The sequence below is a fragment of the Histidinibacterium lentulum genome, from assembly GCF_003789055.1.
GTDB lineage: Bacteria > Pseudomonadota > Alphaproteobacteria > Rhodobacterales > Rhodobacteraceae > Oceanicola > Oceanicola lentulus.
In genome coordinates, this window is record NZ_ML119083.1 from 1 (window position 1) to 54,663 (window position 54,663).

Below are 54,663 nucleotides of genomic sequence, written 5' to 3' on the forward strand. Positions count from 1 at the left end.
CTCTACGCCCAGCGATCTGAGAAACGCATTCGTAGCACACATTGCGAAACGCACTCCCTGCCTCATTACAGGGATGCCTTCGCAACTCGTCAGCTCAGCCAGAAGGTGGGGCTCAGCCGCCGCTTACGCTTCGGCAGCATGGGCGAGCGCCTCTACCACCTCGCCCGCGGCGAGGACCACCGCCGCGTCAGTGCCCACGCCCCCGTCCGCGGCATCTCGAACGAGACGACCTTCGGCGAGGACACCGCCGATCCCGACATCCTCGACGGCCACATCTGGCGCATGGCCGAGAAGGTGGCGAGCCGCGCGAAAGCCCGCGACATCGCCGGCCGCGTGGTGACGCTGAAACTGAAGCGCGCGAACCACAAGCTGCTGACGAAGCGCCAGAGCCTCGCCCAGCCCACCCAGCTCGCCGACCGGATCTACCGCACCGCCCGCGCCCTCTTCGACCAGAGCGGCGACGCGGGCCCCTACCGCCTCCTCGGCGTGGGCCTGTCGGAGCTGGTGAGCGCCGCCGAGGCCGACCGCGAGGGCGACCTCCTCGACCCAGACGCCGGCCGCCGCGCCGCCGCCGAACGCGCCGCCGACGCGATCCGCGCCCGCTGGGGCGACGAAGCGATCCTGAAGGGCCGCGCCCTGCGCTGAGCGTGGAACAGAGCCGCCGCCCCCCGGTTTCCTCTCCGGAAAGGGAGGATCCGACATGACCCCACGTTTCGCCCGCACCGCCGTTCTTGCGGCCCTGCTCGCCACGCCCGCAGTCGCCCAGGACGACGCGGGCTGGCTGCCCTCGCTGATCACCGACACGCCGGAAGAGGGATTCCAGCTGGCCATCACGCTCTCGCGCACCGGCGTCACCGAGACCCAGGGCAACATGGACGTGCTGACCACCCAGCGCGAGCATTACTCCCGCGAGCCCGACGACCTGATCGCAGCAAGCCAGGTGATCGCGATACACTTCCAGACAGTCGCGGCCGCGAACGACTACTGGCGCTGAACCTACTCCGCCGCCACCGGCAGCGTCTCTGCCCGCCCGATGGCGGCGATGCCGGCGATGGCCCCCTCAAGCGCGCGGCGCACCTCCTCGAAGCAGGGAAGCGGCTCGATCGTCTTCTCGTTCATGTAGAGTCCGCGGTCGATCTCCACCTGCACGGCATGCTGCCGCCGCGAGGGGCGTCCGTAGGCTTGGGTGATGTAGGCCCCCGCGAAGGGCATGTTCCGCGCGACCCGGAAGCCCGCCCCGGCGAAGGCCGCCTCCACCGCCTCGATCACCCGGGCGGAAGCCGCGGCGCCGAAGCGGTCGCCCAGCACCACGTCCGGGCGCGCCGCACCGGCGGGGCCCACGTTCTCCAGCGCCTCGTGGGGCATGGAATGGCAGTCGATCAGGATCGCCTCGCCGAACAGCCGGTGCGACTGGTCCAGAAGCCCCTCGAGCGCCGCATGATAGGGCCGCCAGTAGCCGAGCAGGCGCGCCTGCGCCTCCTGCTGCGTCAGCTTTCCGCGATAGATCGCCCGGCCGTTGGCGACGACCCGCGGGATCACGCCGAGGCCGCTTGCGATGCGCGGATTGTGCGCGATCCTCCGCACCCCCTCGATCAGCGCGGGGTCGAGCTCCTCGGCGGCGCGGTTCAGATCGACGAAGGCCCGGGGCGCCCCGGCGGTCAGCAAGGGCGCGCCGTGGTTCGGCGCGGTGGAGAAGAGCCAGTCCACGAAGGCATCCTCCGACGACCGGATCTCGTGCCGGTCGAGCACCGCTGCGTCGAGAAAATCCTGGGGATAGACCCGCCCGGAATGGGGCGAGGCGAAGACCACGGAGGTGGTCCGGGCCGCCGGGCTCGTCAGACGGTAAGCGGGCTCGCGCATCGACTGTCCTCCAGGGGCCGAAGATAGACCGAATTCCGCGCCTGCCAAAAGCCCTTGATCTCCCCCCTGCAGTCTTTTAGGAGACCGCACACCCGACGCGGTCCGCCCGCGTCCCTTTTGTTTTGGGGGCAGGCGGTCAGGGCGAGGGAGGGGCGATTAGCTCAGCGGTAGAGCACTTCGTTGACATCGAAGGGGTCACTGGTTCGATCCCAGTATCGCCCACCATGACCACCGCCGCCCCTGCCGGGGCGTGCAACCGAAACCCAGGCGCATCGCCGCGCCGCGACAGGAAAAGAGACGCGACATGAAGGTGCGCAACTCCCTCCGTTCGCTCAAGCAGCGCCATCGCGATTGCCGCGTCGTGCGCCGCAAGGGCCGGGTCTACGTGATCAACAAGACCCAGAAGAAGTTCAAGGCCCGCCAGGGCTGATCCGCGGAGCGATCCGCGCGGGCAAGGGGCCGTCCTTTGGGGCGGCCCTTCGCGTTCGGCCCCCCTGCCGGCCATTCGCTCCGGCGCTGCGGAGAGGCTGGCCAAGTGCCGCGGCTCGGGCCTAAGGTCACCTTGATGAGACTCAGCGGGGGGACCATTTTCATGACGCTCAGAACATTGATCTGCACCACGGCCATGGCCGGCGCGCTGGCCTCGCCCGCCGCCGCCCAGGACTATTGCGGCGGTATCGGCAACGGCCAGTGGATCGGCGGCAACGAGGCCAATTCCGACATCGCCGCCAGCGACAGCTTCCGCGAGCAGCTGGCACTGGTCCTGCTGGGCAATGCCCACACCTCTCTCTTCACCCTCTCGTCACCCGCGGAGGTGCGGCTCGAGGCGGCGGGTCGCGGATCGGGGGACCCCGTGATCGAGATCCTCGACGGCTCCGGGGCGGTGATCGGCAGCGACGATGATTCGGGCGGGGGCACGTCCTCCGCGGCGCTGCTGGCGCTCCAGCCCGGCACCTACTGCGTGCAGACGACCTCCTGGGACAACTCGCCCCTGACGGCCACCGTGCGGGTGGGCCGGACAGAGCATGAGGCGCTCACCGAGGGTGGTGCGGCGCTGGCGGCGGGATCGGCCGGAACCGCGACCACGACCGACACCACGACCGACACCGCGAGCGACGCCGGAACGATGGACGCCGTCACCGACACCGAGGCCTGCGGCGGCGCGCGCATGATCGGCTCCGGCCCCATCGACGGCAGCCTCGACGCCGGCATCAGCGTCACGGAGACGATCAACGCGACCCCCAACTGGGCCTTCGAGCTGTCCCAGCCCGCCGCCCTCTCGATCACCGCGGAAAACGAGGCCGCCGATCCGGTGCTGACCCTGACCGGCGCCGACGGCAGCTTCTATGCGGAGAACGACGACTATGACGGTCTCAACAGTCGCATCGACATGACCACGCCGCTCCAGCCCGGCACCTATTGCGTGGGCCTCCGGGCGCTGTCGGACGGCGGGGTGCCCGTCACCGTGACGCTCAGCGCCTTCGATCCCGAGGCCGCGACCCGCGCGCTCTACGAGCGGGGCGAAGTGGCCCCGCCGCTGGACGGGTCCTTCCCGATCACCGATCTGGGCACCGTCTCGGCGCGCAGCGTCAGCCAGGTGCAGATGCAGGGCGACACGGCGCAGTGGTTCAGGATCGAGGTGGCCGAGACCGGCCTCTTGCTGATCGAGGGCATCGCCGCCTCCTCCGGGGACCCTGTCCTGCGACTGTTCGACGACGTCGGACGCGAAGTCGGCTATAACGACGACTACGGCCAGGGCCTGGACAGCCAGATCGCGGCGCGGGTGTTTCCTGGCACCTATCTTGTCGCGCTGATGGACATCTCCGGCCAGAGCCCGCTTCTGCGGCTGGTGATGGAGCGCTACGTGCCGGCGCAATAAGGGATGGGGAGGCGTCGCCTCCCCGTCGCCATTGTCGCTCGGACCAGTGGAGCGACAATGGCGCCCGCCACCAGGTTACACTCGGCCAGGGGAATGACAGGCGGGTCCTGAAAGGGCGCGACTCCGTTCGAATCGCGGTCCGCCAACCTGGCGGGCTGCGACAGCCTGGAGCCTTGCGCCGAACGGCGCTTCAGGGCCACCCCCGCGCGGACAGGACAGGCCCGCGCCATGGCAGACAGAAAACCCCCCGCCCCCGTCGGCCCCGACTTCGAGCCGGACGCGCTCGATGCCCGGATCACCGTTCACGAGGCGGCGCAGATCGTCGAGATCGACTATACCGGCCTGCATATCGGCAGCTCCGCCGAGGCGAACGCCTTCTACGATCGGGTCGAGCACCGCATCGACGCGTCCGGCGAGCCGCTCTGGTTCTTTCTCGCCGACACCACGGACTACCGCATCGACAGCTCGGCATGGTTCGCCTATTCGCGCCGGAGCACGGACCTGCACGAGGCCCATTCCATGGGCACGGTCCGGGTCGACCGCACGCCCGGCATGGGCGCGAAACTCGCCTCCTGGCGCGGCACGGACCGGGAGAACCCGAACCTCTTCGCCAGCCGCGCCGAGGCCTGGGAGGCGCTGCGCGCGCGGCCTTCGCTGCGGCGGCTCCGGCCGGGCCACGTTCCCAGCCATCACAAGGTCGACTTCCGCCGCCGCATCCGGCTCGATCCCGAGGCAGGCATCTGCGAGGTGGATCTCTCGGGAATCTCCTTCGAGCACAGCCGCGACGTCAACGACATCTTCAACTGGATCGAGGAGGCCGTGCGACCGACCGGCCGCCGCTGGTATTTCCTCTACGACTACGAAGGCACGCGCATCCAGCAGCCCGCATGGCTGACCTATACCCTGCGCGCCGAGGCGCTGCGTGACGCCTGGTCCCTGGGCTCCGTGCGCTATGCGGCGGGGTCGGAGACCGAGACCGACATCCGGCTGCGCGCCGAGAGCCGCACCACGCGGCCCAACATCCGCAACACCCGCGCCGAAGCGCTGGAGCGCATCGCCGAGATGAAAGCCGCCGCCGCCTGACCGTCCGCCCGGCCCGGCTGGCATCCCGCAGTGAGCCGCGCCATAAGCCCCGCAGGACGGCAAGGGGCGAGGCCATGGGCGAGATCATCCTGGTGAGGCACGGACAGGCGAATTCCGTCGCGCGGGACGAGGAGAGCTACGACCGGCTGTCGGACCTGGGCCACCGGCAGGGCGCGCTTCTTGGCGAATGGTTCAGCGCCCAGGGCCTCGGCTTCGACCATGTGCTCGCCGGGACCCTGCGTCGCCACCGGGAAACCGCCGAGGCGATGGGCCATGGCGCCGCGACAGCCGATCCCAGGCTCAACGAGATGGACTATTTCAACCTCGGCCGGGCCCTCGCCGACAGCCACGGCGTGCCGATGCCGGGCCCCGACGATTTCGCCGCCCACGTGCCGCAGGTGATGGAGGCCTGGCACCGCGCCGAGATCCGCGGCAACGAGACCTTCGCGGAGTTCGAGGCCCGGGTGACGGATGTCCTGCGGGAGGCGGCGGCGCCGGGGCGGCGCGTGCTCTGCGTGACCTCGGGCGGCGTGATCGGGATGATCCTGCGCCATCTCCTGCGCCTCGATCCGACGCGCATGGCCCATGTGCTCCTGCCGATCTGGAACACCTCCGTGCATCGCGTGTCGGTCATGCCGCACGGCACGATCCTGTCCGGGTTCAACGCGATCCCCCATCTCGAGGCGCCGGACCGGGCGCATCTGCGCAGCCATTACTAGGGCGCGCGCCGCGTCAGTAGCGGTAGAGCCCGCCCTCCGCCTCGCCCGCAGAGATGCCCAGCGCCTCGAGCCCGGCCTCGAGATGGTCGGCCAGATGCGGCGAGCCCAGAAGGTAATCCGCCGTGGGCGTCGTGGCTTCGGCCTCCGCGGTCTCCACCGCCTCCTCGAAATCCTCCGGATCGAACGACCCTCGCCCGATCCAGAAGATCGCCACCAGCTCGCATTGTTCCTCGACCGACAGCCGGTCGACGAAACCCCTGAGCTCGCTCTCGCCCCGCAATCCCTCGCGGGCGAGGATGATCACCTCGGCCACCTTGTCGGACGTGATATCCATGACGGACCTCCCTTGCCTCTTCGCGTCTGATCCTAGTCAACCCGGTCGGGCACACCTTGATCTGCCGCAAGAGGCGGGGCTACCGCTTGCGGTTGAACAGCGGGTAGTAGAGCCAGTCCGGCAGGAACTGCGAGCCGCGGAAGATCCACGACAGCGGGGCGGGATAGCTGCTCTTGAACGCATCCCCGTTCATGTGCTCGAAGAACCGCCGCGCCGCGTCCTCGGGTTCCATCCTTTGGGGCATGGCGAAATCGTTCTTGTCGGTCAGCCGGGTGCGGATGAAGCCGGGGTTGATCACCTGCACGTCGATGCCCGTCTTGCGGAAATCGGCGTAAAGGCTCTCGGCCAGAACCATCACCCCCGCCTTGGAGGGCACATATCCCTGCGCCCCGGCAAGCCCCCGGAACCCCGACAGCGAGCCGGTCAGAACGATGTGTCCCCGGTCCTTCGCCACCATCTGCGGGACGACCTGCCCCAGCACCCGGATCGCGCCCAGGAAGTTCACGTCCGCCATGGCCGTGATCTCGTCGGCGTTCCAGTCGCGGGAGCTTTGCGGCCAGTAGAGCCCGGCCAGATAGACCAGCCCGTCGATCTCGCCCACGTCCTCCGCCGCCGCCTCGACGCTCGCCTGGTCGGTGACGTCCATCGCCACGGCCCGCGACCTGCCCGGCAACGCGGCGGTCAGGTCCGTGAGGCGCTCCTCGCTGCGGGCGGAGACGATCACCTCCGCCCCGGCGCGGTTCACCGCCTCCGCGACCGCACGGCCGAGCCCCTCGCTCGCGCCCACGATCCAGTACCGCTTGCCCACCCACTCGCGCATCTCGTCGTCCCTCCGGGAATCGTTCTTCGGTCATAGACTAGGGCATGGAACGGCGAGCGCACCCCCTTCGGCACGCGGGAGGCGGGGTTTTCGCGGTGTCCGGGAGAGCAGCGCCCGAAGGTCTCGTAGGGTGGGTTTTCAACCCACCACCCCTCAGGCCCGCGACACCGCCCCGCCCTCCGGCAAGGTCAGACGCAGCAGCATCGCGATGGCGCCCAGCTTCAGCACGATGGGCAGGCCCCCGTAAAGCAGCGTCAGCACCGACAGCGCCGCGGCGGCATTCTCGCCGCCGGATTCGAAGCCCGCCACATCGAGCGCCGGCAGGAGCACCGCCGCCGCGATGGCCAGCGTCAGCTTGTTCACCAGCGACCAGAGCCCGAAGCCCTGCCCGCCCTTGGGCGCCACCTCCTCCATCCGCCGGGCGAAGAGCGCCGGCATCAGCGTCAGGTCCGCCCCGATCGCCGCGCCCGAGACGACGCAGATCACCGCAAAGGCCGTGGTATCCCCCGGCCCCAGCGTCAGCGTGATTCCGAAGGAAAGGATGGCGGTCACCATGGCGATGATCAGCGTGGGCCGGACGCCCCGCCTTTGCGCCACGGCCGACCAGGCCGGCGCCGAGACGGCGGCAGCGAGAAAGAACAGCACCAGAAGCGGCCCCTCGAAGCCCGGCGCCGCCAGGCGGCTCTCGACGAAGAAAAGGAACAGCGTGGACGACACCGCCAGAGGCATCGCGTTCACCAGCGCCAGCATGAGCAGCCGCCGCGCCAGCGCGTCGCCCCAGATCGCCCTCAGCGGCGTCGGCGCCGAGGACGCGCGCGCCGTCCATTCCGGCGCCATGCCCAGCGTCGCCACCAGAACGCAGGCGGCGAAGCCCCAGGCGAAGACGGCGAAGGGCTCCGCCACGACCCCCATCAGCGCCGTCGGCGCCACCGCCGCGACGCAGACGCCCGTCAGCGCCCCGCTCTCCCGCCAGGCCGCCAGCCGCACATGCCCTCCGGGCACCTGTCCCGCCTTGGCCACGCCCTGCCCGTAGAAGCTGATGGTCAGGAAACTGAACGCGGTGAAGAGCCCGGTCGTGGTCAGCGCGAACCACCAGACCGGGGCGAAGGGCGGCGTCACGGCGAAGAGCCCCAGCATCGACACCGCCATGACTGCCGCGCCCCCGGCGATCCACAGCCCCCGCCGCCGCTCGATCCGCTCGGCCAGCGCGCCCAGCAGCGGGTCCTGCACGAAGTCGAGACAGCGCAGGCCGAAGAGCACGACCCCGAGCAGAGTCAGGCTGACGCCGAAGGTGTCGGCGTAGTATTTCGGCGCGTAGATGTAGATCGGCAGGCCCGCCGCCGAGAGTACGGCGGCGAAGCCCGACCAGGCCGGCAGGCGGCCCGGGCGGCTCAACTCACCTCGTCCGCGGGCGGCTCGGGTCGGGCGCGGTACGGCGCGCCCTTCCACCAGAGCTTCAGCGCCTGCCAGTGGATCAGCGCCAGGACCCGGCGCGAGCCCATGGGCCGACGCAGCGCCGCCCGCAGGATCGCGCCGTTGGTCAGCGGGCGGCGCGGGCCGCGCAGGGTGGCGATCAGCCCCTCCCCCTCGGCGCGGTAGTCGATGCGGATGTCGATGGCCTCGGCCGTGATGTCGAAGCGGAAGACATAGCCGCCCGCGATGGGCTGGAACGGCGAGACGTGAAAGATCTTCCGCGCCTCGAGAGTCCCGGACCCGTCGATCGGCCGCAGGTCGTCATGGCGGCAGAGGTAGGAATGCCGGTCGCCGAAAGTGTTCGACACCTCCGCGATGACCGCCCGCATCCGCCCCTCGGCGTCGTGGCAGAGCCAGAAGGACACCGGGTTGAACACATGCCCCAGCACGCGCGGCTGGGCCAGCAGCAGCACGGGTCCCGGCAGATCGAGGCCGTGCCCTGCCAGAACCCCCCGCACCCAGGCCGCGCCGCTCCCGCCCCGCGGTGCGCCGCCATGATCGCGGTCCCTCAGCGAGACCAGGTTCCCGCCGTTGCGCGAGAACAGCGCCGGCCCCCTTACCTCGGCCTCCGCATCCACGAGCACATAGTCGATCGAATAGCGAAAGCCGTTCCTCACGCCGCCGCGCCGCCCGTGGTAGGTCTCCGCGGGAATATGCTCGACGATTGCGCTCATGCCGCCTCGGCCGCCAGCGCGGCGCGCGCGTTCAGCGCATCCGCCACCTCGAGCCCCGAGGACAGCCCGTCCTCGTGGAACCCGTTCTTCATCCAGGCGCCGCAAAGCCACGTCCGGTTGCGCCCGTTCAGCTCGACCGCCCTCTTCTGCGCGGCCAGCGCCGCGAGATCGTAGACCGGATGCCGCAGTTCCACACGATCCCAGACCAGGCTCTCGTCGATGTCCCGTGTGGTGTTCAGGGTGACGAAGACGTTCTCCTCCCCCAGCCAGCGCTGGAGCGAGTTCATCCAGTAGGTCAGGTCGATTCTCGGGCTCATCTTCCGCGGGTCCTCGGTATAGACCCAGCTGGCCCAGGCATGGCGTCGCCTGGGCATGATCCGCGCGTCGCCGTGCAGCACCACCTCGTTCGGCTGGTACTTCACCGCGCCGAGGATCGCGCGCTCCTCCGGGTCCGCATCCGCCAGCAGCCGGAGCGTATCGTCCGAATGGGTGGCAAAGACCACCTCGTCGAACATCTCCCACTCCGCGCCCTCGCAGCGCAGCTCGACGCCCAGCGGGCCGCGCCGCACGCCCGCCACCGGCGTGCCCAGCCGCGTCTCGACGCCGCGCGCCTGCATCGCGGCGTCCAGCCTGCGGACGTATTCCACGGACCCGCCCTCGACCGTGTACCAGTCGTGCTGGCCGGTGGACTGCAGCAGGTTGTGGTTGTCGAAGAACCGCATCATCGTTTCGGCCGGAAAATCCAGCACCTCGGCCTTGGGCGTGGACCAGATCGCGCCGGTCATGGGCAGGAGATAGCGGTCGCGGAACCAGCCGCCCAACCTCAGCTTGTCCAGAAGCCCGCCGATGGTCAGTCCCGGCTCGCGGCTCGCCTCCAGCGCCCGCGCATTGAAGCGCAGCAGGTCTGCCATCATCCGCAGGTAGCGCGGATCGACGAGGTTCGACGGCTGCGCCATCAGCGCGCGCGGCGACTGCAGCCCGTATTCGAACCGCCCGCCGCCGAAACTGGCCCCGAAGGACATGTTCGACAGGCGCACCGGAACGTCCAGCGCCTGGAACAGGGCGACAAGATTCGGATAGTTGACGTAGTTGAACACGATGAAGCCGGTATCCACCGTCAGATCGCCGGCCCGCCCCGCCGTCCTGGTGCGCGCATGGCCGCCCAGCCGCGGCTCGGCCTCGATCAGCACCACGCGGTGACGCTCGGCCAGCCGCCAGGCGGCGCCCATCCCCGATATCCCCGCTCCGACGACGGCAACAGTCTTGGGCACGGCGGCCCCGGTCTCGAATGGCATATGTGCTTCCCTGTCTTTCCCGTTCCTTTACGGGCACGTCCGCGCGCCGGATGAAACAGGAAAAACGCAGGCGCCTCGTGATCCGGTGCCGGATCGCCTGCGTAATGACACCATGTTGACGAGGGAAATGCCTGTCGCCACACCTGAACCCAGTGCATGGGCCCCGTCCGCTCTGCGGATGGTCCCGGCATCGCCGTCGCAGCGAAGGGGTCGGGCGTTGAAATCTGTCGACATGGCCGGAGCCGCCTGGGTGGCCGAGGTCGAGGCGATCCGGGACAGCCGGGATCAGGCCGCCTTCGCGGCCCTGTTCCGGCATTTCGCGCCCCGGGTCAAAGCGTATCTGATGAAGTCCGGGTCCGCCGCGGACGTGGCCGAAGAGGTCACGCAGGACGTGATGGCGACACTCTGGCGCAAGGCGCATCTCTTCGACCCCGGCAAGGCGAGCGTGAGCACCTGGGTCTTCACCATCGCCCGGAACAGGCGCATCGACCTGATCCGCCGCAACCAGAGGCCCGAGCCCGAGGATCTTCCCTGGGGGCCCGAGGACGAGCCCGATCAGGCCGAGGTCATGGAACTGCAACAGGATACGGAGCGGCTCGGCCGCGCGCTGAAGGAGCTGCCGGAGAAGCAGCGGGTGCTGATCGAACGCGCCTATTTCGGCGAGCTGAGCCATTCGGAAATCGCGGAGGAGACGGGGCTTCCGCTCGGGACGATCAAGTCCCGCATAAGGCTGGCGCTCGAACGGCTGCGCCACGAGATGAGATGAGGGACAACATGAGGGACCGGATCACGCATCACCTGACGGATGGCCTGATCATGGGCTATGCCGCGGGCACGCTGCCGGAGGCATTCGACCTGGTGGTCGCCAGCCACATTTCGATGTGCGACGAATGCCGGGCAAGGCTTGCCGCCTACGACGCCGTGGGCGGCGCGGTGATCGACTCGACAGAAGGCGCGGAACTGGCGGAGGACAGCTTCGCCTCGACGTTGCGCCTGATCGAGGCCGAGAAAGCCGCCGAACCGCCCGCGCCATCCTGGGGCGGGATCGCGGCGGGCGGCGTGCTGCCCGCCCCGGTGCAGGCCTATGTGGGCGGCGACGTCGACGCGGTGAAATGGCGCCGCCTAGGCGGCGGCGTGTTCGATTCGGTGATCCGCACCTCCGACGGCGAGGCCACGGCCCGCCTGTTGCGCATCGCCCCGGGCAAGGCGGTGCCCGACCATGGCCACGAGGGCAGCGAACTGACCCTGGTCCTGCAGGGCGCCTTCTCCGACGCCGCCGGCCGTTTCGGTCCGGGGGATGTCGAGGTTGCGACCGAAGAGGTCGAACACACCCCCATCGCCGAAGAGGGCGACGTGTGCATCTGCCTTGCCGCGATGGATCATCCCCTGAAGTTCAGCAAGTTCCTTCCGCGCCTCGCCCAGAAGGTCATGAGGATCTGAGACGACCGGTCCTGCAGCGCATCCGCGACTGGCCGCAGCGCGGTCGCCTTTGCCGTTGACCGGGCGTGTCCCGCCGGGCCATCCTCTCGCTGAGTTCAGGAGGACCACGCCGATGACGGATCGTACCGACGCGATGACATGTGACGCCATCGCCCTCGACCACACGAAGCTTCTTGGCTACTGGCTCCTGCCCCAGGACCGGCTCACGCTGTCCGGCGACGGGCAGCAGGTCGTCAATCTGAAGATGGGCACCAAGGGCAACGGAACGAAGTTCTTCGGCGGCACTGCCGGGATCCGACGCCGCGCCGACTGAGCGGCCCGCCTTGGAGCCCGAAACCGAGATCCGGTCCGACGGAGCGGGCCAGGCGGACGTCGGCTCGCACGGCGCGGTCGTGGACCGGCTGAGTTTCGCACCCTCCGGCCTTCGGGCCCGTGCGCTGGACGACTGGATGCACCGCGCATTGTGCGACAGCCTCGCCCATGTGGCGGAGCGCTGTGCCACCCGCGCCCCTGTCATCACCGAGATCCTTGGGCCGACCGTGGCGCATCTGCGCGCGGGCGGGCGCATGCGGCCCGAGGGCTTCGGGACCTACTATGACATGGTCGAGTGCGTGTCATCGGGTCAGCTCGATCCCGCATCGACATGGGCCCGCGCGGTCGCCGCTGCGGCAATCCCGGCGTCGGGCGACCGCTGGCCGGTTCTTGCCGCGGGCGCCCCCGACTGTGCGACCCTGGAGTCCGCCTTCAAGCGCCGCATGAGCGAGCGCGAGCGCGCTCTCTTCGGTCCGGTCGACGAGGACACACGCTCTGACTTTGCCCTGCGGCTTGACGAGGGGCTCGACCTTCTTGCCCGCGGCGTCCCCGAAATGCATGCCGAGATCCGGGCGATCATCCGGACCGTACTCCTCGCGCAGGCCCCCGAGGATTCGGAGCTGGAGTTCGACGGCGCCTCTCATTACGAGCTCTGGGGCCTCGTCCTTCTGAATCCGCGTTTTCACGACAGCCGCCTCGCCGTGGCGGAAGTCCTGGCCCACGAATGCGGCCATTCCCTTCTGTTCGGCATGATGGGCAAGGAACTGCTGGTCGAGAACCCCTACGAAGACACGTTTCCCTCCCCGCTGCGCCCCGACCCCCGCCCCATGGACGGGATCTTTCACGCCACTTTCGTCTCTGCCCGGATGGCCTTCGCCATGGAGCGTCTGGCCGCAAGCGCGCATCTGTCGCCGGAGGAACGCGACCGGGCCCGAGAGGCGGCCGAACGGGATCGCGCGAATTTCGCATCGGGCGACAGCGTGATCCGGTCCGACGGGCGCCTGACCGAGACCGGCGCGCGCATCATCGAGGACGCCCGCAGATGGATCGCCGCCTCGGCGACCGGCTGATCCGCCGGATCACCGGCGCCACCCCAAGGCTCGAATGAAATTGACATAAGGTCAACAGAGCCGGACTTATGCTCGGGACACACGTTCCCTCCAGCGCCGGGCGATACAATCCCATGACCTTGACCATTGACCTGTCGACCAGCCAGCGCGGCGTCGACATGGCCCAGCTCTTCAAGCTGCAGAGCCCGCTCAACGGCACAATCGCCGATACGATGAATTTCCGGGCAGGACCCTTCGTCGTCAGGTGGAGGGAACTCGCCTCCGTCGACGGGGAGGGGAACAGGACATTCAGCACGGTCAGCTTCCCCGTCGGCCCCGCGCTGGAGGACATCTATTTCTGGGATACGTTGGCTTCTCCTCCGTCCCGTACGTCCTTGCCCGTCTATTCCGACGATCTCGGCGAGGTGTTCTACCTCAAGGGCGCGTTCCCTGAGCCGCCGAAGATCGAGGATTTCGTGAGGACGACGATCTACGCGGACTTCGAGGAACAATTCCAGAACCGGGAGGCAGCCATATCGGATCTGCGGAGTTTCGGCGACGCGCTGAATTCCTGGGTCCAGAACGTCCTCACCTCCGTCATTGACCGGATCGAGTTCCCTGGCGAAGCCTTTGCTGGACAGGCGGCCGTGACGCTCCGGTTTTCCGGGCGGACGACGGTGAACGACCTCGGGGCGAAGGTGGCGGCCAACACTGTCGCGTCTTTCGCGTCCTTTGACGAGATAACCTTCCGGGTCGACGACGACGCCCTGTTCGGGCAGGCGGTCGAGATCATCGGGACCCGTAGCGACGACCGGCTGTTCGGCGGTGCGTTCGACGATGTGATCTCCGGAGGCCTCGGCAACGATCGTATTTTCGGCGGGTTCGGATCGGACAGCCTGTACGGAGGCATCGGGCAGGACACGATCTTCGGGGGCGAGGGCGATGACTTTCTCTTCGGGGGGGTAGGAACAAACCGCCTCTACGGAGACGCGGGCAATGACGCGATCTTCTCCGGTGCGGGCGGGTCTGCCTACGGCGGCGCGGGCGATGACGACATCTTTGGCGGGGTCGGCCTCGACCGCCTGTACGGCGGCACCGGGAACGACAGGATCGACGCGAGCTTCTTCAGCGATACCGTCTACGGCGGCGCAGGGGCGGACAGCATCTCCGGCGGTGGCGGGAACGACCGTCTGTTCGGCGATTCGGGCTCCGACAGGCTGGACGGCAATGCCGGCAATGATACGCTCAGGGGCAATGCCGGAAGCGACATTCTCGACGGCGGCATCGGGGCCGATTTGCTTGATGGCGGCGCGGGCGCCGACATTGTGTTCGGAAAGGGGGGAAACGACACGATTTCGGGCGGAGACGGGTTCGACCGGCTCGAAGGCAATGCCGGAAACGACGTCATCAGTGGCAACAACGGCAATGATCTCATCTTTGGCGGGCAGGGCTTCGATCGGCTCGACGGCGGGCTGGGCGCGGACCGGATCTTCGGCGGCAGCGGCTTCGACCAGATCTTTGGCCGCGGAGGCAACGACCGCCTGTTAGGCGGATCCGGCAACGACAGGCTCTTCGGGAACGCGGGTCCCGACCTGCTCGACGGAGGGTCGGGCGATGACACGCTGACCGGTGGCCTCGGCGCCGATCGATTCGTCTTTCGCAAGGGCTACGGGCAGGACCGCATCACCGACATGGAAGAGAACGACATCATTCTGCTGGGCGCAGCATCCCTCGGCATCGCGTCGAAGGCACAGATTTCGGGCCTGATCACGGATATCGGCGGATCGTGGCGGCTGGATTTCGGAGGTGGCGACATGCTGACCGTCACGAAACTGGCGGGCGGAATGACGCTGGACGCCTCCGATTTCACCTTCATCTGACGGGCGCGCTCAAGCGAAAGGGCCAGCGGCTGCCCAGCACCCCCTTTCCCCGACCCCCGACCGTCTGTCACAAGGCCCCATGACCGCCCCGACCCTCACAGAGGATTGCGCGTCCTGTGCCGCGCTCTGCTGCGTGGCCCATGCGTTCGACGCGGGCGCCGACTTCGCCGAGGACAAGGCTGCGGACACGCCCTGCCGGCATCTCGGCGCGGGCGGACTCTGCACGATCCATGCCAGCCGCGCGGAGAGGGGTTATGGGGGCTGCATCGCCTATCACTGTCACGGCGCGGGGCAATACGTCACCCGGGTCATGTTCGGCGGCGCCGACTGGCAGACCGATCCGGCGCGCCTTGCGCCGATGACCGCTGCCTTCCGCGAGCTCCTGCCGGTTCAGCGCTGGCGCGCGATGCTCGAGACGGCGACGGCGCTCGACCTGTCCGGGGACCTCGCCGCGGAACTCGACGCGCTCCGCGCCGCCCTGCTGCCGCCCCCGGGGGAGGTCTGGACGGCCGAGGCGCTCGCCGCCCTGCGGCGGGGGCCCCTCGAGGCCCGGATCGGCGCCTTTCTCCGAGCGCTGCGCGGAACCGTGCCCGCGCCACGCACAGCCTCGGAAGCAGTGTCTCCCGAGACCCTCCGTTAACCCTTTAGTTGATATATTTCAGCTACTTGTCCAGCGTTTCATCGTGAAACGCCCCGACGGAGGCCTCCGCCCGCCAGGCGAGGGGAAGTTCCCTGTGCCCGTCGATCATGTAGCCGTCCCCGCCCGGCGACAGGTAGAACACCCGCCCCGGATAGGCTCCGCTCACCTGCCAGAACTCCACACCCCGGGTCACATGCCCGGCCCGTCCGTGGGCCGAACCGGCGCAGATGCGCGTCCCCTGACGACAGGGCACCAGTCGCCATGTCCTGAGCACCCCCTCGCGCGGATCCGGCGAGACCACCCGAACCGCGACCTCCGCGAAGGGCAGCGGCTGGTAGGCCTCCTGAAACGCCTGCCGGACAGGCGCGGGAACCCTCGTATCGGCCCGGATGCCGCCCGCCGGGTCCGTCTCGCATCCCGCGAGCAGGGCCAGTCCCGCCACCGCGATGCCCCATCTCAGGTATCCCATGCCGAGCCCTCCCGCATATCCGAACCGCCGGTTCACCCTGTCCCACACCCCGGTCCGAGACAAGGCCACCTTACGCGCGCCCGAACAGCCGCTCGATATCCGCAAGCTTCAGCTCGACATAGGTGGGCCTGCCATGGTTGCACTGCCCCGACAGCGGCGTCGCTTCCATCTCCCGCAGGAGCGCGTCCATCTCCTCCGCCCGCATATGCCGCCCGGCGCGGACCGAGCCGTGACAGGCTACGCGGCTCAGGATCGCGTCGAGCCGCGCGCCCAGCGTGCCGCTGTCGCCGAGATCGGACAGCTCGTCGAGGATGTCCCGCACCAGCGCCGCCGCATCGACGGGGCCGAGGATCGCCGGCGTCTCCCGCACCGCGACGGCCCCGCCCCCGAAGGGCTCCACAGCCAGACCCATCCGGTGCAGGTCCTCCGCATGGGACAGCAGCAACTCCGCGTCCGTGCCGGACAGCTCAACGATCTCCGGGATCAGCAGCGCCTGCGCCGCGACGCCGGTCTCCGCCATCTGTCGCTTCAGCTTCTCGTAGACCAGCCGCTCATGCGCGGCGTGCTGGTCCACGATCACGACCCCGTCCCCCGTCTGCGCGACGATGTAGGTCCCGTGAAGCTGCGCCCGCGCCGAGCCCAGCGGATGATCCCCTCGCGCCCGCTCCTCCGCCTGCACGGGCTCCGCCCTGACCGAAGGCGCGGCGGTCTCGGCAAAGCCGGGCGGGGCCTGGAAGGACGGGCGCGGCGACGGATAAGCGCGGTCCATCTGGTAGACCCTGCCGCTCACCGGCTCGGCATGCACCGCCGACAGCGTCGCGCTGGCCACCGTGGACGACGTCCGATGCCCCGCTCCGGCGAGCGCGTGGCGGATGCCCGACACGATCAGCCCCCGCACGAGGCCCGGATCGCGGAACCTGACCTGGCTTTTCGCCGGGTGGACGTTCACGTCCACCAGCTTCGGGTCGCAGTCGACGAAGACGACCGCCGCCGGGTGCCTGTCCCGGGGCAGCGTGTCGGCATAGGCCCCACGCAGCGCCCCGATGAGCAGCTTGTCGGTGACGGGCCGCCCGTTGACGAAGAGATACTGCTGCACCGCCGAGCCGCGCGAATAGGTCGGCAGGGCGGCGAAACCCGAGAGATGATGATCCTCGCGCACGGCATCGAGCGGCACCGCGTTCTCGGCGAAGGGCCCGCCCAGCACCTGGGCCGCCCGGCCATGGAGTGCGTCGAAGAGATCGCCCGACCGGGCGTCGGCGCGGAAGACGGTGCGCGCGGGCTCTTCCGTCGCGTCGACCAGGGTGAACCCGATGAAGGGCTCGGCAAGGGCGAGCCTGCGGATCGTCTCCGCGATGGCCTGCGCCTCGGCCCGGTCGGTGCGCAGGAACTTCAGCCGCGCGGGGGTCGCGTGAAAGAGATCGCGCAGCTCGACGCGCGTCCCGCAGGAGAGGGCCGCCGGACGCACCGCGGAAACCCGCCCCCCGGCCACCGCGATTTCCGCGGCCTCGCCCCCCTCCACGCGGCTGACGATGGTCAGGCGCCCCACGGCCCCGAGCGAAGGCAAAGCCTCGCCCCGGAACCCGAAGGTGCTGATGGCCAGAAGGTCCGTCCCGTCGATCTTCGACGTGGCGTGCCGGCTGAGCGCGAGCGGCAGGTCCTCTGCCGTCATCCCGCAACCGTCGTCGACCACCCGGATCAACCGCTTGCCGCCCTCTGCAATGGTCACCTCGATCCGCGTCGCGCCCGCGTCGATGGCGTTCTCGACCAGTTCCTTGACCGCAGAGGCGGGCCGCTCCACCACCTCGCCCGCGGCGATGCGGTTGATCGCACCCTCGTCAAGCTGGCGGATCACCGGGCGGGGACGGTCCATGTTGGGGTTCGCAAGGGCCATGCCACTAGGGATAGCATGGCACCGCCGTCGATGCGAGGGGAGATGGGCGCGGTACGCCCTTCCAGCGTCAACTGTCGCTCAGGCCCTCGGGCTGGCCCACGACCACGAAATGCAGCGCCTCGGGCTTCAGCAGCTCCGTAGCGACCCGGTTGACGTCCTCGAGCGTCACAGCCTCCATCTGCGTATTCCGCGTCTGGATGTAGTCGGCCGGGAGCCCGGTGAACTGCATCCCGACGAGGATGTTCGCGATCCGGGCATTGCCGTCGAACCGCAGCGGATACTCGCCCGTGATGTAGGTCTTGGCCTCGGCGAGCTGCTCCTCGCTGATGCCCTCCTCTGCCATGCGCGCCCATTCGGCGCGGATCACCTCGATGGCCTCTGCCACCCGGTCATTGGCCGAGGCGACGGAGCCGAGGTAGAGTTCGGCATGTTCCTTCGGGACGAGGTAGGAGCCGACGCCGTAGGTCAGGCCGCGCTTCTCGCGCACCTCCTCCATCAGGATCGACTGCCGACCGGAGCCGCCGAGGATCTCGTTCAGGATATGGGCCGCGAAGAAATCCGGATCGTCCCGGTCCATCCCCTCGTGCCCGAAGAAGGCCACCGATTGCGGCGAGGGAAAATCGACCACGGTGATCCCGCCCTCGAGCGCGACCTCGATCCTCTCAGGCAGGTCCGGCCCCTCCTCCGGCAGGCCCTCGAACAGCTCGTCGAGCATCAGACCCGCCTCCTCGGCGGTGATGTCGCCCACGATGGACACATGGGCGCGGGACCGTACGATCGTGTCTTCGAAGGCTTGAAGCATGTCCTCCCGCGTCAGTCCGGCAACGCTGTCGAGCGTTCCGCTCAGGTCCGAGCCATAGGGATGATCGCCGAACGCCATGGCGTAGAACGTGTCCGCGGCGATATCGCCGGGGTCCTGAGCGCGGGAGCGGATGTTGGCGACGACCTGGGCGCGGACACGGTCGAGCGCGTCCTGATCGAAGCGCGGTTCGGTCAGGGACTGGTGCAGGAGGTCGACGGCCTCTTCCCGCGTTTCGGTCAGAAACCGCGCCGAGACGGACAGTGCATCGTCGCTCACATCATAGCCGAAATCGGCGGCCATGCTCTCCAGGGCCAACTGGAACTCCTGCGCGCTCATCTCGCCGGAGCCTTCCTCGATCAGAGCGGTCATCAGGTTGACCGAACCGCGCTTGCCCTCGCGGTCGAGATTGGCGCCACCCTCGAACAGGATCTCCATGGCGATAAAGGGGATCTCGTGGGCCTCGACCAGCCAGGCATCGACACCTCCGGGGGAGGTGATCTCCTGAACCTCTATCTCGGCGGCGGCTGGGACCGCCCAGAAGGCGGCGGCAAATGCGGCGGTGGCGGCGCGGATCATTGCGAGACCTCCTCTTCTGCGGGCTCTTCTGCGGGGGCGGGGGCCGTGACATAGGCCGTGACGGAGCGTTCCGGCACCAGCACCTCCGCGGCGACGGCGAGAACGTCCTCGGCAGTGACCGCTTGGAGTATCTCGGGCCATTGCTGCACGTCCTCGACGGTGAGCCCGGAGGTCAGGGCAGCGCCATACCGGCGGGCCAACCCCTGCACGTTGTCTCGGGCGTATATTTCCTGTGCTCGCAACCGGGTCCGGATACGCTCCATCGCGTCCGGATCGGGCCCGGTCCGGAGGAACTCGGCGATCACGGCGTCCATCCGCGTTTCCGCGGTGGCCAGATCCACGCCGTCGGAGGGCGCAACGGAAATGGAGAAGGTCGTGTCGTCGAGCGACACGCCGCCATAGCCCGCCCCGGTGTAGACCGCGATGTTCTCGTCGAACTGCAGCGCCTGTCCCAGCGCCGAGGTGAAGGGCGATCCGCCCAGAAGCTCTGCGAGATAAGTCAGCGCGGCCGCCTTCTCCTGCGCGCCCGGATCACGCTCGGGTGCCAGATAGCTCCGCACGAGGTAAGGCTGCGCCACACGGGGATCCTCGTAGGTCAACCGTCGCGCGGCAAGCTGCGGCGGCTCCTCGGACCGGAAACGCTCCAGCAACTGGGGTTCTGCCGGAATCGGACCGTAATGCTGGCGCGCGAGTTCCAGAACCTCCTCGGGATCGACATCGCCCGCGACGATCAGGATGGCGTTGTTGGGCGAGTAGTAGAGATCATAGAAGTCGAGCGCGTCCTCCATGGACAGGCTCTCCATCTCGTGGCGCCAGCCGATGATCGGCACGCCGTAGCGGTGGTTCAGGTACTGCGTGGCGCGGAGCTGCTCCATCGCGATGGCGCCGGGGCTGGAATCGACCCGCTGGCTGCGTTCCTCGAGGATGACGTCCCTCTCGGTCACGATATCCTCTGGCGTCAGGCGGATGTCGTTCATCCGGTCGGCCTCGAGCGTCATCATCAGCTCCAGCCGGTCGGCAGCGACGCGCTGGAAGTAGGCGGTATAGTCGAAGGAGGTGAAGGCGTTGTCCGATCCGCCCTGGGCGGCGACGATATCGCTCAACTCGCCGGATTCGAGGTCGTCCGTCGCCTTGAAGAGCAGGTGCTCGAGAAAATGCGCAACCCCCGACTGGCCCGGAGGCTCATCCGCGGAGCCTGCACGGTACCAGACCATGTGCGTGACCACCGGCGCGCGGCGGTCCTCGATCACGACGACGTCCATGCCGTTGTCGAGCGTGTAGGTGGTGACCTCGTCGGCGGCCATGGCGATGGCCGGCAGCCAGATCAGCGCCGGCAGCAGCAGTCTCAACATGGGCTTCCCTCGCCTGTTACGACCGGTCAGAGGTATGGCCCGTCACGCAATCCGCAAGTTCGGCAACGGGCTTGTGAGGGGCGCTTTACCGGGCCGGTGGCGCCGAAGGCACCGGCACCCCGGCCTGCCGGAACCGGCCGAGTTCCGTGCGCGCGTCGAGCGCCAGCGGAGCGTAGGCCTGGAAGTACCGGTCGCCGCCGAAGATTCCCGCGCCGAACCCGCTGCGGCGGCTGCGAAACTGCGCATCCTCGGTCGCGAGCGTGCTGCGGATATCGGAAGGGACGCCGAACCGCCCTGCCGTGGCCACCAGCGCCGCGTCGGAGGCCGGAACGCCGCCAGCGAAGGCCGCGGCAGGTTGGCCCCCGAGTGCCGCGATGGCCTCGCCACGGGGATTGCGGTCCGTCCGGTTCACGCCGCCCGGCGTCGGGGGAGGCAAGACCGACAGGTTGTCCGGGATCACCAGCGGCTGGGTCGGCAACACGGAGAATTCGTCCGGGCCGGCCCCGTTCGTCGAAAGGTCACGCAGTCCGACATTCTGACCGGCGCAGGCGGACAGGGCGAGACAGACGAGGCAGTACAGTGCGGCGCGGATCATCGAGACCTCCGGCAGGTTCGGGCGCAAGGTCTAGCGCAAGGGCCGCACCCCGTCACGTCCTCTTTCTCCGGTCCTTGCCACCGCCTTCGTCGCGTCCCGCGAAGAACACAAGGCCAAGGGCGCCGGCGAACACCCCCACATCCGCCACGTTGAAGGCGAAAGGATTAACGATGCCGCAGCAGGACATGTTGATGAAATCCGCAACCGCGCCGTAGAGGATGCGGTCGACCACGTTCCCGACAGCACCGCCCACCAGCAGGCCCGCGGAGATCAGGGCAGGCCGGCCGCCGCCCTCCCGGTTGATCCAGTAGAGGACGAAGGCTGTGACGCCGAGCGCGATCGCCACCAGAAGCCACCGCGCGTCGAAGTCGGCGAAGAGCCCGAAGTTGACACCGCGGTTCCAGGCCATCCTCAGGGTGAAGAACGGCGGCCAGACGTCGATCACCGCGACGGACCTGAGGTCGAGCCAGTGCACCACGAGCCATTTCGTGGCCTGGTCCACGACGAAGACACAGAAGGCGGTCCAGTAGGTCAGGCGCATCCCCGGACTCCCCTAATGCCTGAAATGGCGCATGCCGGTGAAGACCATGGCGATACCAGCCGTGTCGGCGGCCGCGATCACCTCTTCGTCGCGGACCGATCCGCCGGGCTGGATCACCGCCACGGCCCCCGCCTCGGCTGCGGTCAGAAGACCGTCGGCGAAGGGGAAGAACGCGTCGGAGGCCACGACCGATCCCCGGGTGGGCGCCTCGGGCAAGCCCAGGGCCTCGGCCATGTCCTCGGCCTTGCGCGCGGCGATGCGTGTGGAATCGATCCGGCTCATCTGCCCCGCGCCGATGCCCACGGTGGCGCCGTCCTTCGCGTAGACGATGGCGTTCGACTTGACGTGCTTCGCCACGGTCCATGCGAACAGAAGGTCCGCCATCTGGGACTCTGTTGGCGCGACCTTCGTGACGATCCGGATATCGGCCGCATCGAGTGTCCCTGTGTCGCGGTCCTGCACGAGGAACCCGCCCGTGACAGGGCGCATTTCCAGCCCCGGTTCGGCCATGTTGGCGAGGCCCGGCGCCTTCAGCAGGCGCACGTTCTTCTTTGCGGCGAAGATGTCTCTCGCGTCGTTGTGAAAGGCGGGGGCGATGACCACCTCGGTGAAGATCTCGCTGATCGCCTGCGCGGTCTCGGCATCCACCGCCGCGTTCAGCGCCACAATCCCGCCGAAGGCCGAGGTGCGGTCGCAGTCGTAGGCCCGGCGGTAGGCCTCGGCGAGCGTCGCCCCCCGCGCGACGCCGCAGGGATTGGCGTGCTTGACGATGACGCAGGCCGCCCCGCCCGCGGGCAGGAATTCTGACACCAGCTCATAGGCTGCATCGGTGTCGTTGATGTTGTTGTAGCTCAGCTCCTTGCCCTGGAGCTGCTCGGCGGTCGCGACGCCCGGACGGTTCGAGCCGTCCACATAAAAGGCGGCGCGCTGGTGCGGGTTCTCGCCATAGCGCAGTCGCTGGCGCAGCTTGCCGCCCAGAGTGCGCCAGGGGGGCGTTTCAGCGCCGGTGTGCCGGGCCATCCAGGTCGCCACGGCGGTGTCGTAGGCCGCGGTCCGCCCGAAAGCCGCGAGCGCCATGCGCGCGCGGAACTCGGCCCCCGTGCCGCCGCCGGTGCGCCTCATCTCCCCGAGAAGGTCCGCGTAATCGGCCGGGTCGGTGACCACGGCGACATGGGCATTGGTCTTGGCGCCCGCGCGGATCATCGCGGGACCGCCGATGTCGATGTTCTCGATGATCTCCGCGGCGTCGGCGCCCGCGGCGACGGTCTCCTCGAAGGGGTAGAGGTTGACGATCAGGAGGTCGATCGGCTCGATCCCGTGCTCCTCCATAGCAGCCTGGTGCCCGGGATCGTCGCGCAGCGCGAGAAGCCCCCCGTGGATGCGCGGATGCAGGGTCTTGACCCGCCCCCCCATGATCTCGGGATGGCCCGTGACATCGGCCACGTCGCGCACCGTCAGACCCGCATCGCGCAGCATACCGGCAGAGCCTCCCGTGGAGAGAAGCTCCACCCCCGCGGCCTCGAGTTCCGTCGCCAGTTCGATCAGACCCGACTTGTCGGAGACGGAGATCAGCGCGCGGCTCAAGGGGACGACATCGGTCATGGAACTTCCTCGCTTTCCATCTCCGCGGCGAACGGTGCCTGTACCAGGTCGCGCAGCGCGACCGGAGTCTCCTGCGACTTGGCCAGAAACCAGCGGACGCGCGTCGCATACGCCACCGCGAAGCCGGATAAAACCACCTGCCGTGACGGCCGCGGGCGAAGCTGACCGATCTCCATGTATACGGACCTGTCCAGCGTCACGCCCGACGAGCCGTCCCGACTGAGCACCCAGACCTCGCCCGATGCGAGGCGCAGCCGCACCGAGGCGCCATCCGTGTCGGCCTCGGTGACCACGTCGGGATGCAGGTGGAACCGGATGTCGAAGGGCACGCCCCGGAAAGGCGAGCGGGCCAGCGCCGCTTCGAACACAGCGCGATCCCGTTCGTCGAGCGTCGTGATGACGTCCTCGCCCGCGACCATCCGCCCGTCGAGCGCCAGATCGAGTGTCCGCGCATGGGTCAGGCCGTAGTCGGCGCGATAGCCGTCATGGGCGGATTCGAGGCGCAGATGGTCGTCGCCGCGGATGATCCGCGCCTGGACTTCGCTGGGCGGCGGCACGATCCCCGTAGGTGTCAGACGTCCCGGCGACCGGTCGTCGAGGCAAAGCCCCGAGTGGCTCGCCGCTTCGCGCGCGGCGCGGTGCCAAGCCATGCCGAGACCGGTAGCCGGCCCCGCCCCCACGATGACCGGCCTGCGTCCCGATGTCAGCTCGAACGCGAGAAGCGAGGCTTGGGCCTCTGCCCCGCGCGGAGGCACGGAGACATCCGCGATCAGCGTCGTCCGTCCGGCCGCGAGGCGCGCATATCCTGCAGGAAGCCTCTCTGGCTCGGGTCTCTCCCGCACGCCCGAGGCGGCCAGCGCGGCGTCGAGATCACCTTCCGCCGTCCGCGCGCCGCCGTGGAACCGCGCAAGGCCTCCGTCCGCATGGCGCAGCGCGCGCAACGCGGGCGCGAGCCTGCTTCGTGCTGCCGACACCTGCGGGGGCACGGTGAACCCCCCGTCCTCCAGGGTCTCCGCGCAGGCATTGAGCAGAAGCAGCGCTTCAAGCATGTCGGAAGGCTTTCGCGACGCAAGCCCGCCGTCGGCCTCGATCGCCTCGTCGCAATGCTCCGCCAGAGCAAGAACGCCCGGCGCCGCCAACTCCCGGTGACCGCGAAGCAGGAGCCCTGCGACGACCAGCCCGGCAAGGGCCTCGAACCGCGGCAGACCGGGGTCCGCCCTGCGTGCGCGCCGCCCGAGATAGTGTGCATGGCCCGACATCATCCGTGTCAGACGGTCGCTCTCCTTCTGCGGCTGGGACCTGAGGAGGAACTGCGCATGGGCTGCAAGACGCAGCGCCCGCCGGCCCGCGAGCTGTGGTGTCCAGCCCGGTCCGCGTCCCCCTCCGAAATGCCTGTCCCAGTCACGAACCCAGGCGCAGGCCGTCAGTCGCGCCCGGCCGTCCCCCGCCGCCACCAGGTCGTCGAGCCACCCGAACCCGTGCATCGCCGCAGCGGCGTCGTCATTCTCTGCCGTGACATCCCAGAGCGACTGATCCGGCCCGAGGCTGACGATCTGGCTCGCGAAGAGACCGGTGCCCGACACGAGCCTGCGTCCCTGGACGAAATCGCCCACCAGACGAGGCTCTGGCGCACGCAGAAAGCCCGCAGCCCGCGACTTGCGCGCCGCCCTCCAGGCTGCGGTGCTGTCGGCGAGGCGCCGAAAGCGCCCGGTTCCGCGGCGGGTCGCGTCCACGTCTGCTGCCTCGAACAGGGGGACATCCTCCCCTTCTTTCATTGACGACAGGATAGCCAAGATGCCCTGCCCTGTCACGCGGCCTTGATCAGCACCGCCATGAAGAAGCCATCCATGCCGCCGCGCTCGGACCAGTGATCGGGTCGCGTCCTCAGTCCTCCCTCGGGCGCGGCCCATTCGGGGTCGATCCAGGCGGCTTCGGGCAGCGGCGCCATGGCAAGGCCGGGATGTCGCAGAAGCGCCTCCTCGACCTGGACCTCGCCCTCGTCGGGAATCAGCGAACAGGTGCAGTAAAGGAGCCGCCCGCCGGGCTTCAGCAGGGTCAGGGCATGGTCGATCAACTGCGCCTGCTGGACGATCAGTTCGTCGATCCCGGCACCGTCGCGTGCGACGGGCAGGTCGGGATGACGGCGGATCGTGCCGGTCGCCGAACAGGGCGCATCGAGGCAGACGGCATCCCATCCGCGCTCCTCGTATCGCAGTGCATCGCCTGCCACGATCTGTGCGGCAAGGTCGCATCGCCCGAGGTTCTCGGCGACCCGCGCCAGCCTCGCCTCGCTCAGGTCGAGCGCGGTGACCTCCGCCCCCGCAGCGGCGAGTTGCAGCGTCTTGCCCCCCGGCGCGGCGCACAGGTCGAGCACGCGCTCACCCTTGGCCGGCGCCAGCAGGCGCACGGGCAGGGCCGCGGCGGCGTCCTGCACCCAGAACCTGCCCTCGGCAAAGCCAGGCAGGGCCGTGACCTGTGCGGCGCCCGTGTGGCGCAGGCTCCCCGTGGGCAGAACCGTGGCGCCTATCTCGGCAGCCAGTGCCTCTGCATCAACGTCCGACCGCGGAGTCAGATCGAGCGGCGCCCCGCGCACATGCGCGTCCTCGATCCGCTGCACCGCCCTGTCACCCCAGGCGTCAACCAATGGGCGGCGCAGCCAGCGCGGCAGAGTCGGGACGGGCAGCTTCTCCCAGTCCTCCGGCGTCAGCCCCTCCAGCTTGCGCAAGACCGCGTTGACAAGGCCCCGGAACGAGGCGGTGCGTTGTGACTGGCCAGCGACCTCCACCCAGGCATCCACCACGCCATGGGCGGCGGCCCCCTGCGCGAACTCCACCGTCGCGAGCCGCAGGATCGCCAGAGCCGCCGGCGGCGGCCTGCGGGCGAGATGGGGTTTCAGCACCCGATCCGCCCGGGCCGCCTGCCGCAGCGCCTCACCCGCGAGCCGCATCGCGCGGGCCCTCTCCTGTGGCGCGAGCCCGGCCAGGACGGGCGTGTCCTCGTAGAGCATCCGCCCCCGTTCGGTCACATCGCGCACCAGGGCGAGGGCGGCGCGGCGGGGCGCAAGGCCCTTGCGATCAGAGGTCTCGGCCAAGCTGGCGCTCCTTGTTGGCGGGCGTCGGCGGCGTATATCGGGATGGAACGCACGACAAGCCGGAGGAGACCGCATGTCCGACACCGAAAGAGAGCTCCCCCCCGCGGCGCAACGCGCGCTGGCCGAAGCGGAGGCGCGGCGCAAGGCAGCCAGGGACGAGACGCTGCCGGTGGAGCTGGGCGGACGTGACGGTCCGGAGCCGGTGCGCTATGGCGACTGGGAAAGAAAGGGGCTCGCGATAGACTTCTGACCAGCGAACGCGCGCCCTCAACGGATCGTGAAGCGGGCAGTGTCCCCCTGACCCTGGTCAGCCGTGAACCGCAGCCGGGAGCCGTCCACCTCCACGAGCTGGCAGTTCTGCGGCCATGATCGGCTGCCCCAAGACAGAGTCCGGCAGAAATAGCCATCCTGCCAGCTCCAGCTTCCCGTCACCTGTTCGCCCTGCGCCGTCCCGCCGATGCTGCCATCTGCGCCGACTGCAAGGGAAATGCCAAAGAGCGGGATCGCGAGCGTCCGGCCCTCAACTGTGGACAGGAACACGCCCCGGTCGCGGATCGGCGAGAAATCCGCCGCGGCGGGCGAGGCGATGACTAAGGCGAGTGCGAGGAGGCTGAATAACCGGGTCATGCCTTGTCTACGTCCCGATGGCCATTTCGGTTCATCCGGTCACAGGCCGAGGACGTCGATCATCGAATACTCGCCCGGTGCGCGGTCCTGCCCCCAGAGCGCCGCCCGCACCGCGCCACGGGCAAAGATGGCCCGGTCGGTGGCCACGTGCCGCAGCACGATCCGCTCTCCCGGTCCGGCGAAGAGGACGTCATGCTCGCCCACGATATCCCCGCCGCGCACGGCGGCGAAGCCGATGGCACCTGGCCTGCGCGCGCCGGTCATGCCGTCCCGTCCGCGATCGGCAACATCCTCGAGCAACACACCCCGGCCCTCCGCCGCGGCCTCTCCCAGCATCAGGGCGGTTCCGGAGGGGGCGTCGACCTTGCGCGAATGATGCGCCTCGACGATCTCGATGTCGAACCCCTCCCCCAGGGCCTCCGCCACGCGTCGCGTCAGTGCGACCAGCAGATTGACGCCGAGCGACATGTTCCCGGCGCGGACGATCGGTGCGTGGCGCGCAGCGGCGGCGATCGCGGCAAGGTCCTCGGACGACAGACCCGTCGTGCCGATGACATGCACCGCGCGGGCCTGGGCCGCGAGGCCGGCGAAGGCGACCGTCGCCGCAGGCGCGGTGAAGTCGATCACCGCCTGCGCCGTCGCGAAGGCCTCGAGCGCGTCATCGGTCACCGTGACGCCCAGGGCCGCGCCGCCCATCGCCTCGCCCACGTCGCGTCCGATCCAAGGATGGCCTTCGCGTTCGAGCGCGCCGACAAGGCGGCACTCGCTGGACGCCGTGACTTCGCGCACAAGCATCTGCCCCATCCGCCCGGAGGCGCCGGTGATCACGATCCCGGGGGTCTCCTCCATCACAGTCCTTTCCGGCTCTACGGCATCCTTTTCTTCACATCCCGCAGGGCTTACATCGCGCTCATGGCGAAGCATAGACACAATGAAGGCCCCTCGCAGCGTCAGCTGCGCGTGGGAGAGCTGATCCGGCGCACCCTGTCGGACGTGCTGATGCGCGGCGACATCCACGATCCGGACCTCTCGGGCCGCTCGATCACCGTGGGCGAGGTGCGCACCTCGCCCGATCTCAAGGTGGCCACGGCCTTCGTCCTGCCGTTGGGCGGGCGCGACGTCGAGGTCGTGCTCGAAGCGCTCAACCGCAACCGGGGAGAGCTTCGGCGGGTGGTCGGCAAGGCTCTGACCCTGAAGTTCGCACCGGAGCTGCGGTTTCGCGCGGACGAGACCTTCGACAGGATCGACGAGGCACGCGAGCTCTTCGCCGACCCGAAGGTCAGCCGGGATGTCACGGAATGATCGCCCGCGCGGCGATCGCCGCCGCTCTCCTGCTTCCATCGCAGGTCGGGGCCGTTGACTGCCGGGAGGCGGACTGGCGCGGCAGATCCTTCACGATCTGCGAGGTGGACCCGGCCTCGGAGCCGCTGCGTCTCTTCCACAAGGATGCGCAAGGCACGCCGTTCCGCAACTTCCGCGCGGTCGAGAGCGAGCACGGCCGGCTGGCCTTTGCCATGAACGCGGGCATGTACCACGACGACCTCTCCCCGGTGGGCCATTACGTCGAGGACGGGCGCGAGACGATGCGGGTGATCCCCAATGCCGGTCCCGGCAACTTCGGAATGCTGCCCAACGGCGTCTTCTGCATCGAGATGGACCGGGCGAGGGTGATCGAGACCCGCGCCTTTATCGCGGCACCTCCGGACTGCACCCATGCCACGCAGTCGGGTCCGATGCTGGTGATCGACGGTGCGCTGCATCCGCGGTTCATAGAAGGCTCCGACAGCCGGTTCATCCGCAATGGCGTGGGAACGTCGGCGGAGGGCGACCGCGTGGTTTTCGCGATCTCCGAGGAGGCGGTGAACTTTCACGACTTCGCCACCTTCTTCCGGGACGGGCTGGGGCTGGACGACGCGCTCTATTTCGACGGCAAGATCAGTCGGCTGCACGCACCCGGAATCGACCGGTCCGATCCGGGCTGGGCCATGGGCCCCATCGTCGGAGTTCTTGACCGTCCCGTCCCCGGAGGCTAGCAGCCCGGCTTCCTGACAGGCGGAGGCGAGACATGGCACGGCGGCGCAAGGGGCGCGACATTTCCGGCTGGCTGGTGGTGGACAAGCCCGCGGGCCTCACCTCGGCCGATGTGGTCAACAAGGTGCGCCGCGCCTTCGACGCCCGGAAGGCAGGCCATGCCGGCACGCTCGACCCCGCGGCGACGGGGGTCCTTGCGATCGCCTTCGGCGAGGCCACGAAGACCGTTCCCTACGTCACCGACGCGATGAAGGCCTACCGCTTCACCGTCCGGCTGGGGGCCGAGACCAACACCGACGATGCCGAGGGCGAGGTGGTCCGGACCTCCGACCTGCGTCCCGATGATGCGGCGATCAAGGCGGCGATCTCGGCCTTCATCGGCGAGATCGAACAGGTCCCCCCCGCCTTCTCGGCGGTGAAGATCGACGGCGAGCGGGCCTACAAGCGCGCCCGCGAAGGCGAGGAGCTGACACTGGCGTCGCGGCCGCTCTGGGTCGAGGAGCTGTTGCTGACCGGGCGGCCGTCCGAGGATCTCGTCGAACTGGAACTGACCTGCGGCAAGGGCGGCTATGTTCGCGCCATCGCCCGCGATCTCGGGCGTGCCCTCGGGTGCCTCGGTCATGTCGAAACGCTGCGGAGACTCTGGTCCGGGCCGTTCGATGCCGAGGAGGACGGCGTCAGCCTCGCGCGGATCGAGGAGGCCGGAGACCCCGAGGCGCTCGACGCCCTGCTCCTGCCGCTGGAAGACGGTCTCTTCGACCTGCCGGAGGCGCGCTGCCCGGCGGAAAGCGTCGGACGGCTGAAGAACGGGAACCCCGCCCCTGTCATCGGGACCGGCCTGGAATACGGCGAGGAATGCTGGGCCAGCCATGACGGCCGTGCCATCGCCGTCGGACGCTGGAAGGGCGGAGACCTGCATCCTTCGCGCGTGTTCCACACCTGAGCCGCGTTCCCGCGTCCGACGGGTTTCCATGCGACACTGCCCGCGCTAGAGCCGCGCCATGATCGAGCGCAGCCACCAGAAGGGCGATGCCGCGTCCGTCGCGGTCTATTCGCCCTGCGAGTCCTATCGCTATCTTCTGACCCGAACCTGGACCCCTGCGGGCGCGCGGGCGCTGTTCGTGATGCTGAACCCCTCCACTGCGACCGAGGTGCAGAACGACCCCACGGTCGAACGATGCGAGCGACGGGCGCGGACGCTGGGTTTCGGCGCGTTTCGCGTCACCAACATCTTTGCATGGCGCGCGACCGATCCCAGGGTCCTCCGTCAAGTCGCGGACCCGGTGGGGCCCGATAACGATGCCGCTATCGCAATGAGCGCAACCGAATGGGTTCGGGCCGGGACGGCGGACCGGATCGTCTGCGCCTGGGGCACTCACGGCGCCTATCTCGACCGGGGGCAGAAGGTCGCGCGGCTGCTGGGCGCGAGCGGACATCCGCTCCATCACTTCGGCCTGACCCGGGAGGGGCACCCACGGCATCCCCTCTACGTCGGATATGCCGTTCAGCCGGCAGCCTGGACCGATCCGCCCTCCGCGCAGATCCGTTAACCTCCGCATCCGATTCCTTTCGGACACCGGTCCGGCACATGATATCGTCCGCCGGAACGGCCTGCCTCCGTGCGGGCGCTCCCTGTCACGGAACGACTTCATGATCGGCATGCTCGGCCTCCTCGGCATGGCACTCATCGGCGGCCTTCTGCTCGATCCGTTCGCCGGCAGGACCGACGCGGCGCAAGACAGCGACGGTGCCATCGGCAGCCCGGACGAGGAGGACGGCGCGCCGAAGGCCATGCTGGAGGACTCCGTCGGGGGCGAGGTCGTGCGGGTTCCGGACCTGTGGGATGTCGAGGCCGCCTCGGCCGAGGGCGAGGGCACGGTGGTCTTGCGAAGCAGCCAGGAAGACCCGGTCCTCGACCTTGGCTCCGGCGCACAGGAGGATCGGCCCGAGGTACCTGCCCCCGCGTCGGAGCCGCCGATCCTGCCCGACGGGACGGATGTCACGGACCACGTCCGCGTGATCCCGCAAAAAAGCGGCACCTGGATCGCCGGCACTTCCGCGGACGAGACGTTCGAGGGCACCGACGAGGACGATGCGATCTTCGGGGCGGGCGGCGCCGATACGATCCTCGGCGGCGCGGGCGGCGATTACCTTCACGGCGAGGACGGGGCGGACAGCCTCGAGGGCGGTGCGGGCGACGACACGCTTCACGGCGGACGCGGAACGGACCTGATCGGCGGTGGTGCGGGCAATGACGAACTCTACGGCCACAGCGGGGACGACAGTCTCGAGGGCGGTGAGGGAGACGACCGGCTGGTCGGCGGTGAAGGCGACGACTCTCTGAACGGCGGCGCGGGGAACGACACGCTCGAGGGCGGGCTCGGCCACGACCGGCTGGACGGTGGCGCGGGGGCCGACACGCTGATGGGCGGTGCGGGAAACGATACGCTGTCCGGGGGAGAGGACGATGTCCTCGACTGGCTGAACGGCGGCGCGGGGGACGACACGATCCTGCTGGGCCCGGGCGATGTGGCGACGGGCGGCGGTGGGGCGGACCTGTTCATCGCCGCGTCCGACAACGGGGCGGCCGAGACCGAGACGAGAGTGACGGATTTCGATCCGGAGCAGGACGCGCTGGAGATCCTGCACCCCGGGGACACACCGCCGGAGCTGACCACGGCTGAGGAGGATGGGGACACGCTGCTCTACGCCGACGGGGCGATGATCGTGCGGCTGTCGGGTGTCACCGGGTTCGATGCGGGCACGGTCCGCTTCGTCCAGGGCTGAGGGGCCGCTGTCATTTGGCTTTGCTTTTCCGCTCCGGCTGCTGTAAGCGCCGGGCTTCACGACTCCCGGACCCTGCTGGACGACATCCCGGCTGGGCCCATCCATCGAACCAATGAGGTGACAGCGATGTCGATCACGCCCGCCGAGAAGGCGAAGATCATCAAGGATTACGGCACCAAGGACGGCGACACCGGGTCGCCCGAGGTGCAGGTCGCGATCATGACCAGCCGGATCGCGACGCTGACCGAGCATTTCAAGACCCACAAGAAGGACAACCACGGGCGCCGTGGCCTTCTGATGATGGTCGCCCAGCGCCGGAAGCTGCTCGACTACCTGAAGGCCAAGGACGAGGCCCGGTACCGGGAGCTGATCGGCCGGCTGGGTATCCGCCGCTGAGGCCGGGCGGAGCGTCCACATGTGGACGCTCCGCCAACATACTGACAGAAAACGACAAAAGCGTTCCCAGCTATCCACCAGACAAAGCGGGACATGAATACGCTCGTGGACGCACGTCCCGGATGTTCCGTTTGGGCCTAGCCCCCCGCTCGCTCGTGCTCCAGATCGGCTGTTCGATCCATTCGGGACGTTCAAACCGTATCGCCGTGCGGTCCTCCACGGGCGCACCTCGTGGCACGCTCGGATCAACGCGCCTGCGTTTTCCACCCATCGAGAAACCGATCCACCATGTCCACTGGATCGAACGGAGGGATCGCTCCGGGCTGCGCGCGTCCGACCAGGGCGCCGGCGAGCGACGGGCCGAGGAGCGCGAGCACGGCCGCCATCGGGTCGCTCCCCTGCAGTCGGCCCGCAGCTTGGTGCGCAGCGATCACCTGCGCCGCACGTCCCACGGCAGCGAGGGGAACGGGCCGCACCGCGGCGAGCGCGGGGTCGGTGGGTGCGTGGAGGAGAAAGTCGAAGACGACCGAGCCCAGCCGGTCAAGAAGTTCGGCGTATCCGGCGACGATCGCGCGTAGATCGGCCGCGACGTCCTCGGTCGGTGTCATCGCCTCGGGCGCGAACCGCTCGGCCTCGCGGGCCATCACCGCCGCCATGAGCTTTCCCTTGTCGCCGTAACGCCGGAAGAGCGTCATCTCCCCAACGCCTGCCCGAGCGGCGACCTTGCGGGTGGTCGCGGCGCGGAACCCCTCCTCGCGCCAGACGGCAAGAGCGGCATCGAGGATTCGGTCGGGGTCGATGGCGGCTGGCATGGGGACGCACACTAAACCAGCCTTCCGGCGTTGACACGGGCGACTTGACCGCCACATTGATAGCAGTTGCTAACAATAGGGCCGGCATGTCATCTCCGAACACCACCCCAGACGTCCTGATCGTCGGTGCCGGCCCCACGGGCCTCGCCGCCGCGCTGTTCCTCGCGGATCGCGGGCACCGCCCGCGCATCGTCGAACGGGCGCTCGAACGCTCGACCCATTCCAAGGCGTTCGGCGTGAACGCCCGCTCGCTCGCGCTGTTGGAGGCGTCCGGCGTCACCGAGCGCTTCCTCGCGAACGGCCGCCGTATGACGCGGCTGCACCTGCGCCGCCCGGGACGCGTGCTCGCGACGCTGCGCCTCGACGAGGTCGATCACCGGTATCCCTTTATGCTCGTGCAGTCGCAGGAGGACAGCGAGCGCATCCTGGAGGACGCGCTCGCGGAGCGTGGGGTCAATGTCGAGCGAGGCATCACGGCCAAGGACGTCGAGACCTCCGCGGAGGGGGCCGTGATCGAGGTCGAAGGCCCGAACGGCATGGAACGCATTGCGGCGCCCGTGGTGCTCGCGTCCGATGGGGCGGGCAGCACGATCCGCAAGGCGCTGGGCATCGACTTCCCCGGCACCGCCTACGACGAGCCATGGCGCCTGATCGACGCGGAACTGGACCTATCCCTCGATGCGGACCTCGATCCGGACGCCGCGCAGATCTTCCTCGTGCCCGAGGGCGGGCTGTTCCTCGTCCGCCACGGCGGCTCGCTTTGGCGCCTGCTGGGCAACATACCGGACTTGGAGGCTCTGCTCCCGCCGGGGACGAAGGTAGGCGAGGTCGAATGGCGCTCCGAGTTCCACATCGCAAACCGGGTGGCGGACCGCTTCACGAAAGGCGCCGTCCACATTGCGGGGGACGCGGCGCATGTCCATGCGGGCATCGGCGCGCGGGGCATGAACCTCGGGATCGAGGACGCCCATGTATTTGCCGCCCTCCACGACCGGGGCGAGCTCGACCGCTACGACGCCCTGCGACGCCCCGTCGTGAACCGCGTCGTCGGTCAGATAACCCATGCCATGGCGATGCCCCGGCCCGAAACCTGGCCGGGCCGCACGGTGCGCGCCGCGCCTTGGCTAGTGCCCCTCGCGTTCCCGCTCCTGCGCCGGAAGGCACAGCGGTGGGTGATCGGGCTGGACCACGAGGTGGGGGTGTGACGACTGCGAGATCGCGTGGAACGTCCCGCCGAGTAGTGTTCACCGGCACGCCCGTGTCCCTTCGCTGCACGCCGACCGCCGGACCTGCCGCCCCACGGTGCCTTGCAGCAGCGCACGCATCTGCTCGACCACCGGCACGGGCTTCCAGAACGTGGTGGTCTCGGCGCGGACTCGGCCGGACCGGCCGACCCGCTGCACGGTCTTCTCGCCCGCCGGCTCGCGGTGGTTCCAGCGCCAGACGACCTCGTCGCCGTAGCGCTTGAGGTGGGCCGGCGGGAGCGAATGGACGAGATCCCCTTTGACGAGGTCAGCACGAGCACCATGGCGCAGATCCGGCGCTCCTGCGGGGCCCTGCGGCGTCAGACGGCTGGGTCAGGCGCCGCTTTGTTTAGTGGAGTAGGTGGGAAAGGGTTAATGCCTGTTCGGCGTTAACCCTTTTTCACGTCCTGCCTTCACCGCTCGGGCCGGGCTTGCGGCGGGGCGGCCGCGGCGGCAGGCTTGGCCGGGCGACGTTGGAGGGACGGAATGCGGGTGCTTCTTGTGGGGGCAACGGGGACCATCGGGCGCGCGACGGCGCGGGCGCTCGTGGCCTCCGGGCATGACGCCGTCGCCGTGATCCGCCCGGAGGCCGTCCGGGACACGCTGCCGCGGGGCCTGCGGCTGGTCGAGGGGGACCCGACGGACGGGGAGGCCATGGCCGGGCTGATGCGGGCGGAGCGGATCGAGGCGGTGATCTCCTGTCTCGCGTCGCGCAGCGGCGCGCCGCGCGATGCGGAGGCCATCGACCGGGACGCCCATGTCGCCCTTCTCGCGGCGGCGGAGGACGCGGGCGCGGAGCGATTCGTGCTCCTGTCGGCGATCTGCGTCCAGCGGCCGAAGCTCGCGTTCCAGCGTGCGAAACTGGCGTTCGAAGAGCGCCTGAAGTCGAGCCCGCTGACCTGGTCGATCGTCAGGCCCACGGCTTTTTTCAAGTCGCTTTCGGGACAGGTCGCGCGGGTGCGGGACGGGAAACCGTATCTCCTCTTCGGGGACGGGCGGCTGACCGCCTGCAAGCCGATCTCGGACGACGACCTCGGGCGCTACCTCGTGGGGTGCCTGACAGAGGGGAGCCGCGCCCGCGCGGTCCTGCCCGTGGGCGGGCCGGGGCCGGCGCTCACACCTCGGGACATGGGGGCGATGCTGTTCGACCTGACCGGCAGGGCGCCGGTCTACCGCTCCGTGCCGCCCGGCGCCTTGCGCCTGGTGGCCGGCGTGCTGGGGCTTGCCGGACGGGTCTCTCAACGAGCGGCGGACAAGGCGGAGTTCGCGCGCACCGGGCATTACTATGCGACCGAATCGATGCTGGTCTGGGATGCGGCGCGGGGGCGGTACGACGCGGAGGCGACGCCGGAGTTCGGGAACGAGACCCTGCGGGAGCACTACGCGCGGATGCTTGCGGGGGAGGTGGCGGACGACCGCGGGGCGCATGCGGTGTTTTGAGGGGTTATGGTGGGTTGAAAACCCACCCTACGGGCCTGCGGTGGGTTGGAGAGCCGTCCCACGGGCGTGGAGGGGTGGGGAGGCGCGACCTCAGGGCGCTTTCCTCCTGCCTCGTTTTCCGCTAACAGCGCGGTATCTGAGACGTGACGCCCTGACCCCGGCGCATGGGATGATGGAGGGGTCGGCGGCAATGGGGCCGCCATTGACAAAGGAGGACCGGGACCGCCCGGAGCGCCTCCAGACAGGATACACAGATGTTCGATGTCGTTAAGAAATCCATCCAGTGGGGCGAGGAAACGCTGACACTGGAAACCGGCATGGTTGCCCGTCAGGCGGACGGGTCGGTCATCGCGACCTACGGCGAGACAAGCGTCATGGCCAACGTGACCTTCGCCAAGCAGGCCAAGGAGGGGCAGGACTTCTTCCCCCTCACTGTCCATTACCAGGAAAAATACTATGCCGCGGGCAAGGTGCCCGGCGGCTTCTTCAAGCGCGAGGCGCGGCCGACCGAGAAGGAGACGCTGACCGCGCGCCTGATCGACCGCCCGATCCGCCCGCTCTTCGTCCCCGGCTTCAAGAACGAAGTGCTGGTGATGTGCACGGTGCTCAGCCACGACCTCGTCAACGACCCCGACATGGTGGCGATGATCGCGGCCTCGGCGGCGCTGACCATTTCCGGCGCGCCGTTCATGGGGCCGATCGCGGGCTGCCGCGTGGGCTTCGAGGACGGTGACTATGTTCTGAACCCGACCGTCGACGACATGCAGGGCCTGCGCTCGAACCCCGAGCAGCGGCTGGATCTCGTGGTGGCGGGTACCAAGGACGCGGTCATGATGGTCGAGTCCGAGGCCTACGAGCTGACCGAGGAGGAGATGCTGGGCGCGGTGACCTTCGCCCACGAGCAGATCCAGCCGGTGATCGACCTGATCATCGACCTCGCGGAGCAGAGCGCGAAGGAGCCCTTCGACTTCTCGCCGCCGGACTACTCGGCGCTTTACGAGGCGGTGAAGGCCGCGGGCGAGGAGAAGATGCGCGCGGCCTACGCGATCCTCGACAAGCAGGAGCGGACCGCAGCGGTGGCCCAGGCCAAGACCGACATCAAGGCCGCCCTCACCGAGGAGCAGCTGGAGGATCCGAACCTCGGCTCCGCGCTGAAGAAGCTCGAGTCCACCGTCCTGCGCGGGGACGTGGTGAAGAACGGCAAGCGGATCGACGGGCGCGGCCTCGACGAGGTGCGGCCCATCGTGGCGGAGACGCAGATCCTGCCCCGGACCCACGGATCGGCGCTGTTCACCCGCGGCGAGACCCAGGCGCTGGTCGTGACCACGCTGGGCACCGGCGACGACGAGCAGATCATCGACGCGCTGCACGGCAATTTCCGGTCGAATTTCCTTCTGCACTACAACTTCCCGCCCTACTCGGTCGGCGAAGCGGGGCGTGTCGGACCTCCGGGCCGGCGCGAGATCGGCCACGGCAAGCTGGCGTGGCGGGCCCTGCAGGCGGTTCTGCCGCCGGCGACGGAGTTCCCCTACACGATCCGGCTGGTGTCCGAGATCACCGAGTCGAACGGCTCTTCCTCCATGGCGTCGGTCTGCGGCGGCTCGCTGTCGATGATGGACGCGGGCGTTCCGCTGACCGCGCCTGTCGCGGGCGTCGCCATGGGCCTCGTGCTCGAGGAGGACGGCTCCTACGCGGTGCTGACCGACATCCTGGGCGACGAGGATCACCTCGGCGACATGGACTTCAAGGTCGCGGGCACCGAGAAGGGTATCACCTCGCTGCAGATGGACATCAAGGTCGCGGGCATCACGCCCGAGATCATGCAGAAGGCGCTGGAACAGGCCAAGCGTGGCCGGCTGCACATCCTCGGCGAGATGAACAAGGCCATCTCCTCGGCCGGTGAATTCTCCGTCCATGCGCCGCGGATCGAGACGATGCAGATCCCCACTGACAAGATCCGCGAGGTGATCGGTTCCGGCGGCAAAGTGATCCGCGAGATCGTCGAGGTCTCGGGTGCCAAGGTCGATGTCAACGACGACGGCGTGATCAAGATCGCGAGCCCGAACGGCGAGGCCATCAAGAAGGCCTACGACATGATCTATTCGATCGTGGCGGAGCCCGAGGAGGGCGGCATCTACAAGGGCACCGTGGTCAAGATCGTGGACTTCGGGGCCTTCGTGAACTTCTTCGGCAAGCGCGACGGGCTGGTGCATGTCAGCCAGATCGAGAACCGGCGGCTGAACCATCCGTCTGACGTGCTGAAGGAAGGCCAGGAAGTCTGGGTGAAGCTGCTGGGCTTCGACGACCGCGGCAAGGTGCGGCTGTCGATGAAGGTGGTCGACCAGGAGACGGGACAGGAAGTGTCGAAGGACGCCGAGCCGGCGGAGTGATCCGCGGTTTCTGAGACCGAGGGTGGTACCGGACGATGTCCGGGGCCGCTTCCGAACGACGATCGGGGCACCGGAGCCGGAGCGCGACTTTTTCAGGACGCTCACAAGCCCGTGCTTCAGGGACCATTTTGCTTTCTGAACCGTTAGTCAGTACATTAACTTGGGGAGAGACTTGGCCGCTCTGCCCGCCTGCCATGCAAGAATGAGTGAATCCGATGCAAAACCGTCGTTCCTTCATCGCGACCGCGCTCGCCAGCGGCGCTGCTGTCGCGCTCGGGCCCGCCGCCGCGACAGCCCAGACCGAAGCGTTCCCGCGCGAGATGATGCCGCGCATGTTCAAGCTGGCGGAGCCTCTGCCGCCCGGCACGATCCACGTCTTCCCGAACGAGTTCAGCCTCTACTGGTCCCTGCCCGAAGGCGACGGGACCGTGATCCGTTATGCCGTGCGCATCGCCCGGGACGGGCTGTACGAATCGGGGACCTTCACGGTTGGCGCCAAGAAGGAATGGCCCTCCTGGCGGCCGACCGATGAGATGATCGAGCGCGAGCCGCACAACTATGCGCAATATGCCGATGGCATGCCCGGCGGTCCCGACAACCCGCTCGGTGCGCGGGCGCTCTACCTGTTCCAGCCGGGCCGCGGCGACACGTTCCTGCGGATCCACGGCGTGCCGAACCCGCGGACCATCGGACGCAGCGTCTCGAACGGCTGCGTAGGCATGGTGAACAGCCATATCGTGCATCTCTACGACCAGGTGCCCCTGAACACGGTTGTGAACCTGCTTTAAGGGACCGGATGCGGCCCGGTCGGGCCGCACGCCGCTCCGCTGCCTCTGGAGGAAGACCATGATCGACCGCCGCAGTTTCCTTGCCTCGGCCGGTGCCGCAGGGGCTTCGCTGCTCGCCGCTCCGGCGCTGGCCAATGCGCCGACGCAGATCCCGCCGGACATGCGGCGCCAGATGGTCGATCTGAACACGGACCTGACGCCGGGCGATATCCATCTCTACCGGCGCAGCCACAACCTCTACTTCATCCTTCCGGGCCGCCAGGCCATGGCCTACAAGATCGGGGTCGGGGAGCTCGGCCTGCAGTTCGACGGGACGCTGACCATCGGCCGCAAGGCGGAATGGCCCTCGTGGACGCCCACGGCGAACATGATCCGGCGGGAACCCGAGAAGTACCGGCAGTTCGCGGGCGGCGTGCCCGGCGGTCCGGACAACCCGCTCGGCGCGCGGGCGCTCTACCTGCACCGGGGCGGGCGGGATACCCTTTACCGGATCCACGGTACGCCGCAGCCCTGGACCATCGGGATGAGCACCACGAACGGCTGCATCCGGATGTTCAACGAGGACGTCATCGACCTTTACGAACGCGTGCGCATCGGGGCGAGCGTGATCGCCCACTGAGGCCCGGAACCGCGTTCGAGACAGTGACGCCGGCTGGCAACAGCCGGCGTTATTGTTTCCGGAATGGCGCCAAAAGGGGCGCTTTGCCCTCGCTGTGCCGCAATTCGGCAGTAGCGCTCTGTGTCGACCGAGTCGTCTTTCGCAACAGGACCGACATGCTGACACGACGGAATGCCCTGCTGGGCGCCATCACCGCGACCGCGGCCACGATGGCCGTGCCTGTCGCTGCCCGATCCGATACGCTGAGCACCTCGAACTATCGCGTGCCGCTTCGTCATCTTCCGCGCCGCGTCGAGGTGCCGGCCGACTTTCAGCCCGGCGTGATCTACGCCGTGAATGCGCAGCATCAGCTCTACTGGGTCGACGTGCCGGGACAGGCCATCCGCTATGTCATGGCCATCGGCGCGGAGGGCCGCGCCCTTACCGGAGCGGCCGTCATCCGGCGCAAGGTTATCCAGCCGTCCTGGCGTCCGACCCTGTCGATGATCGAGGCCGAGCCCGAAATCTACGCCCGATTTCGCGACGGCCTCCCCGGCGGCCACCCGATGAACCCCCTGGGGGCCGCGGCGCTCTATCTCTACCGGGGCAACCGCGATACGCTCTATCGCATCCACGGCACGCCGCAGCCCTGGACCATGGGCCGATCCTTCTCGTCCGGCTGCCTGCGCCTCGTGAACGAGCACATCCTCGATCTCTACGCGCGCGTGCCGCTGGGAACGCCCGTCCTCGTCATCTGAGGGGCTGGCCCGGGAGACCGGACCAGCCGTCGCGCGCCATGGAGGGTCAGGCGGGCAGCTTTGCCTTGCGCAGGTAGGGCAGGACGGTGTCGATGCTGCCGTATTTGGCAATGGCATCCTCGTCGGACACCGCGACGGGGACGATCACGTCCTGTCCAACAGTCCAGTTCGCGGGCGTCGCGACATTCTCCCGCGCGGAGGTCTGGAGCGCATCGAGGGCGCGCAGAACCTCGGCGAAGTTGCGTCCGACAGTCATCGGGTAGGTCATGCTGAGCTTCAGCTTCTTGTCCGGGCCGACGATGAAGACTACGCGCACGGTGGCGCTGTCGGCGGGCGTGCGGCCGTCGGGGAGGTAGGCATCCGCGGGTAGCATGTCGAAGGCCTTCGACATCTCGAGATTGTCGTCCGCAACGATAGGAAAGCCAGCGGGCGCGCCGCAGGTCGCCTCGATGTCACCCTTCCACTTCTTGTGATCCTCGACGCTGTCGACGGAGATCCCCATGACCTTGGTCCCGCGCTTCTCCCATTCGGCATGAAGCTGCGCCACCGCTCCGAACTCGGTCGTGCAGACGGGGGTGAAGTCCTTCGGATGGGAAAAGAGGATCGCCCAGCTGTCGCCGATCCAGTCATGCAGGGAAAAGGTACCCTGATCGGTCTCGACGGTCAGGTCGGGGACGGTGTCGTTGATCCTGAGTGCCATGTCATCGCTCCTTTGTGAAGATACATTGACGATTCGAGATATATTCGTCCTCCGGGAAGGTCCACCGAAGGAAGGGCATGATCGGCCCCTGCGGCGGCGTGTCTCTCCTTCGCAGCAAACTTGCACAGGGGTCGTTCGTCGCGCGGCCTTCTGTGCGGGTGTGTGGCGTCCTATCTCCGGGGTCAAGACCAGCTAGAGGGAGTCGACCAATGCTTTCGCAGATCAAAGGGTTGCATCACGTGACCTCGATGGCCTCTTCGGCCACGGAGAACAACAGGTTCTTCACGCGGGTCCTTGGCCTGCGCCGTGTCAAGAAGACCGTCAACTTCGACGCTCCGGATGTCTACCACCTCTACTACGGCGACGAAACCGGCACGCCCGGGACGGTGATGACCTATTTCCCCTTTCCGAACGCGCGGCGCGGCCGGCCTGGCGCGGGCGAGGTCGGCACGACCCGCTTCGCGATCCCGAAGGGCAGCGCGGACGCCTGGGCGGAGCGGCTTGCGACCTTCGAGGTTGCCGGTATCCGTCGCGGGCAGCTGTTCGGGGCCGAGACCGTGCGGTTCGAGGGACCGGACGGGGACGGGTTCCTGCTCGTCGAGGCCGAGGACGACCGCGCGCCGTGGACCGGCGGCGACATTTCCGATGACATGGCGATCCGCGGCTTTCATTCCGTGGACATGCGGCTGAGGGATGCGGGGCGACAGGAGGAGCTTCTGCGCTTCATGGGCTACGAGGAAGTGGACCGTGACGGCAGCCTGATCCGGCTCGCCGTTCCCGGCGAGGCGGCGACGGTGGTGGATCTCGACATCCAGCCGGGCGCGGGGACCGCGGCGCAGGGCGCGGGGTCGGTGCATCACGTGGCCTTTGCGGTGGAAAACCGGGCACGGCAGCTCGAGGTGCGGGAGGCGCTGCTCGATACCGGCTACCAGGTCACGCCGGTGATCGACCGGGATTACTTCTGGGCGATCTATTTCCGCACGCCGGGCGGGGTGCTGTTCGAAGTGGCGACGAACGAGCCCGGCTTCGACCGGGACGAGGACCGCGCGCATCTGGGTGAGGCGCTGAAACTGCCGAGCCAGCACGAGCATCTGCGCGCGGCGCTGGAGCAGCATCTGGAGCCGCTGGGCGCATGACCTATCACGCTGCATTCACCGAAGGGGCGCCGGGCGCGCCCCTCCTCTTCACGTTCCACGGGACCGGCGGGACCGAGGCGCAGTTTCACGACGTGGCTTCGGAGCTGGTGCCCGGCGCCCATGTGGTCAGCCCGCGCGGCGACGTCAGCGAGGGCGGCGCGCTGCGGTATTTCCGGCGGACCGGAGAGGGGGTCTATGACATGGAGGACCTCGCCCGCCGGACGGAAGCGATGGCGGGGTTCCTGAGGGAGCGGCGCGCGGCGCTGGGGTCGCCGCTGGTGGCCGGTCTGGGCTATTCCAACGGGGCCAATATCCTCGCCAGCGTCGCCATGGCCGATCCGGGGATCGTCGACCGGATGGCGCTCCTGCATCCGCTGATCCCGTTCGAGCCCGAGCCGCAGCCGGGCCTTGCCGGGCGGCAGGTGCTGATCACGGCGGGGCGGCGCGATCCGATCTGCCCGGCACCCCTGACGGAGCGGCTGGCGGAATGGCTGAGGGCGCAGGGTGCGGAGGTGGAACTTGTCTGGCACGAGGGCGGGCACGAGATCCGGCAGGAGGAGGTGACGGCGGTCGCCGGCTTCCTCGCGCCGCTCAGAACGGCGCCGGCGCGGTGATCTGAAGGCCTTCCCCGCCGTCGGGGTGGCGCAGGCGCAGGGTCTCGGAATGCAGCATCATGCGAGGATGGTCGAGCGCCGGCCCGGTGGCATAGAACGGATCGCCAAGGATCGGGTGGCCCAGGGACAGCATGTGCACCCTGAGCTGGTGCGAGCGCCCGGTGCGCGGCATCAGACGCACGCGGGTTTCCGTGTCGGAGGCGCGCACCACACGCCAGTCGGTGACGGCGGGCTTGCCGCGCTCGTGGTCGACCATCTGCAGGGGGCGGTTGGGCCAATCCACGATCAGCGGCAGGTCCACCGTCCCGGTGCGGGGCGACAGCCGCCCGGCCACGCGGGCGACATAGGTCTTCTTCATGTGACGCCGCTCGAACTGGAGGCCGAGGTGGCGCTGGGCGTGGGGCGTCAGAGCGAAGACCATGACGCCCGAGGTATCGCGGTCGAGCCGGTGCACGAGAAGAGCGGTGGGAAAGGCCGCCTGCACGCGGGTCAGGAGGCAGTCGGACAAGTGCTCGCCCCGGCCGGGCACGGACAGTAGCCCCGCGGGTTTGTCCACCAGCAGGAGCTCGTGATCCTGGTGCAGGATCGAGAGCGGCGTGTCAGGGGGATTGTAGCCCGGGGGGATCATGCCCGGGCGAAGGTGGCCTGAAGGATCGCGGTCAGCGCCTCGGCGTCCGCTTCGTCGAAGGCGGCGGGGCGGTCGCTGTCGATGTCGAGCACGGCGATGAGCGCGCCCGATGCATCGCGGACAGGCAGGACGATTTCCGAACGGGTCGAGGAGGAACAGGCGATGTGGCCCGGGAAGGCCTCCACGTCATCGACGAGCTGGACCTCGCCGGTCCGGGCGGCGGCGCCGCAGACGCCCCGGGAAAACTGGATCGTCAGGCAGCCGTGGCCGCCCTGGTAGGGCCCGATCTTCAGAAGGTCGGGCGCCACGACGCGGTAGAAGCCGGTCCAGTCGAACCGGTCGTCGGCATGGTGCAACTCGCAGGCCACGGTCGCCATCAGGGCGACGGGATCGCTCTCCCCCTCGGTGAGGGCGGCGATGCGGGTCGCAAGCTCTGGATAATCGGCCATGTCTTCCCCGGTGTCGTGGCATCGGGGGCAATGCCCCCACTCCGCCCTAATGCCTCCGCACTCAGGTCAGAGTCGAGGGCGAGAACGTTTCCCGTAGCTGCATCTGGCTTCCCTCGGCGCCGCGTGTGTTTGCCCCCACCCAGTTGCGCGGCGTCGAGGCTCTCTACTCCTTGCCCATGCCGCCGAGGTGTCTAGTGTCGCCGGCTCAAAGGAGGACCTGTCCCATGCGCGATTTCCATCTTCCCGGCCGTTCGCCCGTCCTGTGCCAGAACGGCATGGTGGCCACGTCCCACCCGCTGGCGGCCAAGGTCGGAGTGCAGATGCTCGAGGCCGGGGGCAACGCGCTCGACGCCGCCATCGCCGCGGCCGTGCTGCTCGAGATCTGCGAGCCACAGATGACGGGGATCGGCGGGGACTGTTTCGCGCTGATCTCGCGACCGGGCGAGGATGTCATCGCGATGAACGGCTCGGGCCGGGCGCCTGCCGCTCTCGATGCGGGGAGGCTGCGCGCGGAGTTCGGCGCGACGATGCCGGAACACGGGCCGCAGACGGTCACGATTCCCACGGCGGTGGATGCCTTTTGCCGGCTGAACTCCGATCACGGGCGGATGAGCCTCGGCGATGTGCTCGCTCCGGCGGTGCACTATGCGGAAGCCGGGGTGCCCGTGGCGCCGCGGGTCGCGTCGGACTGGGCAGGGGTCTCGCATCTGCATGCGTCCGGGAAGACGCACCTGACGAAGGACGGCGCCCCCTACCTTACGGGCGACATCTTTCGCGCGCCGGGGCTGGCGGAGGTCTTGCGGCGGATCGCGGTCGAGGGGCGGGACGCCTTCTACACCGGCGAGGTGGCCGAGGACATGGTCGACACGCTGCGCGCCCTAGGCGGGGTGCATACGCTGGACGACTTCGCCGCGGCCCAGGCGGAGTACACCAGCCCCGTGAGCGCGAGTTATGGCGGACACGAGGTGGTGGAGCATCCGCCGAACGGTCAGGGCGCCACTGCACTCCTGATCCTGAACATCCTCAAGAATTTCGACCTGAAGTCGATGGACCCGTTCGGAGCGGAACGGGCGCACATCGAGACCGAGGCCGCACGGCTGGCCTACGATGCGCGGAACCGCTTCCTGGCCGATCCCGACTACATGACGCGTCTCGACCACCTCTTGAGCCAGGACACGGCCGACGGGCTGGCCGCGCTGATCCGGCCCGATGCGGTGCTGCCCGAGGGGATGGAACCGGCGGGCGCCGTGCACCGGGATACGGTCCTGATCACCGCGGTTGACCGGGACCGCATGTCGGTCTCGCTGATCTATTCGGTATTCCGCACCTTCGGATCGGGCGTCGTCACGGATCGCTTCAACCTTCTGCTGCACAACCGGGGATCTGGCTTCTCGTTGAAGGAGGGGCATCCGAACGAGGCCGCGCCGGGCAAGCGGCCGATGCACACGATCATCCCCGGTCTCGTACGGAAGGACGGCGCGACGATCATGCCTTTCGGTGTCATGGGTGGCCCCTACCAGGCCCATGGTCATGCCCGGCTGCTGACGAACCTGCTGGATTACAGGATGGCGCCTCAGGAGGCGATCGACGCGCCGCGGCTGTTCCACAGGGACGGCGCCCTGGAGGTGGAACGCGGTTATGCCGAGACGGTTCGGGCGCGGCTGGCGGAGATCGGTCACCGCGTGCTCGTGCCCGAGGCCCCGGTCGGCGGCGCGCAGGCCATCCTGATCCGCCCGGACGGCGTTCTGGAGGGCGCAAGCGACCATCGCAAGGACGGCTGCGCGCTGGGCTACTAGAGACAAGTGCGCCCGGCCGTCCGGCGGTCGGGCGCTGCGATCTGACGGCGGGGCGTCGTCAGTTCAGCTGGACCTGCAAGGGATAGAATCCGTCCTCGAAGGGGCCGAACAGCTCCGGCAGGTCGGGGTGATCGACCGGCTGGCCGGAGTAGTCGGCCACGAGGTTCTGCTCGGAGACATAGGCCACATAGTAGCTCTGGTCGTTCTCGGCGAGCAGGTGGTAGAACGGCTGGTTGCGGGACGGGCGGCTTTCCTCGGGGATCGCCTCGTACCATTCCTCGGTGTTGTTGAACTTCGGATCTACGTCGAAGACGACCCCCCGGAACGGGTGCTTGCGATGACGGACCACCTGTCCGAGGCTGTATTTCGCGCGGCTCTTCAGCATTGATCGAACCCCCATTGACAGGTTGGTAACTGTGTCCCCTACCCCGAGTCCACCGGGGTGGGTCAAAAACACTCGAAACAGTGTGTCGAATCACCGCGGACAGCGGCATGTCGCGGCGCGCGGCCGACCTAGACCGTTTCCCAACGCGACACGGTGTGCTAGAGTTTCCTCAATAAGAAAAGAGATTGCGAGAGGCAGATGAGCAGACTCATTCTCGCGCTGGCCATCGTAACCGCGTTGGGATCCTGTTCCCGACCGGGCGGTGGAACTGCGCCCGACAACCTCGACAACGCGTGTTCGATCCTCGCGGAGCGGCCGCACTACGCCCGCGCCTTCCGCGAGGCGGAGCGCAAGTGGGGCGTGGAGCCCCATGTGCTGATGGCGATGATCTATCAGGAATCGAAGTTCATCTCGAACAACAGGCCGCCGCACCAGTTCGTGCTGGGCGTGATCCCCACCGGACGGATGAGCTCCGCCTATGGCTACAGCCAGGCGCTCGACGGGACATGGGACGAGTATCTCGTAAGTCGCGCCGCCGCGCCGAGGGCCCGGCGCGACGACATGCGCCACGCGGCGGATTTCATGGGCTGGTACATGACCCTGACCAAGCGGGAGCTGGGCATTCCGCTCGATGACGTGCGCAACCAGTACCTCGCCTATCACGAGGGGCGCGGGGGCTTCAGCCGGCAGAGCTACCTCGCGAAAGGCTGGCTGATGCGGGTGGCCGGCGAGGTCGAGTCGCGCGCCGTTCTCTACGAAGCCCAGCTGGCGCGCTGCCCGCGGCGGATCTGAGGCCGGTCCGGGGCGTCAGCCGCCCCAGCGCCGCGCCTCGGCGGTGATGTTGAACCGGCTGTCGGGGATCGCGACGTTCTTGGCGAGGTCCCCAAGGATCACCGTGGTCTGGGTGCCGGTGTCGTCCGTGACGATCCATTGGCGCAGTTCGGTCGGGTTGCCGGTGAAGCGCAGCTGGATATTCCCGAGTTGCGGGCGCTGCGGGTCCTGCGCGGTCACGGTGGTGGCCGTCCCGTCGTAGGTGTGGCGGGTCACCATGCCGGACTGCCCAAGATCGATGGTGCTCTCGAGGATGATCTTGAGCGGGGTCTCCGCCAGCGGATAGCGTTCCGGGTTGGTGTCCGACTGCGGGTCGAAGATCGCGACGGACCCGCCGCCCGACAGCACGAGGCTGCGGTCGGGCGGATTGTATTCGAAGCGGATGCGGCCGGGCCGCTTGATGTAGATCTGGCCGGTCGAGATCGTCCCGTCGGCGTTGATCTGCGTGAATTCCCCCTGGGCGGTGGTGAAGGAATTCAGGTGGCGGCTGACCTCGGCAAGGGACAGCTGCTGGGCCGCCGCCGCGGTGGCGAGCGGCAGGGAAAGGGTTGCGAGAGAGGCCGCGAGGAAGGTGCGTCGGCGAAGGAGGGTCATCGTCTGTGGGTCTTTCGATCTCTGGTCGGGCGTCCTGCCCTACATAGGAGGAGATGCGCCGGAATGCCCGTGTCATGCGATATCACTTCATGTCACGCTTCGTCGCGGACGCATGGCCCCGTGATGGAACCAGCCCCGTTCCTTGCGTCTTGTTCCGGGGAAAGGCGGCGACCAAAGGCCGCCAGGACCTGTTCCAAGCCATGGAGGACCAAATGCCCGAAGCTTTCGTCAAGGGTCTCGACGACAATGCCCGAAAGACGTCCATCGAGAACCTGAACGCCTGTCTCGCCGACACCGAGGCGATGACGCTCGCGGTCAAGCAGGCGCACTGGAACCTCAAGGGTCGAGGCTTCATCGGCGTGCACGAACTGCTCGATGACGCGGCGGAGCACCTCCGGGAGGCCGCGGACCTGATGGCGGAGCGGGCGGTGATCCTCGGCGGCTATGCAAAGGGCACGATCGAGGAAGCGGCGCGGCGGTCGCGGATCGAGGCCTATCCGCTGGAGATCGAGGCGATCGACGACCACATCGTGGCGCTGACCGACCGCTATCTCGAGTACGGCAAGCTGTTGCGCGAGGCGCTCTCGGCCTCGGGCGAGGCGGGCGACGACGACACCGAGGACCTGTTCACCGAGGTCAGCCGGATCGTTGACAAGGACGCCTGGTTCATCGGCGCCAACCGGCCGAACTGAGGCGGGCCCGCGAGCAGAAGACGGGAGCCGCCCGCGGGGCGGCTCCTTTTATGTGTCGCGGGACGTGTGTTGGAAACCCGGCCGGCAGGGGCGGCTCCGCCCCTCGGATCAGACTTCGGGGACCAGCACCTCGCGCTTGCCGACATGGTTGGCGGGGCTGACGACGCCCTCTTCCTCCATCTGCTCCACCAGCCGGGCGGCCTTGTTGTAGCCGATGGCGAGCTTGCGCTGAATGTAGGAGGTGGAGCACTTGCGATCCTTGGCGACGATATGGACGGCCGTGTCGTAGAGGGCAGTCTCTGTGTCGGGATTCCCCGCCGCGGCCCCTAGTCCCAGGACTGCGTCGATGTCGCTTTCCGTTCCCTCGTCCGGCCCCTCGACCACGCCGGACTTGTAGTCGGGCGGGCCGAACTGCTTGAGGTGGTTGACGATCTCCTCTACCTCCTCGTCCGACACGAAGGGGCCGTGCACACGGGTGATCTTGGCCCCGCCGGCCATGTAGAGCATGTCGCCCTGCCCGAGGAGCTGTTCCGCCCCCTGCTCTCCGAGGATGGTGCGGCTGTCCACCTTGGAGGTGACCTGGAAGCTGATCCGGGTCGGGAAGTTCGCCTTGATCGTGCCGGTGATGACATCGACCGAAGGACGCTGCGTGGCCATGATGATGTGGATGCCGGAGGCCCGCGCCATCTGGGCGAGGCGCTGGATGCAGGCCTCGATCTCCTTGCCCGCGACCATCATCAGGTCGGCCATCTCGTCCACGATGACGACGATGTAAGGCATGGTTTCGGGAATGATCTCCTCGGTCTCGAACACGGGATCGCCGGTCTCGTCATCGAAGCCGGTCTGCACGGTCCGGCTGAAGGTCTCGCCCTTAGACAGCGCGTCGCGGACGCGGCCATTGTAGCCCTCGATGTTGCGCACGCCCATCTTGGACATCTTGCGGTAGCGGTCTTCCATTTCCGCCACGGTCCATTTCAGCGCGACCACGGCCTTTTTCGGGTCGGTCACCACCGGGCTGAGAAGATGGGGGATGCCGTCGTAGACGCTGAGTTCCAGCATCTTCGGGTCGATCATGATGAGCCGGCATTCCTCGGGCGAAAGCTTGTAGAGCAGGCTCAGGATCATGGTGTTGATCGCCACCGACTTGCCCGAGCCGGTGGTGCCCGCGATCAGCAGGTGTGGCATCTTGGCGAGGTTGGCGATCACCGGCTCGCCGCCGATGTCCTTGCCCAGCGCCAGCGGCAGGCGCTGGTTGCCGTCACCGAAGTCGCGGGAGGCGAGCATCTCGCGCAGGACGACCATCTCGCGCTTCTCGTTCGGCAGTTCGATGCCGATGACCGAGCGGCCCGGCACGGTGGAGACACGGGCGGACAGGGCCGACATGGACCGCGCGATGTCGTCGGCGAGGCCGATGACGCGGGAGGCCTTCAGGCCCGGCGCGGGTTCGAGCTCGTACATGGTGACGACGGGGCCAGGGCGGACGGAGACGATCTCTCCCTTCACGCCGTAGTCGTCGAGCACGTTCTCGAGCATCCGGGCATTGGCCTCGAGCGCCTCGTCGGAGAGGTGATGGCGGGCGATTGTCTCGGGGCTGGTCAGAAGGCCCAGCGGCGGGACCTCGTAAGCCTCGGCCTCGGGGGGATCGAAGGCGAGTTGCGGCTGGGCCTCGGCCATCGCACGGCGCGAGGGCTGGGGCCGGCGCGGCGGGGCGTGATCGACGACCGGACGGACAGGGTCGGCCTCCGGCGCGGGAGCCGCGGCACGCATCGTCATTCCGCCCAGCGCCGTGGAGGGCGGCGGGCCATCGACGAGTTCGGGCGTGGGCATGTTGTCGGGGAAGTCGTCTTCCTCGAGAACCGCGTCCCGGGCGGCGACGCGGGCCGTGACGCCGTCCTCCGAACCGCGGGGCTGCATGTGCGCCTTGGTGAGCGGCGGCTCGCCGCGGAGGGCCGAAGGGGCGGTGTCGGCGATCAGCGGTTCGCGCTTGCGCCTCGCGGCGGCGGCCGCAACCGCGGCGGAGGTTCCGTTGGCGGTGAGCGGCGCGCGAACGCGCGCCTTGATCGCGCCCATGATCTTCGAACGGACGCGGTCGTCCGGCGCATCGTCCTCGCCCTCGTCCTCGACCAGGACGGGCGGTTCGCCGCGCTTCAGCAGGTTCGGCATGCGCCCCAGAAGACCGGAGCGGGGGGTATCGACGGGGGGGTCCTCGGTGGTCAGGTCGCGCGCCTGGGCCTCCGCCTGGGCGCGCCGGGCGCGGATCACGGCGGCGACGCGATCGGCGGGCGCGTCCTCGGGCTCGGGCCTCTGCGCGGCGCGGTCGGCCCGAGCCTCGGCGCGGGCGGCGAGGCTCTCGCGGCCCGCGGCAACACCCGTCACGGCGGCCTTTGCCCCCCGGGCGACGAGGGCCAGCACGAGCGCATAGGCGGCGACAAGGCCGAACCAGAGGAACCGCCCGATGGTGCGCAGTTCCTCGCGGGTGAAGCCGGTGGCGAAGAGGACCAGCGCCAGCGTCAGCACGGCGATCACCGCGGAGAGGAGTTTCACGCCAAGGAGCGGGCCCACCGGCACGAGGGTCAGGGCGATGGAAAGGGCGGTATCGCCGAAGAGTCCGCCAAGACCGAAGGAATGGGGCCAGTCGGCGCCCGGCACGAGCGTGGAGGCGTAGATCGACAGGAGGGCGATGGCGATGGGCGCGAAGATCAGGCAGCCGATGGCCCGGTCATGGCCGCGGTGCAGAAGAAAGCGCAGACCCCAGGCGAGGAGCATTCCGCCGATGCCGAGGGCGCCCCAGCCGATCACCATGAAGAGCGGCGCGGCGACGGCGGCGCCGACGAGGCCCATCCAGTTCTGCACCGGATCGTCGGTGGCGGTGATCCAGGATGGGTCCTCGGGCGTGTAGGACCAGACCGCGGCGAGGGCCGCGAGACCGGCGACCACGAGCACGAGCCCGACGAGCTCCCGCCCCCGGCGCTGCAGGGCGGCGTGGGTCGTGCTGTCGAGAAGCGGGTCGCGGGTCCGGGTCTGGTAGGCCATGCTCACTCCTTCGGATCGTCGTAAAGGCAGGTGCGGATCAGCTCGAGACCGCGCGCGGTCTCCTCCGCCGGGGCGACGAGAGCGACGCGGATGTATCCCGCCCCGGGATTTCCCGCGCCGGCATCGCGTCCAAGGTAGGCGCCGGGGAGCACCTTCACGCCGGTCTCGCGCCAGAGTTTCAGCGTGGCGGCCTCGCCATCGGGGACGGGCAGCCAGAGGAAAAAGCCAGCCTCAGGCGGCTGGTAGCCCGGAACATCGCCCAGCACCTCGTCGGCTAGCGCATATTTCGCGGCGTAGAGCGCGCGGTTCTCGTGGACATGGGCCTCGTCGGCCCAGGCCGCGGTCGCCACGGCCTGCAGCGTCTCCGAAAGCGGTGCGCCGGAATAGGCGCGCAGGCGGCGCATGGCGGCGATGCTGCGCTGCCCCCCCGCCGCAAAGCCCGCGCGCAGGCCCGGCAGGTTCGAGCGCTTCGAGAGGGAGTGGAAGGCCAGGACGCATTCGGGATCGACGCCCCGGGCCTCGGCCACGGCAAGGATGCCGGGGGGCCGGGTGGAGCGGTAGATCTCGGAATAGCATTCGTCGGCGAAAACGCGGAAATCGTGCCGCTCCGCCAGATCGAGCAGCCGCGCCCAGTAGTCGGGTTCGGCGACGGCGCCTTGGGGATTGGAGGGCGAGCAGAGGTAGAAGATCGCCGTCCGGTCCAGAAGCTCCGCCGGGATCGCGTCGAGATCGGGCAGGTGGCCGGTTTCGGCGGTCGCGGGCAGGAGCACGGGCTCCGCGCCAACCGACAGCGCGGCCACGGCATAGACCTGGTAGAACGGGTTCGGCATCAGCACTGCGGGACGCGCGCCGGACTTCGTCTCGGGGCAGAGCGCCATGGCGGCGTTGTAAAGCCCCTCGCGCGTGCCGTTGAGGGCGATGATGCGGTCGGGGGAGAGCGTGACGCCGTAGCGACGGACGATCCATCCGGTGGCGGCCTCGAGATGGGCGGGCGTGCCGTCGTTGGCAGGGTAGCGGGAGAGGCCGTCGATGGTCTGCGCCACGACCTCTGCCACGAAGCGCGGCATCGGATGCTTTGGCTCGCCGATGGACATGAGGCACGGCACGCCGCCCGGCTCATGGCCGTCGAGCAGGGCCCGCAGACGCGGGAACGCATAGGGAGGAAGGTCCGCGAACCTTTCTGGAAACTGCATCGGTGCCTCGGGTCCGGGGTCATTGCGCCCCGTTATGCGTTGAATCTAGTCCGCCCCGGCATGACTTGTCCAGAAAACGCCCCGCCGGACGGCGGGGCAGCGCGCGCCGATGTGGCTTTTAAGCCAGCGCCTGTTCGGCCGCGCGTCCCAGACGCAACAGCGCGGCCTCGGTGCCCGGTCCCGCCGTGAACATCAGCCCGCATTGCGGCACGCCCGTGGGAAGGGTCAGCGCCGCGCCGCCCATCAGATTGCCCGCGCGCGTGTTGCGCAGGGCCATCAGGTTCGACGCCGTGTAGTGCTCGCTGTCCGCGAGCAGCGCCTCGGCCTTGGGCGGACGGATCGCGACGGTGGGCGAGAGCACTGCGTCGAAAGCGGCGATATGGGCGTTCCATGCCTCCCTGAGCGTGCGCAGTTCGCGCCAGAGCGAAAGGTATTCGGCCGCGAGCACGGTCTTGCCCGCCGAGACCCGCTCGAGAATCCGGGCGAACATCCGGTCGCCCCTTTCCTCCACCAGCGGGCCCCAGGCGGACCAGGCGTCGGCGCCATAGACCGGGCCCGCCATGGCGAAGGCGCGTTCGAGATCGGGCCAGTCGCCCCGCTCCACCGTGGCGCCCCGGGCCTCGAGCCGGGCGATGGCGGCCTCGAAGGCCTCGCGCGGAGCATCCTCGAGGTCGGTCATCAGGACGGTTTCGACGACGAGGAACCGCGCGCCGTCGAGGGAGACGCCGGAGAGATCCACCGAGGGCCCGCCGATGGCCGCATGGAGCAGCGCCGCGTCCTCGACGGTGCGGGCGAGGGGGCCGATCGTGTCGAAGGTCTCGGCCAGAGCCACGACGCCCCGCGTGGAGAGCGCGCCATGGGTCGTCTTGAGGCCGACAAGATCGTTCCACGCGGCGGGCACGCGGACGCTGCCACCGGTGTCCGACCCGATGGCGCCCGCGGCGAGGCCATAGGCCAGCGAGGCCGCCGCGCCCGAGGACGATCCCCCTGGGACTGCATCGGGATCGTGCAGGTTCGGCGGAGTTGCGGTGATCGGGTTCAGGCCGAGGCCAGAGAAGGCGATCTCGCTCAGGTGGGTCTTGCCGAGGCAGACCAGGCCGTTGCCGGTCGCGGTGACGAGCACCTCGGCATCGGCCTCCGGCACCCGGCCTTCGAGCAACGCGGTGCCCGCCTCTGTGGCGATGCCGGCGGTGTCCACGAGGTCCTTCCAGCTTACAGGCACGCCGTCGAGAGGCCCGCGGCGCTGGCCATGCCGCGCGCGAACGGCGGCGGCCTCGGCCTCTGTCATCGCACGGTCGGGTGTCAGGCGGGCGTAGATCCGGGCGCCGAGCGGATGCGCCTCCGCGGCCTCGAGGTGCACGCGCGCAAGCGCCACGGGGTCGATGTCACCCGCGTCGATTCCCCGGCCGAGATCGGCCGCCGAAGCCCAGAGCCAGTCTTCCATATGATGCGCCCTCCTGTCGCGGCGGACGCTAGCGGGGGTGCCGCGGATGGACAATCCCGGTCGGGCGACCATAGTCACGACATGATGCAGGATGTGGTGATCGTGGGCGGCGGGCTGAACGGCTGCGCCCTGGCCGTGGCGCTGGCGCGGATGAACCTCGCCGTGACACTTGTCGACATGGCGAGCGCCGAGGCGCGCGGCGCCCGGGGCTTCGACGGGCGCTCCTATGCGCTGGCGTTGGCGTCGCAGCGGCTGCTCCGGCGGATCGGGGTCTGGGACCGAGTGGCGGACGAGGCCCAGCCGATGCTGGAGATCAAGGTCACCGACGGCCGCGCGGGAGAGGGCCCATCGCCCTTCATGATGCAGTTCGACCATGCCGAGATCGAGGAAGGTCCCATGGGCTTCATGGTCGAGGACCGGCATCTGCGCCCTGCCCTGCTCGATGCCATGACCGAGGCGGGTGTGCGGCATGTGGCGGGGCAGCGCGTCGTGGCACAGGACACGGGCGGCGCGCGGGCGCAGGCGACACTGGACGGCGGCGAGGTGCTGGAGGCGGCGCTGCTGGTCGGCTGCGACGGGCGCGGCAGCGGCACGGCGGCCCGCGCCGGCATCGGGCGGATGGCATGGAGCTATGGCCAGACCGGCGTGGTCTGCGCCGTGGACCACGACATGGATCACGGCGGCGCCGCGCATCAGTTCTTCATGCCGGGCGGACCGCTGGCGATCCTGCCGCTCAAGGGGCGGCGGTCCTCCATCGTCTGGTCGGAGCGCACCGAGCGGGCCGAGGCGCTGCTGGCGATGGACGACGCGGCATTTCTCGACGCGCTGCGGCCCGCCTTCGGCTCGCACCTCGGAGAGATCGCGCTGGCGGGCGAGCGTTGGGGCTATCCGTTGGGCCTGTCGCTGGCGGAGAGGGTTGC

Annotated in this window: 57 protein-coding genes and 1 tRNA gene (1 of these 58 only partly in view); 32 read left to right on the forward strand and 26 right to left on the reverse strand. The window is 68.8% G+C overall.

What is annotated here, in order from left to right; genetic code table 11:
* Window positions 1–645 (forward strand): DinB/UmuC family translesion DNA polymerase (locus tag EAT49_RS05845; protein WP_484132018.1); only part of this gene is annotated, 645 nt, incomplete at its 5' end.
* Window positions 646–700: 55 nt separating this feature from the next.
* Window positions 701–994: a hexameric tyrosine-coordinated heme protein gene (locus tag EAT49_RS05850; protein WP_123641374.1), complete on the forward strand. Its 294-nt coding sequence runs from the start codon at window positions 701–703 to the stop codon at window positions 992–994.
* A gap of 2 nt (window positions 995–996) precedes the next feature.
* On the opposite strand, the gene EAT49_RS05855 is transcribed toward EAT49_RS05850, so the two are convergent.
* Window positions 997–1,860: an N-formylglutamate amidohydrolase gene (locus EAT49_RS05855; protein ID WP_123641375.1), complete on the reverse strand. Its 864-nt coding sequence runs from the start codon at window positions 1,858–1,860 to the stop codon at window positions 997–999.
* 150 nt (window positions 1,861–2,010) lie between these two features.
* Here EAT49_RS05855 and EAT49_RS05860 point away from each other — a divergent pair.
* The 5 genes from EAT49_RS05860 (at window position 2,011) to EAT49_RS05880 (ending at window position 5,541) form a co-directional block, all read left to right on the forward strand.
* Window positions 2,011–2,085: transfer RNA gene (locus tag EAT49_RS05860), tRNA-Val, on the forward strand.
* Between the two features lie 79 nt (window positions 2,086–2,164).
* A complete protein-coding gene (gene ykgO, locus EAT49_RS05865) occupies window positions 2,165–2,290 on the forward strand; it encodes a type B 50S ribosomal protein L36 (protein WP_111402817.1) in 126 nt (41 codons plus the stop codon).
* Window positions 2,291–2,452: 162 nt separating this feature from the next.
* Window positions 2,453–3,739, forward strand: a complete 1,287-nt coding sequence (locus tag EAT49_RS05870) for a DVUA0089 family protein (protein ID WP_123641376.1) — start codon at window positions 2,453–2,455, stop codon at window positions 3,737–3,739.
* Window positions 3,740–3,967: 228 nt separating this feature from the next.
* A complete protein-coding gene (locus EAT49_RS05875) occupies window positions 3,968–4,822 on the forward strand; it encodes a hypothetical protein (protein WP_123641377.1) in 855 nt (284 codons plus the stop codon).
* A 74-nt stretch (window positions 4,823–4,896) separates the two neighbouring features.
* On the forward strand, window positions 4,897–5,541 hold the full coding sequence (locus tag EAT49_RS05880; protein ID WP_123641378.1) for a histidine phosphatase family protein: 645 nt from the start codon (window positions 4,897–4,899) through the stop codon (window positions 5,539–5,541).
* 13 nt (window positions 5,542–5,554) lie between these two features.
* On the opposite strand, the gene EAT49_RS05885 is transcribed toward EAT49_RS05880, so the two are convergent.
* From EAT49_RS05885 to EAT49_RS05905, 5 genes are all read right to left on the reverse strand, one after another.
* Window positions 5,555–5,875 carry a DUF3775 domain-containing protein gene (locus tag EAT49_RS05885; RefSeq protein ID WP_123641379.1) on the reverse strand — a complete coding sequence of 107 codons (321 nt, stop codon included), beginning with the start codon at window positions 5,873–5,875 and terminating at the stop codon, window positions 5,555–5,557.
* 79 nt (window positions 5,876–5,954) lie between these two features.
* A complete protein-coding gene (locus tag EAT49_RS05890; RefSeq protein WP_123641380.1) occupies window positions 5,955–6,695 on the reverse strand; it encodes an SDR family NAD(P)-dependent oxidoreductase in 741 nt (246 codons plus the stop codon).
* Between the two features lie 153 nt (window positions 6,696–6,848).
* Window positions 6,849–8,090, reverse strand: coding sequence for an MFS transporter (locus EAT49_RS05895; RefSeq protein ID WP_123641381.1), 1,242 nt, complete (start codon window positions 8,088–8,090; stop codon window positions 6,849–6,851).
* Window positions 8,087–8,842 (reverse strand): DUF1365 domain-containing protein, encoded by a 756-nt coding sequence (locus tag EAT49_RS05900; protein ID WP_123641382.1) that lies wholly within the window; start codon window positions 8,840–8,842, stop codon window positions 8,087–8,089. The genes EAT49_RS05895 and EAT49_RS05900 overlap by 4 nt, the downstream gene beginning before the upstream one ends.
* Window positions 8,839–10,137, reverse strand: a complete 1,299-nt coding sequence (locus EAT49_RS05905) for an NAD(P)/FAD-dependent oxidoreductase (protein WP_123641383.1) — start codon at window positions 10,135–10,137, stop codon at window positions 8,839–8,841. Before EAT49_RS05905 ends, EAT49_RS05900 begins: the two co-directional genes overlap by 4 nt.
* A gap of 232 nt (window positions 10,138–10,369) precedes the next feature.
* On the opposite strand from EAT49_RS05905, the gene EAT49_RS05910 reads away from it, so the two are divergent.
* From EAT49_RS05910 to EAT49_RS05935, 6 genes are all read left to right on the forward strand, one after another.
* Window positions 10,370–10,903, forward strand: coding sequence for a sigma-70 family RNA polymerase sigma factor (locus tag EAT49_RS05910; protein ID WP_123641809.1), 534 nt, complete (start codon window positions 10,370–10,372; stop codon window positions 10,901–10,903).
* An 8-nt stretch (window positions 10,904–10,911) separates the two neighbouring features.
* Window positions 10,912–11,577 (forward strand): ChrR family anti-sigma-E factor, encoded by a 666-nt coding sequence (locus EAT49_RS05915; RefSeq protein WP_123641384.1) that lies wholly within the window; start codon window positions 10,912–10,914, stop codon window positions 11,575–11,577.
* A gap of 112 nt (window positions 11,578–11,689) precedes the next feature.
* Window positions 11,690–11,890: a hypothetical protein gene (locus EAT49_RS05920; RefSeq protein ID WP_123641385.1), complete on the forward strand. Its 201-nt coding sequence runs from the start codon at window positions 11,690–11,692 to the stop codon at window positions 11,888–11,890.
* Between the two features lie 10 nt (window positions 11,891–11,900).
* Window positions 11,901–12,959 (forward strand): aKG-HExxH-type peptide beta-hydroxylase, encoded by a 1,059-nt coding sequence (locus tag EAT49_RS05925; RefSeq protein WP_123641386.1) that lies wholly within the window; start codon window positions 11,901–11,903, stop codon window positions 12,957–12,959.
* 113 nt (window positions 12,960–13,072) lie between these two features.
* Window positions 13,073–14,818 carry a calcium-binding protein gene (locus tag EAT49_RS21705; RefSeq protein WP_185020672.1) on the forward strand — a complete coding sequence of 582 codons (1,746 nt, stop codon included), beginning with the start codon at window positions 13,073–13,075 and terminating at the stop codon, window positions 14,816–14,818.
* Window positions 14,819–14,897: 79 nt separating this feature from the next.
* Window positions 14,898–15,458 (forward strand): hypothetical protein, encoded by a 561-nt coding sequence (locus EAT49_RS05935; protein WP_123641388.1) that lies wholly within the window; start codon window positions 14,898–14,900, stop codon window positions 15,456–15,458.
* Between the two features lie 22 nt (window positions 15,459–15,480).
* Here EAT49_RS05935 and EAT49_RS05940 read toward each other — a convergent pair whose 3' ends face one another.
* The 9 genes from EAT49_RS05940 to EAT49_RS05980 all read right to left on the reverse strand — a co-directional run bounded on the left by EAT49_RS05940 (window position 15,481) and on the right by EAT49_RS05980 (window position 26,377).
* The gene (locus EAT49_RS05940) at window positions 15,481–15,927 is read right to left on the reverse strand and encodes a hypothetical protein (RefSeq protein ID WP_123641389.1); all 447 of its coding nucleotides are present in this window, start codon (window positions 15,925–15,927) and stop codon (window positions 15,481–15,483) included.
* A gap of 70 nt (window positions 15,928–15,997) precedes the next feature.
* Window positions 15,998–17,818, reverse strand: coding sequence for a DNA mismatch repair endonuclease MutL (gene mutL / locus EAT49_RS05945; RefSeq protein WP_123641390.1), 1,821 nt, complete (start codon window positions 17,816–17,818; stop codon window positions 15,998–16,000).
* Window positions 17,819–17,885: 67 nt separating this feature from the next.
* The gene (locus tag EAT49_RS05950; protein ID WP_123641391.1) at window positions 17,886–19,196 is read right to left on the reverse strand and encodes a M16 family metallopeptidase; all 1,311 of its coding nucleotides are present in this window, start codon (window positions 19,194–19,196) and stop codon (window positions 17,886–17,888) included.
* On the reverse strand, window positions 19,193–20,548 hold the full coding sequence (locus EAT49_RS05955; protein ID WP_123641392.1) for a M16 family metallopeptidase: 1,356 nt from the start codon (window positions 20,546–20,548) through the stop codon (window positions 19,193–19,195). Before EAT49_RS05955 ends, EAT49_RS05950 begins: the two co-directional genes overlap by 4 nt.
* Before the next feature lie 85 nt (window positions 20,549–20,633).
* A complete protein-coding gene (locus EAT49_RS05960) occupies window positions 20,634–21,143 on the reverse strand; it encodes a DUF3035 domain-containing protein (RefSeq protein ID WP_123641393.1) in 510 nt (169 codons plus the stop codon).
* A 52-nt stretch (window positions 21,144–21,195) separates the two neighbouring features.
* On the reverse strand, window positions 21,196–21,684 hold the full coding sequence (gene lspA / locus EAT49_RS05965; RefSeq protein ID WP_123641394.1) for a signal peptidase II: 489 nt from the start codon (window positions 21,682–21,684) through the stop codon (window positions 21,196–21,198).
* A gap of 12 nt (window positions 21,685–21,696) precedes the next feature.
* Entirely contained in the window at window positions 21,697–23,286 is a 1,590-nt protein-coding gene (purH, locus tag EAT49_RS05970; protein WP_123641395.1) for a bifunctional phosphoribosylaminoimidazolecarboxamide formyltransferase/IMP cyclohydrolase, read from the reverse strand.
* Window positions 23,283–24,899: a heparinase II/III family protein gene (locus EAT49_RS05975; RefSeq protein ID WP_246003775.1), complete on the reverse strand. Its 1,617-nt coding sequence runs from the start codon at window positions 24,897–24,899 to the stop codon at window positions 23,283–23,285. Before EAT49_RS05975 ends, purH begins: the two co-directional genes overlap by 4 nt.
* A 194-nt stretch (window positions 24,900–25,093) precedes the next feature.
* Entirely contained in the window at window positions 25,094–26,377 is a 1,284-nt protein-coding gene (locus EAT49_RS05980) for an RsmB/NOP family class I SAM-dependent RNA methyltransferase (RefSeq protein ID WP_246003776.1), read from the reverse strand.
* A gap of 73 nt (window positions 26,378–26,450) precedes the next feature.
* On the opposite strand from EAT49_RS05980, the gene EAT49_RS05985 reads away from it, so the two are divergent.
* Window positions 26,451–26,627: a DUF1674 domain-containing protein gene (locus tag EAT49_RS05985; protein WP_123641398.1), complete on the forward strand. Its 177-nt coding sequence runs from the start codon at window positions 26,451–26,453 to the stop codon at window positions 26,625–26,627.
* Between the two features lie 17 nt (window positions 26,628–26,644).
* Here EAT49_RS05985 and EAT49_RS05990 read toward each other — a convergent pair whose 3' ends face one another.
* Both EAT49_RS05990 and dapB read right to left on the reverse strand, forming a co-directional pair.
* On the reverse strand, window positions 26,645–27,004 hold the full coding sequence (locus EAT49_RS05990) for a dihydrodipicolinate reductase (RefSeq protein WP_123641399.1): 360 nt from the start codon (window positions 27,002–27,004) through the stop codon (window positions 26,645–26,647).
* Window positions 27,005–27,043: 39 nt separating this feature from the next.
* Window positions 27,044–27,853 carry a 4-hydroxy-tetrahydrodipicolinate reductase gene (gene dapB / locus EAT49_RS05995; protein ID WP_123641400.1) on the reverse strand — a complete coding sequence of 270 codons (810 nt, stop codon included), beginning with the start codon at window positions 27,851–27,853 and terminating at the stop codon, window positions 27,044–27,046.
* A 63-nt stretch (window positions 27,854–27,916) separates the two neighbouring features.
* On the opposite strand from dapB, the gene rbfA reads away from it, so the two are divergent.
* From rbfA to rpsO, 6 genes are all read left to right on the forward strand, one after another.
* On the forward strand, window positions 27,917–28,306 hold the full coding sequence (gene rbfA, locus EAT49_RS06000; protein WP_123641401.1) for a 30S ribosome-binding factor RbfA: 390 nt from the start codon (window positions 27,917–27,919) through the stop codon (window positions 28,304–28,306).
* On the forward strand, window positions 28,303–29,037 hold the full coding sequence (locus EAT49_RS06005) for a phosphodiester glycosidase family protein (RefSeq protein ID WP_123641402.1): 735 nt from the start codon (window positions 28,303–28,305) through the stop codon (window positions 29,035–29,037). The genes rbfA and EAT49_RS06005 overlap by 4 nt, the downstream gene beginning before the upstream one ends.
* 32 nt (window positions 29,038–29,069) lie before the next feature.
* On the forward strand, window positions 29,070–29,978 hold the full coding sequence (truB, locus tag EAT49_RS06010) for a tRNA pseudouridine(55) synthase TruB (RefSeq protein ID WP_123641403.1): 909 nt from the start codon (window positions 29,070–29,072) through the stop codon (window positions 29,976–29,978).
* A gap of 58 nt (window positions 29,979–30,036) precedes the next feature.
* Entirely contained in the window at window positions 30,037–30,585 is a 549-nt protein-coding gene (locus EAT49_RS06015) for a DUF1643 domain-containing protein (RefSeq protein ID WP_123641404.1), read from the forward strand.
* Window positions 30,586–30,685: 100 nt separating this feature from the next.
* On the forward strand, window positions 30,686–31,822 hold the full coding sequence (locus EAT49_RS06020) for a calcium-binding protein (protein WP_123641405.1): 1,137 nt from the start codon (window positions 30,686–30,688) through the stop codon (window positions 31,820–31,822).
* Window positions 31,823–31,948: 126 nt separating this feature from the next.
* Window positions 31,949–32,218, forward strand: a complete 270-nt coding sequence (gene rpsO, locus EAT49_RS06025; RefSeq protein WP_123641406.1) for a 30S ribosomal protein S15 — start codon at window positions 31,949–31,951, stop codon at window positions 32,216–32,218.
* Between the two features lie 245 nt (window positions 32,219–32,463).
* Here the strand turns inward: rpsO and EAT49_RS06030 are convergent, their stop codons facing one another.
* Entirely contained in the window at window positions 32,464–33,030 is a 567-nt protein-coding gene (locus EAT49_RS06030; RefSeq protein ID WP_185020673.1) for a TetR/AcrR family transcriptional regulator, read from the reverse strand.
* Between the two features lie 86 nt (window positions 33,031–33,116).
* On the opposite strand from EAT49_RS06030, the gene EAT49_RS06035 reads away from it, so the two are divergent.
* The 6 genes from EAT49_RS06035 to EAT49_RS06060 all read left to right on the forward strand — a co-directional run bounded on the left by EAT49_RS06035 (window position 33,117) and on the right by EAT49_RS06060 (window position 40,248).
* Window positions 33,117–34,235 (forward strand): FAD-dependent oxidoreductase, encoded by a 1,119-nt coding sequence (locus EAT49_RS06035; RefSeq protein ID WP_123641408.1) that lies wholly within the window; start codon window positions 33,117–33,119, stop codon window positions 34,233–34,235.
* Between the two features lie 525 nt (window positions 34,236–34,760).
* Complete coding sequence (locus EAT49_RS06040; RefSeq protein ID WP_123641409.1) at window positions 34,761–35,714, forward strand: NAD(P)H-binding protein; 954 nt, start codon at window positions 34,761–34,763, stop codon at window positions 35,712–35,714.
* A gap of 254 nt (window positions 35,715–35,968) precedes the next feature.
* A complete protein-coding gene (gene pnp, locus EAT49_RS06045) occupies window positions 35,969–38,104 on the forward strand; it encodes a polyribonucleotide nucleotidyltransferase (protein ID WP_123641410.1) in 2,136 nt (711 codons plus the stop codon).
* 215 nt (window positions 38,105–38,319) lie between these two features.
* Window positions 38,320–38,892 carry a L,D-transpeptidase gene (locus tag EAT49_RS06050; protein WP_123641411.1) on the forward strand — a complete coding sequence of 191 codons (573 nt, stop codon included), beginning with the start codon at window positions 38,320–38,322 and terminating at the stop codon, window positions 38,890–38,892.
* 58 nt (window positions 38,893–38,950) lie between these two features.
* The gene (locus tag EAT49_RS06055; protein WP_123641412.1) at window positions 38,951–39,511 is read left to right on the forward strand and encodes a L,D-transpeptidase; all 561 of its coding nucleotides are present in this window, start codon (window positions 38,951–38,953) and stop codon (window positions 39,509–39,511) included.
* A gap of 155 nt (window positions 39,512–39,666) precedes the next feature.
* Window positions 39,667–40,248, forward strand: a complete 582-nt coding sequence (locus tag EAT49_RS06060; protein WP_123641413.1) for a L,D-transpeptidase — start codon at window positions 39,667–39,669, stop codon at window positions 40,246–40,248.
* Window positions 40,249–40,294: 46 nt separating this feature from the next.
* Here EAT49_RS06060 and EAT49_RS06065 read toward each other — a convergent pair whose 3' ends face one another.
* Window positions 40,295–40,948 carry a peroxiredoxin gene (locus EAT49_RS06065; RefSeq protein WP_123641414.1) on the reverse strand — a complete coding sequence of 218 codons (654 nt, stop codon included), beginning with the start codon at window positions 40,946–40,948 and terminating at the stop codon, window positions 40,295–40,297.
* A gap of 209 nt (window positions 40,949–41,157) precedes the next feature.
* Between EAT49_RS06065 and EAT49_RS06070 the strand changes: the two genes are divergently transcribed.
* Both EAT49_RS06070 and EAT49_RS06075 read left to right on the forward strand, forming a co-directional pair.
* Window positions 41,158–42,084, forward strand: coding sequence for a VOC family protein (locus EAT49_RS06070; protein ID WP_123641415.1), 927 nt, complete (start codon window positions 41,158–41,160; stop codon window positions 42,082–42,084).
* Window positions 42,081–42,698 (forward strand): alpha/beta hydrolase, encoded by a 618-nt coding sequence (locus tag EAT49_RS06075; protein WP_123641416.1) that lies wholly within the window; start codon window positions 42,081–42,083, stop codon window positions 42,696–42,698. Before EAT49_RS06070 ends, EAT49_RS06075 begins: the two co-directional genes overlap by 4 nt.
* Here the strand turns inward: EAT49_RS06075 and EAT49_RS06080 are convergent.
* The gene (locus EAT49_RS06080; protein WP_123641417.1) at window positions 42,676–43,326 is read right to left on the reverse strand and encodes an RluA family pseudouridine synthase; all 651 of its coding nucleotides are present in this window, start codon (window positions 43,324–43,326) and stop codon (window positions 42,676–42,678) included. The two genes, EAT49_RS06075 and EAT49_RS06080, sit on opposite strands and share 23 nt — an antisense overlap.
* Window positions 43,323–43,775, reverse strand: a complete 453-nt coding sequence (locus EAT49_RS06085) for a GAF domain-containing protein (RefSeq protein WP_123641418.1) — start codon at window positions 43,773–43,775, stop codon at window positions 43,323–43,325. The genes EAT49_RS06080 and EAT49_RS06085 overlap by 4 nt, the downstream gene beginning before the upstream one ends.
* Before the next feature lie 224 nt (window positions 43,776–43,999).
* Between EAT49_RS06085 and EAT49_RS06090 the strand changes: the two genes are divergently transcribed.
* Window positions 44,000–45,571 carry a gamma-glutamyltransferase family protein gene (locus tag EAT49_RS06090; RefSeq protein WP_123641419.1) on the forward strand — a complete coding sequence of 524 codons (1,572 nt, stop codon included), beginning with the start codon at window positions 44,000–44,002 and terminating at the stop codon, window positions 45,569–45,571.
* A 58-nt stretch (window positions 45,572–45,629) separates the two neighbouring features.
* On the opposite strand, the gene hspQ is transcribed toward EAT49_RS06090, so the two are convergent.
* Window positions 45,630–45,956 (reverse strand): heat shock protein HspQ, encoded by a 327-nt coding sequence (hspQ, locus tag EAT49_RS06095; protein WP_123641420.1) that lies wholly within the window; start codon window positions 45,954–45,956, stop codon window positions 45,630–45,632.
* Between the two features lie 198 nt (window positions 45,957–46,154).
* Here hspQ and EAT49_RS06100 point away from each other — a divergent pair, with 198 nt between their 5' ends.
* The gene (locus tag EAT49_RS06100; RefSeq protein ID WP_123641421.1) at window positions 46,155–46,748 is read left to right on the forward strand and encodes a transglycosylase SLT domain-containing protein; all 594 of its coding nucleotides are present in this window, start codon (window positions 46,155–46,157) and stop codon (window positions 46,746–46,748) included.
* Between the two features lie 15 nt (window positions 46,749–46,763).
* Here the strand turns inward: EAT49_RS06100 and EAT49_RS06105 are convergent, their stop codons facing one another.
* Window positions 46,764–47,381 (reverse strand): LolA family protein, encoded by a 618-nt coding sequence (locus tag EAT49_RS06105; protein ID WP_123641422.1) that lies wholly within the window; start codon window positions 47,379–47,381, stop codon window positions 46,764–46,766.
* 212 nt (window positions 47,382–47,593) lie between these two features.
* On the opposite strand from EAT49_RS06105, the gene dps reads away from it, so the two are divergent.
* Window positions 47,594–48,073: a DNA starvation/stationary phase protection protein Dps gene (gene dps / locus EAT49_RS06110; RefSeq protein ID WP_123641423.1), complete on the forward strand. Its 480-nt coding sequence runs from the start codon at window positions 47,594–47,596 to the stop codon at window positions 48,071–48,073.
* 108 nt (window positions 48,074–48,181) lie between these two features.
* On the opposite strand, the gene EAT49_RS06115 is transcribed toward dps, so the two are convergent.
* The 3 genes from EAT49_RS06115 to EAT49_RS06125 all read right to left on the reverse strand — a co-directional run bounded on the left by EAT49_RS06115 (window position 48,182) and on the right by EAT49_RS06125 (window position 53,743).
* Window positions 48,182–51,106 (reverse strand): DNA translocase FtsK, encoded by a 2,925-nt coding sequence (locus EAT49_RS06115; protein WP_123641424.1) that lies wholly within the window; start codon window positions 51,104–51,106, stop codon window positions 48,182–48,184.
* Between the two features lie 2 nt (window positions 51,107–51,108).
* Window positions 51,109–52,299, reverse strand: a complete 1,191-nt coding sequence (locus EAT49_RS06120; protein WP_123641425.1) for an aminotransferase class I/II-fold pyridoxal phosphate-dependent enzyme — start codon at window positions 52,297–52,299, stop codon at window positions 51,109–51,111.
* 118 nt (window positions 52,300–52,417) lie between these two features.
* Window positions 52,418–53,743: an amidase gene (locus EAT49_RS06125; RefSeq protein ID WP_123641426.1), complete on the reverse strand. Its 1,326-nt coding sequence runs from the start codon at window positions 53,741–53,743 to the stop codon at window positions 52,418–52,420.
* Window positions 53,744–53,824: 81 nt separating this feature from the next.
* Between EAT49_RS06125 and EAT49_RS06130 the strand changes: the two genes are divergently transcribed.
* Window positions 53,825–54,663: the 5' portion of an FAD-dependent oxidoreductase gene (locus EAT49_RS06130; RefSeq protein WP_123641427.1), read on the forward strand. The gene runs 370 nt beyond the window's last position; only the first 839 of its 1,209 coding nucleotides appear in the window; it begins with the start codon at window positions 53,825–53,827; the stop codon falls past the right edge of the window.

Bases quoted from the DNA above. Each gene is read 5' to 3' on its own strand.
- EAT49_RS05850 (WP_123641374.1), top strand. From the start codon at position 701: ATGACCCCACGTTTCGCCCGCACCGCCGTTCTTGCGGCCCTGCTCGCC.
- EAT49_RS05855 (WP_123641375.1), bottom strand. From the start codon at position 1,860: ATGCGCGAGCCCGCTTACCGTCTGACGAGCCCGGCGGCCCGGACCACC.
- ykgO (WP_111402817.1), top strand. From the start codon at position 2,165: ATGAAGGTGCGCAACTCCCTCCGTTCGCTCAAGCAGCGCCATCGCGAT.
- EAT49_RS05870 (WP_123641376.1), top strand. From the start codon at position 2,453: ATGACGCTCAGAACATTGATCTGCACCACGGCCATGGCCGGCGCGCTG.
- EAT49_RS05875 (WP_123641377.1), top strand. From the start codon at position 3,968: ATGGCAGACAGAAAACCCCCCGCCCCCGTCGGCCCCGACTTCGAGCCG.
- EAT49_RS05880 (WP_123641378.1), top strand. From the start codon at position 4,897: ATGGGCGAGATCATCCTGGTGAGGCACGGACAGGCGAATTCCGTCGCG.
- EAT49_RS05885 (WP_123641379.1), bottom strand. From the start codon at position 5,875: ATGGATATCACGTCCGACAAGGTGGCCGAGGTGATCATCCTCGCCCGC.
- EAT49_RS05890 (WP_123641380.1), bottom strand. From the start codon at position 6,695: ATGCGCGAGTGGGTGGGCAAGCGGTACTGGATCGTGGGCGCGAGCGAG.
- EAT49_RS05900 (WP_123641382.1), bottom strand. From the start codon at position 8,842: ATGAGCGCAATCGTCGAGCATATTCCCGCGGAGACCTACCACGGGCGG.
- EAT49_RS05905 (WP_123641383.1), bottom strand. From the start codon at position 10,137: ATGCCATTCGAGACCGGGGCCGCCGTGCCCAAGACTGTTGCCGTCGTC.
- EAT49_RS05910 (WP_123641809.1), top strand. From the start codon at position 10,370: ATGGCCGGAGCCGCCTGGGTGGCCGAGGTCGAGGCGATCCGGGACAGC.
- EAT49_RS05915 (WP_123641384.1), top strand. From the start codon at position 10,912: ATGAGGGACCGGATCACGCATCACCTGACGGATGGCCTGATCATGGGC.
- EAT49_RS05920 (WP_123641385.1), top strand. From the start codon at position 11,690: ATGACGGATCGTACCGACGCGATGACATGTGACGCCATCGCCCTCGAC.
- EAT49_RS21705 (WP_185020672.1), top strand. From the start codon at position 13,073: ATGACCTTGACCATTGACCTGTCGACCAGCCAGCGCGGCGTCGACATG.
- EAT49_RS05935 (WP_123641388.1), top strand. From the start codon at position 14,898: ATGACCGCCCCGACCCTCACAGAGGATTGCGCGTCCTGTGCCGCGCTC.
- EAT49_RS05940 (WP_123641389.1), bottom strand. From the start codon at position 15,927: ATGGGATACCTGAGATGGGGCATCGCGGTGGCGGGACTGGCCCTGCTC.
- mutL (WP_123641390.1), bottom strand. From the start codon at position 17,818: ATGGCCCTTGCGAACCCCAACATGGACCGTCCCCGCCCGGTGATCCGC.
- EAT49_RS05950 (WP_123641391.1), bottom strand. From the start codon at position 19,196: ATGATCCGCGCCGCCACCGCCGCATTTGCCGCCGCCTTCTGGGCGGTC.
- EAT49_RS05955 (WP_123641392.1), bottom strand. From the start codon at position 20,548: ATGTTGAGACTGCTGCTGCCGGCGCTGATCTGGCTGCCGGCCATCGCC.
- EAT49_RS05960 (WP_123641393.1), bottom strand. From the start codon at position 21,143: ATGATCCGCGCCGCACTGTACTGCCTCGTCTGTCTCGCCCTGTCCGCC.
- lspA (WP_123641394.1), bottom strand. From the start codon at position 21,684: ATGCGCCTGACCTACTGGACCGCCTTCTGTGTCTTCGTCGTGGACCAG.
- purH (WP_123641395.1), bottom strand. From the start codon at position 23,286: ATGACCGATGTCGTCCCCTTGAGCCGCGCGCTGATCTCCGTCTCCGAC.
- EAT49_RS05985 (WP_123641398.1), top strand. From the start codon at position 26,451: ATGTCCGACACCGAAAGAGAGCTCCCCCCCGCGGCGCAACGCGCGCTG.
- EAT49_RS05990 (WP_123641399.1), bottom strand. From the start codon at position 27,004: ATGACCCGGTTATTCAGCCTCCTCGCACTCGCCTTAGTCATCGCCTCG.
- dapB (WP_123641400.1), bottom strand. From the start codon at position 27,853: ATGGAGGAGACCCCCGGGATCGTGATCACCGGCGCCTCCGGGCGGATG.
- rbfA (WP_123641401.1), top strand. From the start codon at position 27,917: ATGGCGAAGCATAGACACAATGAAGGCCCCTCGCAGCGTCAGCTGCGC.
- EAT49_RS06005 (WP_123641402.1), top strand. From the start codon at position 28,303: ATGATCGCCCGCGCGGCGATCGCCGCCGCTCTCCTGCTTCCATCGCAG.
- truB (WP_123641403.1), top strand. From the start codon at position 29,070: ATGGCACGGCGGCGCAAGGGGCGCGACATTTCCGGCTGGCTGGTGGTG.
- EAT49_RS06015 (WP_123641404.1), top strand. From the start codon at position 30,037: ATGATCGAGCGCAGCCACCAGAAGGGCGATGCCGCGTCCGTCGCGGTC.
- EAT49_RS06020 (WP_123641405.1), top strand. From the start codon at position 30,686: ATGATCGGCATGCTCGGCCTCCTCGGCATGGCACTCATCGGCGGCCTT.
- rpsO (WP_123641406.1), top strand. From the start codon at position 31,949: ATGTCGATCACGCCCGCCGAGAAGGCGAAGATCATCAAGGATTACGGC.
- EAT49_RS06030 (WP_185020673.1), bottom strand. From the start codon at position 33,030: ATGCCAGCCGCCATCGACCCCGACCGAATCCTCGATGCCGCTCTTGCC.
- EAT49_RS06035 (WP_123641408.1), top strand. From the start codon at position 33,117: ATGTCATCTCCGAACACCACCCCAGACGTCCTGATCGTCGGTGCCGGC.
- EAT49_RS06040 (WP_123641409.1), top strand. From the start codon at position 34,761: ATGCGGGTGCTTCTTGTGGGGGCAACGGGGACCATCGGGCGCGCGACG.
- pnp (WP_123641410.1), top strand. From the start codon at position 35,969: ATGTTCGATGTCGTTAAGAAATCCATCCAGTGGGGCGAGGAAACGCTG.
- EAT49_RS06050 (WP_123641411.1), top strand. From the start codon at position 38,320: ATGCAAAACCGTCGTTCCTTCATCGCGACCGCGCTCGCCAGCGGCGCT.
- EAT49_RS06055 (WP_123641412.1), top strand. From the start codon at position 38,951: ATGATCGACCGCCGCAGTTTCCTTGCCTCGGCCGGTGCCGCAGGGGCT.
- EAT49_RS06060 (WP_123641413.1), top strand. From the start codon at position 39,667: ATGCTGACACGACGGAATGCCCTGCTGGGCGCCATCACCGCGACCGCG.
- EAT49_RS06065 (WP_123641414.1), bottom strand. From the start codon at position 40,948: ATGGCACTCAGGATCAACGACACCGTCCCCGACCTGACCGTCGAGACC.
- EAT49_RS06070 (WP_123641415.1), top strand. From the start codon at position 41,158: ATGCTTTCGCAGATCAAAGGGTTGCATCACGTGACCTCGATGGCCTCT.
- EAT49_RS06075 (WP_123641416.1), top strand. From the start codon at position 42,081: ATGACCTATCACGCTGCATTCACCGAAGGGGCGCCGGGCGCGCCCCTC.
- EAT49_RS06080 (WP_123641417.1), bottom strand. From the start codon at position 43,326: ATGATCCCCCCGGGCTACAATCCCCCTGACACGCCGCTCTCGATCCTG.
- EAT49_RS06085 (WP_123641418.1), bottom strand. From the start codon at position 43,775: ATGGCCGATTATCCAGAGCTTGCGACCCGCATCGCCGCCCTCACCGAG.
- EAT49_RS06090 (WP_123641419.1), top strand. From the start codon at position 44,000: ATGCGCGATTTCCATCTTCCCGGCCGTTCGCCCGTCCTGTGCCAGAAC.
- hspQ (WP_123641420.1), bottom strand. From the start codon at position 45,956: ATGCTGAAGAGCCGCGCGAAATACAGCCTCGGACAGGTGGTCCGTCAT.
- EAT49_RS06100 (WP_123641421.1), top strand. From the start codon at position 46,155: ATGAGCAGACTCATTCTCGCGCTGGCCATCGTAACCGCGTTGGGATCC.
- EAT49_RS06105 (WP_123641422.1), bottom strand. From the start codon at position 47,381: ATGACCCTCCTTCGCCGACGCACCTTCCTCGCGGCCTCTCTCGCAACC.
- dps (WP_123641423.1), top strand. From the start codon at position 47,594: ATGCCCGAAGCTTTCGTCAAGGGTCTCGACGACAATGCCCGAAAGACG.
- EAT49_RS06115 (WP_123641424.1), bottom strand. From the start codon at position 51,106: ATGGCCTACCAGACCCGGACCCGCGACCCGCTTCTCGACAGCACGACC.
- EAT49_RS06120 (WP_123641425.1), bottom strand. From the start codon at position 52,299: ATGCAGTTTCCAGAAAGGTTCGCGGACCTTCCTCCCTATGCGTTCCCG.
- EAT49_RS06125 (WP_123641426.1), bottom strand. From the start codon at position 53,743: ATGGAAGACTGGCTCTGGGCTTCGGCGGCCGATCTCGGCCGGGGAATC.